This is a genomic window from Thalassospira sp. MCCC 1A02898 (assembly GCF_001618185.1).
Lineage (GTDB): Bacteria > Pseudomonadota > Alphaproteobacteria > Rhodospirillales > Thalassospiraceae > Thalassospira > Thalassospira tepidiphila.
In genome coordinates this window covers 173,015-230,552 of sequence record NZ_LPXK01000011.1, presented here as the reverse complement: position 1 = coordinate 230,552, position 57,538 = coordinate 173,015, and the positions used below count along the sequence as shown (strand labels likewise).

Sequence of the window (57,538 nt, the reverse complement as noted above, 5' to 3'; positions counted from 1 at the left end):
GAATTTGCCAGCGCCCTTACCGCACTTGGGGATAGCTTCATCCGCGACGAGAACGGCGAATATGGTTTTGGCCCGCACATCAAAACCATTGATGCGCGTAACCAGACCCTGATTGAGGCGACCGAGGCCCTGTGCCAACAAGGCGTAATCAAGCACCTGCATGGCGAAAAGTTTGATATCCGCAATCGGCTTTCCGATGATCCGTTGTGCCAGCTGGATCGGTTTGCCATGCCCTATTTCGGATGCCGGTCGTGGGGCGTGCATATGAACGGCTTTGTCCGCAAGGCGGATGGCATTCACATGTGGATCGCCAAACGCGCGCTGGACAAGCCGACCTACCCCGGCATGCTCGATAACATGGTCGCGGGCGGCCAACCGACCGGCCTTGGTTTCCGGGAAAACATGATCAAGGAATGCGCCGAAGAGGCCGGTATTCCAGCAAACCTTGCTGAAAAAGTCGTGGCGATCGGCACGGTGTCATATCTTTATGAAACCGACGAAGGTTTGAAACCCGATGTGATGGTCAATTTCGATCTGGAATTGCCAGAAGAATTTGTGCCGCATTGCGCCGATGGCGAGGTCGAACAATTTGATCTTTTACCAATCGCCGAGGTGGCCGAAATCGTCCGCAACAGGTTTGACTTCAAGTTCAATTGCGCTCTGGTGGTGATCGATTTTCTGATCCGCCACGGCTATCTCACGGCGGATAACGAGCCATCCTATTGCGAACTCGTCACGGGCCTTCACCGCAGCCTTGAGCCCTGATGCGGCCTTTGCCGATACCGTAAACAAGAATGGCACCATCCCGATCCGGGCGGTGCCATCTTCTTACAGGCTTATAGAAATTTACTGACGCGGCGTGTTTGGTCCGCCCATCAATGCGCCAACGGCCATCACCGTCAGTTTGGCGCGCAAATCGGGATCCAGCTGATCAAGGTCACTTTGTTTGCTGCGCAGCGCCTTGACCGCCTCATTGATCAGTTCCTGACGACGTTCGTCCTCTGGCGTTGCGATCTTGCTTTTCTTTTTGCCAAGCTTGGCATCAGCAGCATTCAGCGCCTTCATGATTTCGGTATGCGGGGCGTCGGCCTGTTCGGTCAGGGTTTCGGCAAGGGCAAGCGCACGGGCTTCTTCCAGCGACATGCCTTCTTCCTGATGGGCAAGGGCGCGGTCTTCGATGCGACGTGCCTGACGCGCCTGAGCGGCTGTTTTTTCCGCAGTGGCGCTGTCACGCATATGAAGGGATTGCGCGTCGTTATAAGCCTGAATCGCATCCCGGCCTTTTTTGCCGACAAAGACGCGCATCAGCGTTTCCTTGAGCAATCCCATCAAATCATCCCTTGATTAAACATCCCGCCTTCGGGTGCAACTGATGTGCAATCAGTATGCGCCCAAAGAGTTTCGAAAACATTGCACCGAAAGACGGCGAAATTTTGCAACGTTCTAAATATGTTGTGCGACGCGGGTTTCTTCAACTGCCAGAATGTAGTCGATCAGTGCCTCGCAGTCGCTTGTTTGCAGATGTTCAAGATCACAGACAAAGTCGACATTCCCCGCGGCCGGATCATCGGCATGACCGACAATACCGACTTTGACATATTCCGCGTCCAGTGCATCGAGTGCGGAAATCAGATCGGCAACACTGACCCGATCTTCTGCCGTCATAGACGTTCGGATCAAAATCAGGATATCGGCGTCGCAATCAATCACCTGCAGGGCAATGGATTGTGCATCGGAATGGCGGGGTGCCACATCGACGTCAAACCCGCCATCGGCAAACAGGGTTGCGACATGTTTGTGGTGTTTTTCTTCGACGGAGGATGCCGTCGCCAGAAGAAGACGCGGGTGGCGTCCTTCCATTTCGGCGAATTTGGCCAGACTGCTCGCAAGTTGAGGAGACGTCATGTTACCTCGCTTGAAACTGCCCTTTGCCATACGATACAGCAAAGCGGGCCAGTGCAGATTTCCTGCACCGCACCCCCAGTATCCCTGTCAAAACCTTGGCTGACAAGCCTTGCGATCAAAACATTATTACCAGCCTGCCATTGCAAGCGGATCGACACCAATCACATGACCATGCCCACCCAGGATCAGGAGATAAAGAACAATCCCGGCAAGGATATCCCGCCCCCGAAAGGCATCCTTTAGGCCTGACAGCGAAAAGCGTCGGGTTGCTGCCAGAAGGATCGCCTGTTCCCCATCCGTCATTCCGCGCAGCCGGATTTTTTCCATCCGCCAGAACCCGATCAGGGCAAAAATGCTGCTGCCGCCAAAGAACAGGACAGCGACGATATCACCATTGACGATCGTGTGTCCGCCCCCCCAAAGGATCATGCCCAACAGCAGTGGATGACGGCAAAACCGATTGATGCCGGGCTTTGCCGGATCAAAGCCGGTTTTTCGACCAATCGACAGCGGACAGGGTTGAAGAATGGCACAGGCCCACAAAATACAGGCAGGCAACATGACAACCACAAGGAGCTGTGCCTGCCAGGTTTGATAGTCCCAAAGCAAAAACGACTCCGCGACCAAAACCTCGTGAATGACCCAGCCAAACAGCAGAACTGACAGGATCGAGAATGCAATAATATAGGGGCGGTAGCCGATACGTCTTACAAGCCTTTCGCGCAGCAAGCCCGGAATAATATGGCCTGCAAGGAAAACGGTCACTGCAATGAAAAACCCTGCCAAAACGCGATCCCCTCTTTACATTGTGGCTTCAACATGCAAATTGCCCTGTTCGCGCAGACGGGCCGGGGTGCGAATCTCCAAGACCCTTGCGTTACACGATATTAGCGGATACCTCTGTATCCCTGTTTGACATCGAACAACAAGCACCTGCCGCCGGATATTCTGACCGGCAGACCAAGAAATACGGAATATACTCGAAATGAGCTGGACGCCGGAAAAGATTGAATTGCTGACCTCGCTCTGGAATCAGGGTTGGACCACGGCACGCATCGGTGAAGAACTGGGCGTTGGCAAGAATGCCGTCGTTGGCAAGGCACACCGCCTTGGACTGCCCAAGCGCCCGTCCCCGATCCAGCGCCGCGCCGAGGAAGCAGAACAGAAAAAAGCACCGGCCCCCAAACAGCAGACCAAAGGCATTTCGATCTTTGATCTTGGTCCGGGCATGTGCCGTTGGCCGTTTGGCGATCCGGGCGATGACGACTTCCATTTCTGCGGCAAGAAAATCGTGCCGAGCAAGCCTTATTGCGACGAACATTGCGCACAGGCCTACCTCAACGGCAAGAACCCGCGCGAAGACAATCCCCCTGCACAGCAGGGTGGCCCCGGCGGCAAAGGCCCGCAGGCTGCAAACCGGAAGTAATCTGCTCTGCGCCTGGCAATCGCCGGCAGCGACACCGAGATACAAAAAAGCCGCCCTGATCAGGGCGGCTTTTTCGTTGGGCGATATCAAGGTTCTGTTGGTTACCTTGTTTGCAGCACGTATTTGGCAAAGCCTTCCTGATCCTCGCCAACGAAGCTGATATTGTCGGGTGCGTTGACAGCCGAGGATGCCTTGGGGCTGGTAACAAACGTTACGTCGGACGCCTCACCGATTGGGGCAAAGGTCCAGTTGCCATCCGCCTTCGGATCAATTTCCTTTTCGGTCAGGATATAGTTGGCAAGCACCGTGCGGTTTTCATCGGGTGCCTCGACAATGATCGTCGATCCATCTAGGCCCGGGAAATTGCCACCACCGCCGGCGCGATAGTTGTTGGTCGCAACGACAAACTTCTGATCGGCTGTTACCGGTTTGCCTTCGAAGCTCAGATTGACGATGCGGTGACTGTCGGGATTGATCACTTCGCCCGCCTTGTTATAGCGGGCCGGTTTGGTGACATCGATCTGGTAGGTCACGCCATCAATCACATCGTAATTATAGGTCGGGAAATCCGGGTTGATCAGAGCCTGTTCTTCGCTGCTGTTCGGATCAATCTGATTGAACTGGCCTGCTGACATTTCAAGCCATTCACGCACCTGATCACCATCAAGCAACACTGCGCGCACGGTATTTGGATAGATATAAAGGTCCGCGACGTTTTTAAGCGCAATCTTGCCTTCGGGGATGTCGGTGAAATAGTCCGGACCACCGCGACCACCGGCCTTGAATGGCGCCCCGGCCGACAGGATTGGAATGCCATCATATTCCGATCCGTTCAGGATCTTTTCGAGATACCATTTCTGGGCGTTAGTCACGATCTGGATCGAAGGATCATCAGCCACAAGCGCAAAGAAGCTGTTGATCGGTGCCGATGTCGTGCCGACACCTTCGCGCATATAGGCAATGGTGGCTTCGTGCTCTTCCTTGACCGCGGCGATGATTTCCGGATCGGCTTCAACCAGCGGCGTCACGGTCCGGCCTTCGCGCTGATAGATCGGACGTGCATCAGACAGACTGTCGGTGACACTCCATTTGCCGTCATCGGTGACATTCAAGGTCAGGTCAATCACGCCAAGATGGCTGCCCCAGAAGCCCGGCATCACCGCCGCAACGCCGTTGATTGTGCCTTTGGCAATATCGACACCTTCAAGATCGGAAAAGGTCTCAGACGGGAATACTGTGTGGGCATGACCAAACAGGATCGCATCGATGCCATCGACTTCGGAAAGGTAATAGGTGGCATTTTCTTCCATGCCATTACGCGCCATGGTCGAAAGCCCCGAATGCGGAACGGCAATGACGATATCCGCACCCTTTTCACGCATTTCCGGGACATATTTTTTTGCCATTTCGACAATGTCTTTTGCGATCACATTGCCTTCCAGATTGGCCTTGTCCCACTGCATGATCTGGGGCGGCACAAACCCGATCACACCGACCTTGGCCTTGTGCACCTTGCCGTCATTATCGGTAAATTCCCGATCCAGCAGCACATAGGGTTCGAAATACGGCTTGTCGTTATCGGGATTGTCATCGCCATCATCAACAAAGACGTTGGCACTGACATAGGGGAAGTTGGCACCGGCCAACGATTTACCCAGGAAATCGAGACCATAGTTAAATTCATGGTTACCGATATTGGCCGCGTCATAGCCAAGCAGGTTCATCGCCTTATAGACCGGATGGACGTCACCATCCTTAAGACCGCGTTCCTTGGCCATGTAGTCGCCAAGCGGGTTGCCCTGGATCAGATCACCATTATCGATAAAGACAACGTTCTCTGCCTCGCCACGCGCAGTCTTAAGCAGGGTCGCGACCTTTGCCAGACCAACCGTGTCTGATTCGCCATCACGGTAATAGTCGTAATTAACCAGATGCGTATGGATGTCGGTGGTTTCGAGAATGCGCAATGACACCGTGCTGTCGGCCAATGCCGTGCTGCTTACCAGTGCAAGTGCCATCGAAATCCCGGCAATCCGGGCAGCTTTTTTGTGAATGAATACCATCGAGCCGTGTCCCTGCTTATGCGTTAAACCGCGACAATCTAATCCCGTTTAAATGTCGGTGTTTTGAAGATTTTGCGAAAAAGGCAGGGCAAACACAAATAGAAACGCCTGCCACGATCGGCAGGCGTTTCTGGTCTGAGACATATTTGGCGATCAGGCTGGCTGCATCACGGTTGACTTGTATCCGCGAATAACCTCGTTTCCGGGCTCTGGATCGTGTGGGACGTTCAGGGCCAACACCAGCGAGACAAAGGCCATGGCGGCCCCGGCAAGGAACACTGCGCCCGGTGATATCAGCCAAAGCAACCCAAAGGCCGCCGGGATGAAAACAGCCGCGATATGGTTGATGGTAAAGCTGACCCCGGCGGTTGAGGAGATGTCAGCCGGGTCGGCGATCTTCTGGAAATAGGTCTTGATGGCAATCGCCAGCGCAAAGAACAGATGGTCAATCACATAAAGACCACCGGCCAGAATGTGGTTTTCGACAAAGGCGTAGGAGACGAAAACAATGAACAGTCCCACATATTCAAAGACCAGCGCACGGCGTTCGCCCCACTTGCCGATCATCTTGCCGATCTTGGGGGCCAGGAACATGTTGATCACGTGGTTAAGCAGATACAGCAAGGTGATGGTTGCTGCGTCATAGCCGAACTTCTCGACCATCAGGAAGCCGGCAAACACGGTAAAGATCTGACGGCGTGCGCCACTCATGAAAGTCAGCGCATAGTAAAGCCAGTAGCGTTTGCGCAGGATCAGCTTCTTGTTCTGCGGATGAGCATCGGCAAATTTCGGAAACGCACCCCAGACAAACAAGGCGGCCAGGACCGTCAATGCACCGCCGAACAGATAGACGTAGCGATACTCGACCGCGAAAACTTCGAGCATCACCCAGACCATGCCAAACATGATCAGCGACGAAATTGATTTTGCCGACAGCTGCCGCCCCATGACCATGGCGGTGCGATCCTTGCGCACCCATTGCAATGACAGGGCCTGCTGCATGGTTTCGAAATAATGGAAGCCGATCGACATCAAAACCGTCGTGCAATAAAGCCCGATCACGGTCGGAAAATAGCCCGATATGGCAACACCAATTCCAAGCACCAGCAGTGACAAAACCGCAAAGGTCTGTTCACGCAGAACCAGCAGCACAAAAATCGCGGTAAAGGCAAGGAAACCGGGGATTTCACGCAAGGACTGCAAGATGCCGATCTCGCGGCCGGTGAAGTCGGCCATTTCGACCGAAAAGTTGTTTAGCAGCGCCATCCAGGTCGAAAAGGACAGCGGCATGGCAGCCGCCATAACGATCAGCAGAACTTCCGGATTGCGCCAACCCTTGTGCACCGGCGCTGTGCTGGCATTATTGGGGGCGTCGGGCGCATCACCAAGTGGGGCCGCGTGATTGCTGGCTTCGGGTATGATTTCCTTGGACATTGTACCTCCGAGGACAGGATCGTTGTGGTGGCGACGCCCCTGTCACATCTTGTGCGTTTTGGAATGCGACCAAGTTAAACCTGTCCGATCCGTCTGTCTTGCGGTAATCTGCCATCATATATCGCAATCAAGACAGTTTTGAATGTCACCGTATCATGGTTCATATCCTCAACACCTTTGACGGACGTCCGGAACATCACAACAAGATCCCCCGCCCGCGCGAACTGCCACGCGCGGTATATGTCCGGGTCAGTGATATGCCTGCTGGCTATCACGTTGCGGCACACAGCCATGACTGGAACCAGCTTTTATATGCGATTGAGGGTACGATGACCGTGGTGACAGAGGCCGGGATGTGGATCGTGCCGCCACAGCGCGCGGTATGGGTCCCACCCCACACGCAGCATGCGGTGACCTGCACCGGCTTTACCCGGGCGCGCCACCTTTATATCGGTCGGGACGTTGCCGCCAACCTGCCCGATCGCTGCATGGTTCTGGAAGTCAGCCCGCTTTTGCGTGAACTGATCCGGGCCGCAACGGAAATTCCGGTCGAATATGGTGAAGATGGGGAGGAAGGTCGGTTGATCCGCGTATTGCTCGATCAGATCAAGGCCCCCGATCAGGACAAGCTTTACCTGCCTGCGCCCAAGGACACACGACTGGCGCGCATTTGCGATCATCTGCAAGGTGACCCGGCTGATAACCGTACGCTTGAGGATTGGGCAAAGGTATGCGGTGCCTCAAGCCGGACGCTTGCCCGGCTTTTTCAGCGCGAAACCGGCATGCCATTCCGCGAATGGCGGCAAAAGCTTCGTCTGCTCCATGCGCTTGAAAAGCTTGCCAATGACCGTCCGGTGACCGAGATCGCACTTGATCTTGGCTATGAGACCCCATCGGCCTTTATCGCCATGTTTCGCAAGGCCACAGGCCGCACACCGGGCAGCTATTTCCGCTAGGCCCGGGATACTCAGTGGTCGTAACGGGTTACGCGAGGTTTCGGCGGAATGATCTCGTGCTCGGGCTCAAGATATGTTCCGTACCGCTTCGTCACTTTCACATGGTCTCTGCAAGGATTCTGTCCGTTGGCACACATGTTGTGAAGCTGAACCATGAATTCCGAGGACAAGCCGTTTCGTTCATGCGTCGCGTTTTCCGACGCACGATTGGTAAACCTGCCATTGCTCAGACGATCAAGGCGTTTATCCGTTTTCAGCGCAACGGCGCCGTCATGATGCATGACGCGGATACCTTCAAGAAACGCCATCATTTCCATCACGGATTTAAGCATCCCGACGCTGTTTTCGAAGGTTCGGGTCACGGCGACCGAAGCTTCTTCTATGTAGTCGACAAATAATCCATCACCGTCTGCATCGGAAGGTTCGTATTTGTGTATGCCCGCTGCCATGCGGCTTTTCCAAGCCTGATGATTGGGCTCATTGACGCGACGCCCTGGAAGAATATGGCTGTTTTGTCCCCAGTCACGTCCATGACCGGTACAGTTAGCCTCACCCTTCCGGCGTGCCGGATGTGGTTCGTACGACATCATCTCTTTCCCCAGAGCGTAATAATTGCGCTTCTCTGATATCCATGCCCTTACTTGAACGCAGATATTCCCACTCTGTGAACGGACATGTGTCTTATTATTTAATCCACAAATACCACAGGTTGTTTGCTGGAATTGCACATTCCATCCATATGAATATGCAAATTGTCCAAAAAACGTGGCAAAACCCAGCTTTTCGACTTTTGACAAGGCTTTCAAAAAGCACGCAGCAGCCAGCAGCACCCAGATACACTATCCGGTCTGACGCGCATTTATGCCTGGATCAGGAAACAGAAATACACACTGCAATACACACCGGGTGATCGCAAGTCAGCCTCTCCTCGGGCAGTGATACTTCCAGTCCTTTACGGTTGGTCTTGAGTTTATTTTTAGTGCGAGACCCGTGATACGACATCATTCGCCGCTTGAATACGGTCGCCATAGGCCATTGCCTTCGCACCATGGTTGAGCGACGGAATGCGTTCCGACGCGCCCAATACGGCCAGCTGGTCAATCACAGCCAGCACCCATGGGCGGGTGTCATTACCTTCGCCACCTGTTGACGCCGCGTCTTTCGTTTGGTCCAGAAGTCGCTCGTCTGCGCTGAAGATATCATTTTCATTGGAAACAGAACGGATGGCTTCCAATACGCGGACCAGTTCAGAAAGCGACTTCATCATATCGAAGGTCGCCGCAAGAGACTGGTTCACAGAAGACGGTTCTGCACCCTCCGCCATCTCAGGATCGCCAAAGCATGACGCTGCTGATGGTTCATCCTCAAAGGATAGGAAAACAGGTTCCTGATCTTCCCGGCTCTGCCAGAAATGATGATTTTTCTCACCTTGACGACGTCCGGGTAACACGTGGCAGTTCTTTCCCCAGTCACGGCCGGGGCCGGCATAGTTCTTCTCCCCCGTCCGGCGTGCCGGATGTGGTTCTGTCGAATGCATCTAATCCCCCAAGGTTCGGTGCACACACTGATAAGGGCCGCCAGCGTTTTCTGTTCTTCGTCATAGGCGGCATCTCTGTTTTTTGGATTTTTACCATGTGCAGCGGGGTGACAATGCACGAAGCGTCCAAAAAAATGTGCGAACCATCCAAAACACCTAATAAAGGGATTTCGGAAAAATAATCCCTAACATCCCGTATAGCCATAAGACCTTAAAACCAAAGGTATAATCCAGATCCCCTTACGCAATCATAATACCTTTGCGTTCATTTTCACCTAAACCTATACCTTTGTGGTTTTGACGAAACGCCCGGTTTCCGCTTAATATGAAAAAAATCTGGTATTAGAGATCTCGAATATTAATCCAGATCAACCCGCGCAAGTAGCGTTGTTTGCAATGAAGCAAAACCGGGAGTCAGGCATGACACAGTCAGCAACCCATACTTTTTTCACGGTCAATGACCTACCTATGTCCAAACGTTATGACGTTTGGCAAAGTAGTATTGACTGCATTTTCAGCGTCGAAACCCTTCCCGACATCCGCAAGAACAACTTCCATGCAACATTGGATGCGGATTTGTTGGGATCGATGATGATCGCCCGCACCAACAGCACACATCAGTTCTGGGAACGCAGTTCCAAGACAATCGCTGCCGACGGCATGGATCATTATATGGTCCAGCTTTACTATAATGGTGGCATGTCGACAGATGATGGCAAGGACGGCCAGGAAATAGAAGCTGACGGCTTGCTCTTTCAGGACCTGTCGCAAGTAGCACGGGCAACAACAAGCGATTTTGATAACCTTGCCTTCATCATTCCTCGCCCCCTTCTTGAAGACCGGCTTACCCTGCCCGAAGATCACAACATGCGGTTCCTCAGCCCGCGTGACCCGATGGTCCGGATTGTTGCAAATCTGATGCGCTCGCTGAAGGCCAATGCGTCTGCGCTCAAGACCGAGCATGCCCATGTGCTTGAAAACAGCTTTGCCGATATGCTGGCCGCCTGCCTCAATTCCGCATATGGCGAAACCAGCGAGACAACCAACAAACGCCAGAACCTTGAAGTCATGACGTTGATCCGGCGTTATTTCCGGGAGAATTTTTCGCGCCCCGATCTCACCCCGGACCGTGCGGCAAGAGAGTTAGGCATTTCACGGTCCAAGCTTTATCAGTTGCTTGAAGAGCATGGCGGCGTTTATCGCTATACACGTGATCTGCGTTTGCGCCGTGCCAAGCAATTGCTTAGCACCACAACGAAGCGTCCCCGTTCCCTTTACGACGTCGCGCTCGAATGCGGGTTTTCCAGCGACACGTCCTTCATCCGGGCATTTCGCGAAAAATTTGACATGACGCCGGGTGATTTCAGACGCAGCCAGCAAAATGCATTGAATAACGTGCAGGACGCGGATGGCAGTGAACGTGATACACGCTATGAAAAGTGGCTGCACACCCTTTGAAACGCCCCTTTTACCGCCAAGCCGTGTCAGATTTACCGCATCTCTGACATGAAATTTTATCAGTATTGCCCGCCACCAACTTACGATATTCCTGAAAACAGGTGCCAAGCACCCGCCACCATTCAGGAAGATCGCAATGAACAGTTTCTGGTCTGGAATTGGGTTACGCCTTGCCGCGACCGGATTGTTCGGGGTCATGAACCTGTTTGTCCGGTTGGCATCGTTTGAGGCCCCGACCGGTCAAATCGTTTTCTGGCGGAGCAGTGTCGCGCTGATCCCGATTGTGCTTTATCTGATGTGGCGCAATCAGTTTCCCAGGGCGCTTAAGACCAAACGCCCGTTTGGACATCTGAAACGCAGCACTTATGGCTGCGTTTCGATGTTTCTGGCCTTTGTGTCGCTGGCTTACCTTCCGCTGGCGCTGGCCACTGCACTTGGCTTCCTTGCCCCGCTTATTCTGATCCCGATTGCGATTATCACGCTGCGTGAAAATCCGGGATGGCTTGTGATCAGTGCAACCATCGGCGGCTTTGCCGGGGTGTTCCTGATGCTGTGGCCGATGCTGTCGACCCCGGGGCTGGATCATAATACCCTGATCGGGATTGGGGCCGGTGTGGCATTTGCTGTCACCACGGCCTTTGCCAAGGTACAGATTAAGTCGCTGACCACGACGGAACCGTCTGGCACGATTGCCTTTTACTTTGCCGTGATCTGTTCGATCGGCGGGCTTTTGACCATCCCGTTTGGCTGGGCCCCGCTTTCAACAAGCAACATTGTCTTCCTGATTGGTGCCGGGCTGACCGGTGGGCTTGCCCACATCGCCATGACCGAAGCCTTGGCGCGTGCACCGGCATCGACCCTGTCGGCCTTTGAATATACCGCGATGATTTGGGCGATCATTCTCGATCTTGTCGTGTTTGGTGTACTGCCTGCCCCGATCAGCCTGATGGGTGGGGTCTTCATCGTGATGGCCGCAGCCCTGGTGATGTTTAACGACCAGATCGTTGCAGCCGTTGCCCGCAAATTCAAAAGAACGACCGAGGCATCAACCGAGCCTGCCAATTCCCCGGCCGAATAACCCGGCGATTACGCCAATTTGGTTTCCTGAAGCTTGGTCAGGGCATGAAGCGCAAGATTGGTCGGCGTTGCGATACCAAGCTCCGCCCCCTTGCGAACGATATACCCGTTCAGGAAATCAATCTCGCTTGCTTTGCCGCGTGCCAGATCCTGCGCGGTCGAGGAAAACTGACCGGGCATGGTTTCAGCGATCTTTTCAATCGCGCCCCAAACATCACCCGGCACCGTCACCCCACATCCCTTGGCAACGGCCAGACATTCATCCACCGCATTGCGCATTACATCCCAGACACCGACACCTTGCACGACTTCACCGTAAGGACGCTGTGTAATCGCGGAAAGCGCGTTATAGGCACAATTCAGGATCATCTTCGCCCACAGGGCGCCTTCGGCATTGTCTGAAACCTCAACCGGAATTTTGGCAGGCACCAGTGTATCGACGACCGACTGACTTTGCGCAGATGGGCCAATGACAAGCTCGCCCCGGCCATGGTGTTTGACGTGGCCCGGGCCGCCCATACTGGTCGCTACATAGACCACCACCGGAATAACTGGTTGATCAAGAACACCGCCAAGTCGTTCGGCGTTATCCACACCGTTTTGCAGGCTCAGCACGATTGTCCTTGGCGAAATGAAGGGCTTGATCTGCTCGCCAGCCTCAATGGTGTCAGTGGATTTGACGCAAAACAGGATCATGTCCGCACCGGCAACACCGGCGGCATCGGTATTCCCGGTGACGGTGACATATTCCTGCGAGGACCCGAAATCGAGCAGCAAACCATCGCGGTTCATCGCCTCGACATGGTTGGGACGCCCGATCAGGGTGACGTCATGACCAGCACGGGCAAGCATCGCCCCGTAGTAACACCCAACTGCCCCGGCACCCATAACCGCGATTTTCATCTTCCGTCTTGCTCCTGATCCTGACTTTGCGTCCGATGTGTCAAACAGGCACCCGTTGGTGCCGCTTGACTTTCCTGCATTCTCGTCCAATCCTGATCAAATCAGAGGAACGTTCAAGCCCTTATAACAAGGGGCCGCGCAAAAGAACCATAACAGACGATCATAAGCGACGCGCTGGCCACCAATATCAGGTAGGCGATCTTGAACAATTCCTCTTATTCCCTAAATCGTCGTCGTTTCCTAACCGGACTTGGCGTCATCGGTGCAGGATCACTTGCATCTGCATCCCTATTTGGATCTGTTCGTACAGCACTTGCTTCGGGCGTGATCGGCAAGAGCAAGGAAGATGTGCTTCTGGTCATTGATGTCCAGAACTGCTTCCTGCCCGGCGGAACCTTGCCCGTCAGTGACGGTGATCAGATCATTCCGCTGATCAACAAGCTTGGTCAGCAGTTCGAAAATGTCATTTTCACCCAAGACTGGCACACGCCGGGTCATGCGTCCTTTGCGTCCAGCCACGAAGGCTAGGCCCCGTTTGAGACCATCGAACTTGATTACGGCACACAGGTCTTGTGGCCTGATCATTGTGTTCAGGGATCAGACGATGCCAAACTTGCCGCCGGCCTTGATATCCCGCATGCGCAACTGATCATTCGCAAGGGCTATCACAGCGAAGTCGACAGCTATTCAACCTTTGTCGAGGCTGATGGTGAAACCAAAACCGGTCTGACCGGCTATATGCAGGAGCGCGGGCTTAAGAACGTTTATGTGTGCGGTCTTGCCACCGATTTCTGCGTTAGCTGGTCGGCACAGGATGCGCGCAAGGCTGAGCTGAATGTCTCCGTGATCGAGGATGCCTGTCGAGCGATTGACCTGAACGGATCGCTTGAGGCGGCATGGAGTGCCATGGAGGCCGCAGGCGTATCGCGCATGCAGTCATCCGACATTCTTTCATCTTAAGCAGACATGCAAAAAGCCCTCCGGATCTGTATCATTCGGAGGGCTTTATTCTTGTCGTCCAAAACTGGATCAGTTGTTCTTGACCACCGACACATGGCCTGCTGTCCAGCCGCCCGGCCAGACTTCGGCCTCGCCATTGCGAAGGGTACGAACCAGACCAATCGGCACGTCCTTGGCAATCAGAACTTCGCCATCTGCACCGTCATCAAAGGTCGGTTCGGTCTCGGCAAAGCGCCCGGTATGACCCAATTGCGGTTCGCACGGGGTATAGACCGAACAGCCGGAATAATTGGTCGGATTGTTGGTGGTGTTGACCGCAGTCCCCGTCGTGCCGCAGGCGGCAACCACGGTCATCAGTTCAACGGCACGCGCCTTTGCACAGCCAAACACCCGGTGATAGCCCGATGGTGTGAGGGTCATGGATGGGACCAGCAACAAATCAATATCAAGTGGTGCAAGCAGGCAAGACAAGGCCGGCATTTCAATATCGAGACAGATCAGCACGGCAACATTCAGCCCACGCCATTTGATGACATTAAAAGCCTTGCCCGGCGTCAGGTTCCAGTTTTCCGGTTCCTGTTCGCCCGGCGTCAGGGACAGCTTGTCCTGAATGATGGCATCGCCTTCGGGGGTAAAAATCATCGCGCTGTTGGTTTGCCCGGCATCCGGATTTTTTGGATCAATGTGCCAGGGCATGCTGCCCGCCACGAGCAGCATGTCATGCTTTTTGGCAAGGTCGGCGGCGTATTTGCGGGCCTCTGGCGCGAGGTCAGCCATCCAGGCGATTTCCTGACCGGTTTGCAGACCATCTGGCTTGAAGGCCAACCATTGTTCGCTGGCATATTCCGGCAGGACAAAGATCTTTGCCCCCTGCTTTGCCGCCTCGGCCATCTGGGTATCGACGTGATTGGCCCACCCCGCCATGTCTTTAACGGGTCGGCCAAGGTTCGTCGCCCACAGGGCAAGGGTTACATATTCGGGGAAGGATGCCGGAGACGTCATGATCAGCGTTCCTGATATTCGGAGGGGCGTTTAGCTAAAATCGGCGTGATCCGGCCATCAACTGACAGCCGGATCAGCTAGATCGGGAATGGAACCAGACTTAGTTTTTAAGTTTGGTCCAGACACGGTTACGAAGATCACGCGCCTTGACCGAGCAGTTCTGCGACGCGATCAAAAGGTCTGCGTATTCTTCTGGCATGTTCACGGCCGGATCGGAATTCAGCGCCGGATCCATGAATTCGCCAGTCCCCTTGATCGAGTTCATGTAACCGGCATAGTTCGAGGCTTCTGCCGCGTTTTCCGGCTGCATCATCCAGTTAATGAAGGTCTTGGCGTTTTCAAGGTTTGGTGCACCCGCCGGAATGACAAAGTGATCGGCCCAATAGGTCAGGCCTTCCTTCGGATAGACAAATACAGCCTCGGGAATGCTTTCCTTGGTCCGGTGGGCGGCACCGTTCCACTGCATGTGCATCTGAACTTCGCGGGCCGACATACGGTCGATGGTGCCCTCAGAGCTGTAAACAGCAATGTAGGGTTTCTGTTTCGTCAGAACATCAAGAACCTTCTGGGCCTCTGCCGGGTCCTCGGTGCATTTTTCAACACCGGCATAATACGACGCCGCATTGAACATTTCGACTTCGTCGTTCAGCGCGCCAATCTTGCCGCGGAATTCTTCACGCGGTTCAAAGAATTCCTTCCAGCTGTTTTCAAGTTCGCCATCAACAGCAGCCGCATCATAGGTAAAGCCGGTGGTGCCCCAAAGATAGGTCACGGAGTATTCGCGCTCCGGATCGTATTTCATGGTGTCGTGCGGCTTGGCAACATTGCCAAAGTTTTCAAGGCTTTTGGCGTCGAACTTGGTTGCCAGACCTTCCTTGATCATCACGTCAACCATGTAGTCGGACGCGACAGCAATGTCATAGCCCGACGCACCGGCCTGAAGCTTTGCCAGCATGGTTTCGTTGGAATCATACACATCAAGGGTCACCTTGATGCCAGTTTCCGCTTCGAATTTTTCCATCAGTTCCGGCGGAAAATAGTTCGACCAGTTATAGAAAAACAGTTCGCCATCCGCCTTTGCCGAACCGACCGACAACAAGGCGATCGCGGATGCTCCCAGAAGCACAGAACGTAGTTTCATCGTGAGACTCCCAAATAAGGACGGTGGGTTGTTTTGTTATTCGGATGGCCGGCCCGTCCGGGAACCGACAATCCCGTTTTGAATTTCAGAGATCAGTATCGAATACGATCAATCAGGAACGAGATGCTGACAAACAAGATTGAGACAATCAGCATCATCGCAGAGACAGCATTGACCTCGGGCGTGATCCCGATCCGGATCATCCCGAAAATATAGATCGGCAAGGTCGTCGCCCCTGCACCGCCAACGAAGTAGGAAATGACAAAGTCATCGAGCGAGATGATGAAGGACAACATCGCGCCCGACAAAATTCCCGGCCACAGCAACGGCAAGGTCACGCGCCGGAAGGCTTTCCATTCATTGGCATATAAATCATTTGCCGCCTCGACCAGTGCCGGATCCATGCCCTCCAACCGCGCGCGGATCGGCAGATAGGCAAACGGAATGCAGAACACTGTATGGGCAATGATCACGGTCAGAAGACCCAGCTTGATCCCCAATGCGACAAAGAACAGAAGGGTCGCAATCGCGGTCACGATTTCGGGTACGAGCAACGGCAGAACCAGCATGGCTGAAACACCTGCCTCGCCCTTGAACCGGCCACGTGACATACCCATCGCAGCAAGGGTGGCGGCAATGGTGGCCAGCACGGTTGCCGAAACCGCAATTACGATGGAATTCTGGGCCGCACGCAGCATGTCATCATTGGAAAGGGCTGTGACATACCAATCCATGGTAAAGCCGGTCCAGATCGTCGCCAGACGGTTTTCGTTAAACGACAGCGCGATCAGAACGACAATCGGCAAATACAGATAGGCAAAGAAAAACATTGCCGTCGAGGTGATCCCGCGAAAACGCCACAGCGGGTTGGAAGCATCGACTTTCATCGGCTTTCCTCCGGCAATGATTTGAACTTGAGCGAATAGACCATCATCGAGATCAGAACGAGCGCCAGAAGCACAAAGCCAAGCCCCGCGCCAAGCGGCCAGTTCCGTGCCGCACCAAACTGGCTGCCGATCAGGTTGGCAATCATCATGAACTTGCCACCGCCCAGAAGTTCGGGCGTTACATAAGCGCCAAGACATGGAATGAAGACCAGAATGCAGCCCGCGGCAATGCCCGGTGCCGCAAGTGGCAGGATCACCCGGCTCATCGCGCGGCGCTTGTCCGCGCCCAGATCGAAGGCCGCCTCAACCAGTCGATGGTCAAGTTTTTCAAGGCTGGCATAGATCGGCAAAACCATGAATGGCAGATAGGTATAAGTCAGACCGATGGAAACTGCGTAGGGCGTGTAAAGGACATCAAGTCCGCCGGTTTCAATCCCCATCCAGTTCAGCGCCCCATCAATCAGGCCGCCATTGCGCAGCAACAGCATCCACGCATAGTTCCGCACCAGAATGTTGGTCCAGAACGGAATGGTCGCCAGAAAGATCAGGAAGTTGCGACGGCTTTGGGGTTGGGTTGATATGTAAAACGCGGTCGGGAAACCCAACAAAAGGGCAAAGACCGTGGTCATTGCCGACAGGCCAAAGGAACGGGCAAAGATCTGAAGATAGTCAGTATTGACCACCAGATTATCCATCAGATCGCGTTCAAAGATGAAACTGATATAGGCGTCCATCGAGAATACGCCCCAGTTCACCCCGCCATAATCGCCGCGCTCCAACATCGAAACATAGGCCATCTGCAACAGCGGCACGGCCATGAAGAAGCCAATATAGACCACCGCAGGTGCGACCAGCCAAAATCGTTTGGATCGTATGATATTACCCATGATCAATCCGCCAGTACCCGAATGGAGTCAGGGGACATGGTGATGCCAACACGTTCGCCCTGGGCGAAATCGGCCTTCGCACCCGATCCGTTTTGCATCCGGACTGTCAAAAGGGCGTCATTACCCAGATCAATCTGATAGGTCGTATCCGTGCCGAAATAGATGACAGTCGAAACAGTCCCGACAAGCTGATTGTCCCCGGCCTGGTTTTCCGCAACCAGTCCAAGACGTTCCGGACGGACCGAAACCGTGACCTCGCCACTGCGTTGATCAGACACATCCTGTGTCAGTTCAATCACCTGACCGCCGCCAAGTTTTACGGCACGTTTGCCAGCACCATCATCGACAAGATTGCCAACAAGGAAATTACTGTCGCCGATAAAGTCGGCAACAAAGCGATGGGTCGGGGCTTCATAGATTTCACGGGGCGCACCGATCTGAAGAATTTCGCCCGATTTCATAACCGCGATGCGGTCTGACATCGCCAGTGCTTCTTCCTGATCGTGGGTGACAAAAACAAAGGTGATCCCGGTTTCTGTCTGCAGGCGTTTGAGTTCGACCTGCATTTCCTTGCGCAATTTCAGATCAAGTGCCGAAAGCGGTTCATCAAGCAGCAAAACCTTTGGCGCCGGGGCCAATGCACGGGCCAGTGCAATACGTTGCTGCTGACCACCGGAAAGCTGGCTTGGCACGCGGTCGCCATATTGGGCGAGCCGCACAAGTTCAAGCATCTCTTCGGCGCGATCATCGGCCTGTTTGCGCGCCACACCCTGCATTTCAAGACCGAACGTGATGTTTTGCCGGACCGTCAGATGCGGGAAAAGTGCATAGGATTGAAACACCGTGTTGATTGGCCGCTTGTAAGGCGGAAGATCATTCAGCGCCTTCCCTTCGAGCAAAATTTGCCCCGAAGTCGCCTGTTCAAACCCGCCGATCAGACGCAGCAAAGTCGTTTTGCCACAGCCCGAAGGACCCAACATGGTGAAAAATTCATTCTGAAATATATCGACAGATACGTCGTCCAATGCCGTGACTTTATCGGCACCCGACCCAAATGTTTTTCCAACAGACTTTGCCGAAATGACTACTTCTGACATGCACTTCCCCGAATTTGTATTTTGTAAAATGATATAAAATCTACAGAGACTTGCAATCTAGTGGTCGAGAAAGCGTCGATATTTACAGAAGTTCCGCAATATCCGCCTTAAAACGGCATCCAAACTGGTTCTGATTGCGTCATATAGACACTTTACAAAATAATGTGCAGCGCACTATTCCCGCAAAACGAGGACTTCAGAGGCAGAAAGACAATCAAAGGAAACCAAACGCACGGAAATGACCGTCAAATCAGACAATGCCGGCGTCACGCAGCTTGGCAATCTGGTCGTCGCTAAGGTCGGCCACCTTGCGCAAGATTTCGTCGCTGTGTTGCCCCAGCATCGGCGGGGCTTTTTCATCCGTGATTGGTGTTTTGGAAAACTTGATCGGGTTGGCAACTGTCGGGACAGTTCCAGCAGTCGGATGGTCAAGCTTCTTGACCATACCGCGATGCTTGACCTGCGGGTTATCAAACACACGATCGAGGGTATTGATCGGACCGCAAGGAACATTGGCCTTTTCAAGTGCATCAATCCATGCGTCGGTGGTTTTGGCCACCATTGCCTGACGGATTAGCGGCACCAGTTCGGTGCGATTGGCCACACGGTTGCGGTTGGTGGCATAACGTTCATCAAGCGGCAAGGCTTCAAGACCCGCAACCGCGCAGAAGCTTTTGAACTGACTGTCATTGCCAACCGCCAGGATCAGATAGCCATCCGCCGTCGGAAAGGCTTCATAAGGCACGATATTGGGATGCGCATTGCCAAGGCGTCCCGGTGCGTTACCCGTCGCAAGATAATTCATCGCCTGATTGGCAAGAACGGCGGTCTGCACATCCAAAAGGGCGAGATCGATATACTGCCCCTCGCCGGTTACATCACGGTGACGGAGGGCGGCCAGAATGCCAATCGTTGCATAAAGACCGGTAAAGATATCAGCAACCGCAACGCCAACCTTCATAGGCTGCCCACCCGGGGCACTATCGGGTGCACCGGTAATGCTCATCAACCCGCCCATGCCCTGGATCATGAAGTCATAGCCCGGCCTGTCCTTATAGGGGCCGTCCTGACCAAATCCGGTGATCGAGCAATAGACAATCTCGGGATTAACCTTCGCAAGCGATGCGTAATCCAGACCGTATTTGGCAAGTCCGCCGACCTTGAAGTTTTCCAGAACCACGTCACTTTCAGCCGCAAGATTGCGCACAATCTCCTGGCCTTCTGGCTTGGTTATATCGATGGTGAGCGACTTCTTGCCACGGTTCGCCGTCAGGTAATAGGCGGCCTCGGTGGTGTCATTGCCATTGGCATCCTTGGCAAAGGGCGGGCCCCAGCCACGGGTATCATCACCGGCACCGGGACGTTCGATCTTGATGACCTCGGCCCCCATATCGGCAAGGGTCTGGCTGGCCCACGGCCCGGCCAGTACGCGCGAAAGGTCAAGAACACGAAGCCCGGAAAGTGCGCCAGTCATCTGAATATCCCGAAATATCGACTTGGAAAAAGGCAGCTGGGAAAAAGCAGCTGGAATCAAATCGGGCGACAACATTTCTGCCGCCGCCCGATCAAGCTTTTGGGATCAAGCCTCTGCGGTGAAGGCCTGAATTCCGGTCTGCGCCCGCCCAAGGATCAGGGCGTGAACATCATGCGTACCTTCATAGGTATTGACCGCTTCAAGGTTCATCGCGTGACGAATAACGTGGTATTCATCGGCGATACCGTTACCGCCATGCATGTCACGGGCAACACGGGCAATATCAAGCGCCTTGCCACAGTTGTTACGCTTCATCAGCGAAATGGCTTCCGGTGCGCCTTTGCCTTCGTCAAGCAGACGGCCAACCTGAAGCGCGCCCTGCAGGCCAAGGGTGATTTCGGTCTGCATGTTGGCCAGTTTCAGCTGGATCAGCTGGTTGGCCGCAAGCGGACGACCGAACTGTTTACGATCCATGGTGTACTGACGTGCGGCGTGCCAGCAGAATTCAGCAGCGCCCATCGCACCCCATGCAATGCCGTAACGTGCCTTGTTCAGGCAACCGAACGGACCACCAAGGCCCTTGGCATTTGGCAGCATGTTTTCTTCAGGCACAAAGACATTGTCCATGACGATTTCGCCGGTGATCGACGCACGGAGCGAAAACTTGCCTTCGATTTTCGGTGCCGACAGACCCTTCATATCCTTTTCAAGGATGAAGCCGCGAATGACGCCTTCGTCACCCTTAGCCCAGACGACGAATACGTCTGCGATCGGGCTGTTGGTGATCCACATTTTGGCCCCCGACAGGGTAAAGCCGCCGTCGGCCTTGCGTGCACGGGTTTTCATGCCGCCCGGATCGGAACCGTGATCCGGCTCTGTCAGGCCAAAACAACCAACCCATTCGCCGGTTGCCAGTTTCGGAAGGTATTTCTTGCGTTGTTCTTCGCTGCCATAGGCATAAATCGGATGCATTACGAGCGAGCTCTGCACCGACATTGCCGAGCGATAACCAGAATCAACACGTTCAACTTCGCGGGCCACCAGACCATAGGCAACATGGTTTACACCCGGCCCGCCGTATTCCTCGGGGATGGTCGGGCCAAGCAGGCCAAGTTCACCCATCTCGGTCATGATTTCGCGATGGAAAATCTCATGACGGTTGGCTTCCAGAACGCGGGTCTGGAGGTTTTCCTGACAATATGCACGGGCCGCATCGCGGATCATGCGTTCGTCTTCGCTCAACTGCTCTTCAAGCAGGAGCGGATCTTCCCAATGAAACGGTGCGCGGCTTGCCATTCACATGGTCCTTTATGAATTTTTCTACAGAAAGCAGGGGCAGCGCCATAGAAGGGCGAGATGACGCTACCCCTGAAAAGCTTAGTTGCTTATGGCTTAAAGCTAGGAACTCACCAGCCAAGTTGCAAATGATAAAAGTGATGCAGATTATGCAAAAACCTCATAAACTATCCTGAATTGATCACATCAGGATATCGTCTTGGCCCGTCGCATTCCCAGCCTGAAGGCACTCAGTTGCTTTGAACAGACCGCCCGGTTTGGCAGCGCATCGCGCGCCGCAGAGGAACTTTATCTGACACAAAGTGCTGTCAGTCGCCAAATACAGGGCCTTGAAACCTGGCTTGGCTGCAAGCTGTTTGCCCGTGAAAAGCAACGACTGGTGCTAACCCCTGAAGGCGAAAGCTATCTGCAATCCATCCGCCCGGCCCTTGATCAGCTTGAAAGTGCGACATTGACCCTTTTGTCTGGCGGATCGGAAAGCGGGGTTTTGACGGTTGCCGCGCCGCCGACATTCGGATCGCGCTGCCTTATTCCATTATTGCCTGACTTCCGCGCCAGATATCCCGACATTGCGATCAATTTCATTTCGCGGATCGGCATGCCCGATTTTGATCGTGAACAGATTGATATCGCGGTTCTGTTCGGCGAAGGCAAATGGTCCGAACTTGATGCCCACATCCTGCATGGCGAGGAAATGGTCCCGATCTGCAGCCCGCAACTGGTTGCCAATCTGGGACGGACGCCACAGCCAGAAGACTTGCGAAACTTCCCGTTGCTGCACATCGCCACCCGCCCGCGCGGCTGGGCTGATTGGCTTGCGGCAAGCGGGCTTCGTGATATTGACGGTGAAAACGGACCGAAGTTTGAGCATTTCACCATGGCCATGCAGGCCGCTGTTGCAGGACTTGGTGTGGCATTGTTACCGACCTTTGCGATCACCGATGAACTGGCAACCGGCCGGATCATCGCCCCGTTCGGCCAACCCAAGGCCAGTCCGTTTCATTATTACGCCTGCTGCCCGAAAAGCCGCGCGCGGCTCCCCAAGATCCGGGCCTTTATGAACTGGCTTGATCAACTTGATACGGTAAAGAATCTTGCGCGTGAAATTGCCACGCAGGCCAAACTGGCCTGATCAGCTTGCCTTTTGATCGGCTGATAGCGCACGCAGTGCGTTCATCCCGCGGCGGCGCAGCACATCGGCATCTTCCGGACCATCGACAATCTCAAGCAAACGCACCGTGGCCATAAGGTTTCGCTGCGCGTTCGGGACTTCTTCGGGTGTCAGTCGACGCATGCTGTCCACACCTGCACGACCGATCTGATTGAGCTTTTTCTTTAGCTCCACCACCGCTTTGGCCGCCGAACTCTGGGCTGCCAATACATCGGAAATACGCGCAGTTTCGGCAATCGCTTCTGCTGATCGTTCGGCGGCCAGGATTTTCTCGTCATCAAATTCCTGTGAGAAGATCGGACGGGCAAGTGCACCACGCCCCGATCCCGGGCCTTGAGCCGCTTCAAGCTTTGGCAAGGCATCGATCACGCGTTCAGGCGTTGCGCCAAACATCGTATCGGCAAGCGCGCGCGATACCCGACGACGGGTTTCAAGCAGCTTTTCACCCCAACGGCCATCCTTGCGGATTTTAAACTCGCGCGTGATGCGGACAAATTCCGAAGCATACCAGCGGGCCAATGACAAAATGTGGGCTTCGTCCTTGCCGGTGCCGACACCTTGTTCAATCTCAGTTACCGTCTCGGCCAACAGGTCAATGATCAGATCACCGGTTTCAGCAAGGTTGGTTTTCTCGATTGTGCGGTCATCAGACTTGGTCGACAGCACACGGATGAGTTTGAACAACTCGCTCGGCCGCAAAAGGCGCGCCAAAACTGCGAGCAGAAACATCGGCTCAAGCCCGGGCTTATCCTTTGAGATCGACATGAACAGGTCACGCAACCATTTCACATCGCTTGCATCAAGCACCCTGATCGGTGCGGACGGGAAGCGTTCACGCAACTGCGCAATTTCGTCGCCAACACGCAAGATCTTGCCGACTTCGGCAAAGGCCGTGAGATGAATGCGCGAGCCAAGCCGGGTTGCCAATGCGCGTTCCTGCTTCACGCCGGTATGAGAATTTTCAAGTTGATTCTCAATCGTCTGCGCCCCGATCTGCCAAAGCTTACGCTCTGCGATGGCAAGCTTTGCAGTGTCGCGGGTCGCAGCAGCCCTGTCGATGTCCTTCATCGCCTGTTGAAACTCAGGACCGCCGGATTCCACCACGACATTCCAGATTGGCATCAGTGATGACCGGCTGATCCGGATGCTTTTGTCATTCGGCTCGCCAGAGGTCAGCAGATCTTCGAACGGATCGCAGAACTGACGCATCGGTGTCGGATAGCGTTCCGGTTTGAGCGATGCCAGACGCGGGCGCAGGATCTGAAGAATGGCTTCATGGGGCAATGGCAATTTTGGATCGGCACGATCACTTTCGATCGCACGCGTGAAGCGGGCAATTTCGTTACTGCTGAGCGATTCAAACAGTTTGCCAAGTTGCGAAACGCCAAGCTTTCCGGCGTCTTCAATCTTCATGCCGACTGTCTCCTGAAGCGTTCGAGACGATCCATCATATCGGCGTCAATTTCACCACTGCCCAGCTTACGCAATTCACCAGCCCAAAGCATCTGATTAACACGAACATCAGCCCAGAACTGCTGTTCGGACTTCTCAATCTCTGAAAGCGGCAAGACCGGCGCAAAACTTGCTACTTCCTCGACTGTTTCGCGCTGTTTTGCGCGATCCGTCAGAGACCGCTTATCCCAGACATCAATCAATTCCTGCCAACCATCAAGCAACCACCAGAGATACTCAATCGTTTCGCCGATGGCCTTTTTGGCAGTTTCCCAATCCGTCAGAACCTTGCCAAGTTCGCTGTTCCAGCTATCAACTTCCTCGATGCGCTTCAAGGCATGATTACTTGTCGAACGGGTCGCACTGACAATACGTCCGGCCATAAAGCGGAAGTCGGACTGTTCGGAATTTGACCATTCCTCAATATCCTGGGCGAACTTCTTAAGCCCGTTGGCCAGAACGCGAAGCTGGCCCTGACATCCCTCAAGGTCGAGACCGACCGGGGCGATCATCTTGCTCCATTCGCCAAGGCTATCAATGATGGTATCGTTTGCGACCTTGTGCTCGGATGCAAAGCGGTTCAGCGCCCGCCGAGCGCGAATCTGACCTTCGGTGGTCATCAATTCTTCGCGCTTCATGTCCTTGACAGCATCACCACCAAGTTGGCGCAGGGCCTGATGGAGAACCGCCATCTGGCCAAGTTCGCGTGATGCTTTTTCCGTCCAGTTGCGCCGGATGCAGGTGCGCGCCAGTTCCACCCCACCAACGCCGGTACTGCCAACGTCGCGGCTATGCTCCAGAACCGTCTGCGGACGGACATCCTCCAACTCGATAAGGCGGTCGTAAAGCATGCGGTCATGAACCGAAAGATCGAACACTTCGCGCAATGTATCGAGCGGTAATTCATAGGTGCCAAGTCCGCCAGACAGACCGGGCAACATGATCATTTTCCGTCCGGCCTTGCCAATGGAAACGCGCGCGTAACGCAGGGTTTTGGTCGTAAAGGGAGTCCTGACACCGCGCGAAGCAAATGTTTGCGGCAAGCACGCCAAAGGATCGTCCGGCACCTCATGCGGTCCAGGAGATTTGTGGCTGACGGAATTTACGATCTTCTGTTTATTCATTCTTGGCTTTGGCTAAGCGGTATCGGCGCTAATGTCTGATGGTCACCCTGACGCCCCTTTAAGGGCAGGATTCCCGGCGTAAGAAAGCAGTACGTAATGAACATTTTGTCATTTTGGCCAGAAATTCTCGGGACAACCCAGACTATCCCGACAAGGTGGTAATTACATTAACAACCTTCCCCGAAATTACCACCATCAACTGGCGGCGCCAAATTGCCATTTTTCACCGAATGTCAGCAAGTCCTTATAGTGTCTCTTGCGCTTTTTCCCACGTTTTCACATACGCCTTCCATTCCGCACCATCAGGAATGGATTCATCAACCGTCAGGAATGCCCGACTGTCGATCATGATGGCCACTTCTTCGGTTTCCACCGGCGCCTTGACCATCTTTGTCTGATAGGCGCTTGGATGCGGTCCGTGCGGGAAACCGCTTGGATGGAATGTTGCCATTCCGGCCTTTATTTCGCCGCGACTGAAGAATTCGCCCCGGTGATAAAAGATGAACTCATCTGCATCTTCGTTCGAATGATAGAACGGCACGCGCATGATGCCGGACTCGCCCTCTCCCACCTTGGGGATGAAGGTGCTGATTGAAAATGTCTCTGTGACAAAGTTGCACGACGCTGCGGGCGGCGTTCTCTGACCGTCGGAGCGATGTTTTGCAAGGTCGCGCCAATTCAGTTTCACCACACAAAGGTCACCTTCCCAACCAACCGCATCCAGCGGATTGAACGGATAGGTCAGGGTCGAAACCTGCCCGCGGCGCTTGATGTGAATTTCCCAGAAGGCATCGTCTTGCTGGGCAATGAAGGCGTCATCAATTCTGGGCAAGGTAAACAGCATCGGATTAATCGCGCTTGGCCCGCCCTGCGATGCATCTGGCAGCTTGAAAGCAGATGCCGTTGCCTCGATCATCATGAATTCTGAAAGTTCAGATGGCTCAATCCGCCAGGCGGTGCCGCGCGGTAAAAGGATATAGTCCCCGTCGCAATAGGGTAGATGACCGTAATCGCAAAACAGCGCCCCGGACCCATTGTGAACAAAGATCAGCGTATCGCCATCCGCATTACGGGCAAGCGCATGCATTTTGCTTTCGGTTTTCCAGTAACGGAGTTCCATGTGATCATTGTGAAGCACCCGACGGGCTTGCAATGGACAGGCCGGCCCTGGTGAGAGCTTGCCAAGGGAAAACGCGCGTGGTCGCAAAGGACCTTCAAATGTCGCCCAGCCGGCCGGCGGGTGACGATGATAAATTTGCGCTGACGGCCCCGCGAAACCGGCACGTCCGACTTCGCGTTGATATGTTTTTTGGTCGCCTTGCCCGTCAGAGCGCGCGACACATTGACCTTCGCTGTTTGGAAGCCTGATCCAGTTCGTCATGTGATCCTCCCAGATCGGTTTTATCGGGAGCCAAACGGAGTGGATCGCAACCAAGCCCCCTTTCTACCGATATGAGAAAGAAGTGGTTGTTTTTCAAGCGTTCCGAATTGCAAACACAAAATCATTGAGCATCTTTCTGCATTCGCAAAATCAACCTATGATATCACTACAGTTCTTTAAGGGCAGTGCGCAGACCAGGGACCGGAAACGATGTCAGATTGTGATACTCAGAAGGCGATTTTCCTGAAGCAAGGCAAGGGCCGCAGCTACGACATGGGTCGAATTAAAGCCGACTTTAAGGCCGATGGTCAGGAAACAGCCAATCAGTATTCCATTTCTGAATGGTGGATGGAGCCAAATACCAAAGGTATTGGCGCGCATTCCCACGATGACGGGAACGAGATTTTCTATGTGCTTGAGGGTACAATGAGCTTTCTGATCGGTGAAGATTGGCAAGAAGCAGAAAAAGGCAGCTTTATATACGTCCCCGCCGGCATTCAGCACGATTTCGAAAACCGCAGCACAGAAAAGGCGGGCGTGCTGAACATTTTTGCGCCCGGCGCCTTTGAAGAAAATATGCCGAAGATCGTTGAATGGTTCAAAGAAAACCCGCCACAGGACGCGGTATGAAATCGGGCTTCAAGCCCTGCACCAGGGCATGCTTTGTTCTTTTGGTCATAGGGGATAAATGGTGCGCCCGACAGGATTCGAACCTGTGGCCCCCAGATTAGGAATCTGGTGCTCTATCCTGCTGAGCTACGGGCGCACTGCCAAAAGGCAGCATTCCATTAGCAGTAAAACTGATGGCGATCAATCCGCGAGGGCACGGATATTACCACCTTGGCGGCCAAAAATTGTCCAAAAAACAAATCAGCCGAGGATGCGTTCACCCTCGGCTGATTAAAACCTTTATCGATGATCGCCTTAGTCAAAAAGGCGCTCGATCGGGAAGGAATAGGTCAGCGACAGGATTTCTGTACCCGGGTTCTCGTCACCGATGCTGGCGTTCGAGATGTGCGAGATACCAAGGCTCAGGCGCTCATGGCTGTCAAAGCGGAAGCCGAGCTCAAGACCCGAACGGAATTCGATCCAGTGACCAAGATCTTCACCATTGCCCTGATGGTATGCACCAACCGAGGTGTAGACGCTGGAAACGAAATGCTCGCCCCACAGAACATCAACTGCCAGACCGCCATAACCGTGAACGGCACCTTCGGAAGTGACCATCACACCACCGATCGGGCGGGTGACATCAAACATCGCGTGCTGTGCACGGTAGTTCAGACGAAATTCAGCTGCTTCTTCGTCCTGCGTGATGTCGACCATACCGGTCGAAAATTCAAGCAGTCCGGAATCGTTATCATTTCCAAGAATTTGCTGTGCTTGTGCGGTGTTCAAAAAACCAAACAGTACGCAAACTGCAAGCAGTTTCCCCAAAACCAACTTCATTAACCAAGTCCCCACTAGATCAATCGGTTCGATATACTACCCAACCGTGTTTCAAACTCAACAACACAATGCTGCTTGTCTGTTAATTTTACACAAACTTCTTGCCATCGAACCGGTTGGTCGCAAGCACCAGTTCCCGGATAATCCCGGGTTCGCTGGCCGCATGCCCGGCATCATCAACGATGACCAGTTCAGAACCATCCCACGCCTTGTGAAGTGCCAAGGCCGAAACTGGCGGGCACACCACGTCATAGCGCCCCTGAACAATGACGAGCGGTGCATGGGAAATGCGACCGACGTTCTTGATCAACTGGTCTTCTTCAAAGAAGCAGCGATGGACAAAGTAATGATGTTCAAGCTTGGCCAGCGCCAGCGCGATCTGGTCACTCTCAAAGACTTCGACCAGACAATCATCAGGCAGAAGCGTACAGCATGTCGCCTCATAGGCTGACCACACGCGTGCAGCATCAATGGCCGCGTCTTCACCATCCTTGCCCGCGAAGATATCGGTATAACGGTCAAGCAAGGGCTGATAACCGGGATTGTCTTTGAAACCAGCAGCATCAAGGAAGCGGCACTCTGCCTCGGGAAAGAACCGTCCCATGCCTTCCATGAACCATTTGATTTCGGACGTAGTGCCAAGAAAGATACCGCGCAGGACAAAGCCTGTGACGCGTTCCGGGCACGCCTGACCGTAGGCCAACGCCAAAGTCGACCCCCACGAGCCCCCAAACACCAGCCAGCGATCAATGCCGCGTTCCTTGCGCAGGGCTTCGATATCGCCAATCAGATGATCGGTCGTGTTGTTTTCAAGGCTGCCGAACGGGCGTGATTTTCCGGCCCCGCGCTGATCAAACAAAATCACTCGGTACTTTTCCGGATCAAAGAAGCGGCGGCTGTTGAGCGAGATGCCCCCACCCGGACCGCCATGTAGGAAGATGACCGGCAGCCCATCGGGGTTACCAACTTCTTCCCAGTAAATCTCGTGACCGTCTTCACGAGGTAACCAACCCGACTGATGGGGCGAAATTTCGGGATAGAGCACGCGAAGGACCTTTTCTTTATTAAATGGGACGCTGTCTTTTCGCCGGTGGTGGCGCGTACAAGAAGTCGCATAAACAACGGTATAAGAACAAGCTCTATTGCGCCCGCGACTAACGGGCGAGGCAGAGCCAGAACGGGTTTTCAAGTGTGATGTAAGGCCCACCGCGATTTTCAATCACGCCACGCACTCGAATTTCCTGCCCGACCCAATCCTGCAGGATGTCTTGAAAGTCTCCGCCGTTGGCGAATGCATCGCGCAAGGTGGCATCGAGTGCGATGGTGAAATCTTCGCGCCAGTTCGATCCGAAGTTAAGGTAACTGCGCCATTCCTGATGTTCGATGCTTCTTATCGTGCCTTCAATCACGGCAAATCTGCCGATTGCATCGCGGGCGGTCGGGATATTCTCTGCCCCCGCATCATGGGCCCGCACATAATAGGCTGTCTCTGGCTCGTGACCGGACCATATGCCAGACTGATTTTTGATTGCGGCGTCCTCGATCCCGATCAGCGCTGACACATCCTGCCCGCTTTCAGGAACCAGCATCGCGAGACCGGCAGCCAAAAGTTCTGCACGCCAATCGCCGATACCTTCACCTTGAATGCGAACCGGTATTCGTCCGAGAAAGTCCGGCTGTTCGGCCAGCGGCGTGATCGAAACCTTGTTCGCACTCGCCTGTTCTAGCCATGCCCTTGCCGCGTCCTCATATCCCGGTACAAACGCAATATCTGCGAGCCGAAATGATTTGCCCGGCAGCTCGGCGGCAGTGAATGCATCAACCGCTTCAATATTGAGCTGCACATCATGCCAAACCGATCCCCGATCCGTTGAAGGCAGCGTTTGTGCGTCGCCCGCGATAATGTCAGCCCCACAGCGCCAATCGGCGGCCATCACGGGTAGATTGGCCCCGCAAAAGGCGACAGCAAGCAGCATGAATGTGCCTTTACGCCACACCAATGTCGATCCGGCCCAAAAATTTCCCCATTTTTGATGCTTTATCGGTGAATGCGAAAAGATTGAATGATCAAGGAACACGCGCTACCAATTCCCGGTTGGTTTCGCAAATATATTGCGCCACAGCTTACGCGGCCAAAGGACACGAGGAAAGATATCAATGGGCTGGCTGAACTTTCGTTCACATAAACATATTGCAGGTGTGCTTGCCGCAATTGCGCTGAGCACTGCCGTTACCGGATGTTCGACCAACCGGGCGACAGGCGAAGACAGCTTTACGGCCTTCATGTCGCCCGAGCAGGAAAAGCAGATCGGCTCGCAGGAACATCCGAAAATGGTGAAGGAATTCGGTGGTCAATACACCGAAAAGGACCTGCAGACCTATGTGACAGAAGTCGGCGAAAAGCTGGTCGCGGTTTCGGAAACCCCGAACGAGAAATTCACCTTCACGGTCCTCGATTCCCCGGTTGTCAACGCCTTTGCCCTGCCCGGCGGATACGTTTATATCACGCGTGGTCTGGCGGCCCTTGCCACCAACGAAGCAGAACTGGCAGGCGTCCTTGCCCATGAGATCGGTCACGTCGTTGCCCGCCACTCAGCACAACGCTATAGCCGCGGTGTGCTTACGCAAATTCTGGCGGGTGGTCTGGCCGTTGCCGTTGGAAACGGTGCTGGCGAACTGATTGGTACCGGGGCAAACGCATATCTCAAGTCCTTCTCGCGCGAACATGAATTCGAAGCAGACATGCTTGGCATTCGCTATATCACGCGTGCGGGCTATGACCCGGATGCCATGGCGACCTTCCTTGAAAAGCTTCGTGCCCATTCACGACTTCAGGCCAAACTTGCCGGCCGGTCGCCTGACGATGTCGATCAGTACGATTTCATGGCAACCCACCCGCGCACCCTTGATCGTATTGAGCAGGCCCATCAAAGTGCCAATGTCACGGCGGTTGCCAATCCGGAAAGTGGTGCAGTGCGCTATATGACGGCAATTGACGGTATTCTTTATGGCGACGGCCCGGATCAGGGTTATGTCCGGGGCCAGGAATTTGTCCATGTGCCATTGAATTTCCGGTTTGAAGTCCCCGATGGCTTCACAATGACCAACCAGCCAAATGCCGTCATCGCCCGCGATGGCAAAGGTGCCCAGATCATCTTTGAGGGTGCCCCGGGCGCAAAGGACATGCGCCTTGATAGCTATCTTCAAAACGGGTTCTCAAAGCAGATCGCCATCCGCAATATCGAGATGCTCGACATCGAAGGCCAGGAAGCCGCCACCGGCAGTGCTGATATCTCATTGCGTTCAGGGCCTGCGCGCCTGCGCGTGGTTGTGATCCGTCATGGCAGCTCGGCCTATCAGTTCCTGTTTGTCACGCCACTTGATCAGGCTGATAACTATAACCTGCCGCTGCGCCGCACGACCTATAGCTTCCGCCCGCTCACCGATCGGGAAAAGAAGATCTATACCCCGCTTCGCATCAAGGTACGTGCCGTAAACCCGGAATATGACCTGCAGACCTTTATCGACGACATGGAAGTCGACAAGGCACCGGCAGATGTCTTTGCCACGATCAACGGCCTTCGCGATGGGCAGGCACCGACCGTCGGGTCGCTGGTCAAGGTGGTTCGGCACTAGAACGCCAACCTATCCAAACCCAAAAACGACAAAAGGCAGCAAATTGATGCTGCCTTTTTCTTTTTCGATTGCTCACTGCCCCGAGGGGATAACGGAAAGTCTAGCTGCTTGTAATCTGCTCGATGACGGCACCTTGGCCATCAAGGGCGACTGCAATCAAATGACCACCGCGGCCTGCACCACCATCCAGAGACAGGGTAAATTCACGTTCCTGCAAGCCTGTCTGGCCTTGGGATGCACCGCGCACAATACGGGCACAGTCGTAATACCGTTCAGTGATGGCCTCAAACATTGATCCGCCCCACCAGAAGGTATCCGTCTGGCCTGTCAGTGGCCGTGAGCCATCCAGACCGGTATGAACAAAGATCAGGCGCCCATCTGTCGAATAGGCCGCGTGCTTGAGATCAGACATCAATGCGTTATGACCACTATGACGACGCACGGCATCCGCAAAGCCCGACGTCCATTGCGAGATCGCATGTGCGCCCTGATGCATGGTTCTTTGGACATGGACCGGGTCAAAGCCATAGGCACGCACTGGTCCGGCGATGCCACGGGTCAGCATCCAGTCAAAAACTTCGCCCGGGTTGGGGGCAAACTGGATCTGCTGCAACTTGGACAGCATTTCTTCGGCTGCACCGCGCAGGAAGGCGATATCACTGATATCAACACCATCCTTGGCAATGAAGAAACGGCGAAACAGCAACAGCTCGTTAATGGTTGCAACGACATTTTCGGCCGTGCCATCGCCCCAGTAATTGCCAAGATAGACAAGCCTGTCGCCCGGCTTCATATGTTGCGAAAGTTTCTGGTGAACGGCACATAATGCGCCATGGTCACCATTGATTGCGCCGACGACCCAGATTCGCTCAGCCGGCTTGATCGGCGCCAGAACTGTACTCATCGCTGTAACCTGCCCAAAACAAAAATAAAACCGGCCCAAGCGTATATCGCGGGCCGGTTTTTATAAATAGTTGTCTGAAGGGGCCTTCGCAATCAGGCAGCCTTCTGCAAAAGTTTTTCGAGTTTGCCAGATGCCTTGTCCTTGTCGATTTTTTCAATCGCGGCAAGTTCATCAACGAGGCGCTCGAAAGCAGCTTCGTAGATCTGACGTTCGGAGAAGGACTGTTCCGGCTGGGTCGCGCTGCGGTGAAGGTCGCGCACGACTTCAGCGATCGAAACCGGGTCACCCGAATTGATCTTTGCTTCATATTCCTGGGCGCGGCGGGACCACATGGTGCGTTTCACACGCGCGCGGCCCTTAAGGGTAATCAGCGCGGAATCCATCTGCTTTTTCGAGGACAGCTTGCGCAGACCGGAGTTGCCAACTTTGTTCACCGGCACGCGCAGGGTCATGCGGCTAGATTCAAAGGTAATTACATAAAGGCGCAATTCCTGCCCCGCAATTTCCTGGGTTTCCAGGCCATCAACACAGCCAACACCATGTGCGGGGTAAACAACGTAATCGCCAACAGCAAACGGCAACTTATCCGACATCAAGCATCCTTCCGGCCCAATCAGGCCTGGTCATTCAACTGCAACACTACAGAACCAGCGACGCAAAGAGCTGCACGCGACCAAGCTTTTTGGCAAAGTCGCGGTTCAGACAGGAAATTCAAATACGGAAATCCGACATTTCGGAACGAGCCTGTCGAGCCCTTAGCGCGAATTGTGAACCATAACACAACACGCCATCAGTTTACAGGAATTTTCCCGGCAAGTCGTTCAATGCAGCCATGCGCAAAACCCACTGGCGCAAACCAGTGGGTCAAAAATCGCATGAAATATCGGGGGTTAGCCCAAAAATCAGTCACCCGTTCCCGGGGCTTCGGACAGCAATTCGGTCTTGCCGGATTTGCCGTTCCATTCATCCGCATCGGCAGGCGCATCGCCCTTGCGGGTAATATTTGGCCAAACCTCTGCAAACTTACGGTTGATTTCCAACCAGTTATCCAGATTCGGTTCGGTATCGGGAATAATCGCTTCAGCGGGGCATTCCGGTTCGCAAACACCACAATCGATGCATTCATCAGGGTGAATCACCAGAAAGTTTTCACCTTCATAGAAGCAATCGACGGGGCAAACCTCGACGCAGTCCTGATACTTACACTTGATGCAGTTTTCCGTCACCACATAGGTCATGGTGTAACTCCGTACAGGTTGCGGGGCCAGATTGCGGCTGCACCCGCTTTCGGCCATGTTCTCTCTCGGGAATTGGGTTATCACGCACAGCTGTTGTGTGCAACTCCAATAAAACCCTAATTTTTTACGTAGTATTTTCTTCACGACGCACTGACAGGCTGCGTGGCGACTGCTTCGAGTTCGCCCTCAACGCTGCAGTGCAGCGCAGAACATACAGATTTCTCGCGGCTTTTCCAGTTCCTAAATCCCGCGGAGAATTGCTTTTACCCCCGCAAAGCCATAGTCTGCTTCGCAAGGGGTATAACAGAAGAAACTGTGGGGATCGGATTGCCGGAAAAAGGCCTTGATCAACAACGGCTTAGATGGCGCGATCGCTTGTCTGTCAAACAGGCAAGGATTGCGGTCGGCCTTACTTTGCTGATCGGCCTGTTATTCAGTGGCATTCAGATTGTCTGGGATCTTCGTGAAGAACAGAACCTGATTGACCGCACCGTAAACCAGGTTCTGGCGACGCTGCGCGAGTCTGCGACCCAGGCCGCATATGGTCTGGATGAAACACTCGCAGCCCGTGTTATTTCCGGCCTGTTTGAATATGAGCCTGTCTACGAGGCCGAGCTTCGCGACAACTTCAAAAATGTTCTGGCACGCAAGACCGAAAAGCCAATCAATTCCAACCGCACATTCCTGACCCAGATCATGTTTGGGGAAAATCAGGAATACGAAATCCCGCTGAATACAGACGGACCAAACGGTCTGGTCGGCCATCTTAGTGTCAAGATCGACACCGACATGATCGCAGAGGGGTTCATCAACCGTGCATCGCGCATTCTGTTATCGGGGATTGTGCGCAACCTGCTGCTCGGTCTGGTTCTGGTTGCTTTTTTCTATATCACACTGACCAAACCGCTTCTGGGCATTGCCGCACAATTACGCCAAATCGATCCGGAAAAGCCCGACTCTGCTGCCATCAACATTCCGCCGCACCATGCCCGCAATGAACTTGGCATGATCCTGCAGACAACACGTGGTCTGGTCGAACGGGTTTCATCAACACTCGACAGATTGCTTGAAAGCCAGCAAAAGGTCCGCGACCGTGAAAGCCGTCTGAGCGCCATCGTTCAAAATGTCGCGGACGGCATTCTGACCATCACGCCGACGGGCCGCATTGTCGAATGCAATGCAGCAACCAAAGAGATCCTCGGCCTGATGCGTGATGAGACACCGAAGGGCCGTACATTACATGAATTCCTGCTGCCGCGTGCTGTGCCGCTTCTCGAACACAGTCTGGAAGAACTCGCCGCACACGCCCCCGGCGCAGAGGCCGTCGAAAAACGCTTTACCCTGCCGATTGTGCGCGCCGATCAGAAGGAAATCGATGTTTCCATTGCATTGCGCCTGATCCCCGATAGCGCAACACCATTGATGACGGCTGTTCTGAACGACATCACCGTGCGAAAACGGTACGAAGAACAACTGGTCTATATGGCCAATCATGACACGCTGACCAACCTGCCCAACCGCAGCATGCTTGAACGCAGCCTGTCAGAAGCCTTGAACACCCATAAAAACAATGCTTCCGAGCACAGCGGTGCCACCGCAATCCTGTTCATTGACCTTGATCGTTTCAAGGTTATCAATGACAGCCTTGGTCATGATGTCGGTGACCTGATGCTCAAGGCCGTCGCACTCAGGTTGCAACGCGTGATCGGGCGACAGGAAATTGTCGGCCGATTGGGCGGCGACGAATTCCTGATCATTATTCCTGACCTTAAGGAAACGCAGGATGCCGTCATCCTGTCGCAGGCTGTGCTTGATGCCTTGGCACCGGCCTTTGACATCAAGGGACGCGTTCTGTTTGTCACACCGTCCATCGGGATTGCCCTTTATCCATCTGATGGGGAGGATTTCCCTGCCCTGATGCGCAATGCCGACACGGCTATGTATAGTGCGAAATCCAGTGGTGGCGGCACCTATCACTTCTTTACCAAGACCATGAACGAAAGTGCCATGGCGCGCCTTGTGATCGAAAATGATCTGCGCGAAGCTTTGGTAAAGGACGAGTTTGAACTGCATTACCAGCCGAAGGTCGATCTGCGGACAAACCAGGTTTGCGGCCTGGAAGCCCTGATTCGCTGGAAACAGCCGGGCCGAGGCTATATTTCGCCAATGCAGTTTATTCCGGTTGCCGAGGAAACCGGCCTGATCAGCAGAATTGGCGAATGGGTTTTCCGCGAAGTCTGTCGCCAGATTTCCGAGTGGGAGGCCCAGTCGCTTCCACCGATGCCGATTGCGGTCAATCTGTCACCAAGACAGTTGATCGAGGGCCACATCACCGAGACGATTTCACGCATCCTTGCCGAGACGGCAACACCAGCCGCCCGTATTGTGCTTGAAGTCACCGAAACGGCGATGATGCAGGAAATCAAGAAGGCGGCTACCATCCTTGATGAGCTGCGCCATCTTGGTTTAAAGATCGCAGTTGATGATTTTGGCACCGGATATTCGTCACTCGCCTATCTCAAACGGTTGCCGATCAATTCCATCAAGATCGACCGTTCGTTCGTTCGGGATGTCACGATCGACACAGACGACGCCGCGATCACGCGCACCATTATTGCGATGGGACATAACCTTGGCCTCAAGGTTGTCGCCGAAGGGGTCGAGACCCAGGAACAAATGAATTTCTTGCGGGAATGCAATTGTGATGAAGTCCAGGGCTTCCTGATCGCAACCCCGCTACCGCCCGAAGAAATTGTCCAATACATTCGACGGCCATCGATCGACATGTCGAGTGAAATCTAGCCCGCCAGACATGCCCAATTGATAGATGCTTCGCCACCACTGCCCCGCAAAATCGAGATGAAAATGCCAAACACCAAATCCGTATTGCTCGTTGATGACAGCAAGTTTGCCCGCCTTCTGGTCAAGGCGTTCATTTCCAGCAATTTTGCCAATTGGGAAATCGACGAGGCCGAGGATGGCGCCAAGGCGCTTGAGATGGTTGATGCCAAAACCTATGACTACATGCTGGTTGACTTCAACATGCCGGGCATGGATGGGCTTGAACTGGGCGAAAAGCTGCGCAGCCGGTTCCCCGGGGCTGTAATTGCGCTTCTGACTGCCAATATCCAACAGGAGATCCAGAACAAGGCCGAGAACCTTGGCCTTGATTTCATCGCAAAGCCCCCGACTGAGGACAAAATTCGCGACTACATCATGTCGCGGGAAGCAACCCGATGATCGAACTGACCGAACTTGAACATGATACAATCAGTGAACTGATCAATATTGGTGTCGGGCGTGCTGCGTCGTCGCTTTCTGAAATGGTTGATCAGCCGGTTGAATTGACCGTGCCTGCCATCTCGTTTGTCGAACGGTTTTCCGACAGCGAGCTGGCCAACGCCCCGACCGAAGTTGTTTCTGCCGTCAGTCAAAGTTTTCATGGCCCGTTTACCGGTGAAGCCATGCTGGTATTCCCGGAAGTTCGCAGTCTGGAACTTGTCCGAAGCTTGCTTAAAGTCGACGTGCCGCTTGATACGCTGACCGATCTTGAACAGGAAGCCCTGATGGAGGTCGGCAACATTATCCTCAATGCCTGCCTTGGCAGTATTTCGAACGTTCTGGGTGAACCGATCAATTGCTCCATGCCGACGTTTCGCAAACGCGAAACGCGTGCATTGCTTGACGACGACACCGCAGGGGGCAGCACCGCAACGAATCCCGTTTTGATGATTTTGCATGTACAATTCATGCTGCGTCAGAACGATATCGATGGCTATGTGCTGTTTGTGATGGACTTGGAGTCCATCCAGATGTTGCGTGAACTGGTGCGGCGTTTTCTGGCCAACTCCCTTGGATAACCGGTGAGAGGTGAATGACAAAGTCGCAATCCGCTAAGGGGGATCACCCCCCGTCATTTGATCTGAACCGTGACAGCGATGCTGCTGATCTTTTTGCAGCACTGCTTGATACGGCAGATACAGGGCTGATTGCGCTTGCCCCGGACGGCACGATTTGCCACTGGAACCAGTGGATGCAAAGCCGGTCGGGCAAGGATGCGGATCAGGTGATGGGCAAGGCGTTGCACGATGTGTTCCCCGACACGAAACTGGGCCGTGTCAGCCTTGCGATTGAAGATTGCCTGAAATTCGGCATGCCGGCTGTCATTTCGCCCTCGCTCAATCAGGGTGCCTTGCCGCTTCGTCCCCTACCGCAATTTGCCGCCAGTTTTGATCGTATGGAACAATCCATTCGTGTTCACCCCATCCAGACCAAGCGGAATGGCACGCTTTGTTCATTGATCATTCGCGACGTCACACTCGCTGTTCAGCGCGACCGTCTTTTACGCCAGCAGGCCGCCGAGCTGGCTGACCTTGTAACGCAAACCAAACGCAGCGAAGACCGCACACGTGCGATTTTGCAAAACACCATCGATGCCATTCTTGTCGCCTCTGATGACGGCAGCATCGAACCGCTTAATTCCCGCGCGCAGGAGCTTTGCGGTCCGACGGGTGATCCGGAACTGCGCAACATCATCCGGTTTTTGCTGCCCGACAGCGAACATACCCCACTGACGCCGCCGCCGCCGAACCGGCTTTTGACCGATCTTGGCACCGGCGTGATCGAAGTGCTGGCATCCACGCTCAGTGGTCGCAATGTGCCGCTTGAAGTCGCGATCAGCCATTTTTCCGCCGATCAGCGTTATCACTACATCATTACGCTGCGTGATATTTCCCAGCGCAAACGCCACGAAAAAGAAATCCAGCGCACGATGCAGGAACTTGAACGTTCGAACGCGGAACTCGAACAGTTCGCCTATGCCGCCTCGCATGACTTGCAGGAACCGCTGCGCATGGTTTCAAGCTACACGCAGTTGCTTGCCCGGCGGTATGAGGGGCAACTCGACGAAACTGCTGACGAATTCATTCATTACGCGGTTGATGGCACGCAACGCATGCAGCGGATGATTGATGACCTCCTGACCCTGTCGCGGGTTGGGCGCCACGGCAAACCGTTCAATCCCGTCCCGCTCGACAATCTGTTTGATGCCATTGTCACCAATTTCAGGCGTGCCGGTTCCACCCCCGAAGGCAACATTATCCGCGAAGGCCACCTGCCGACCGTCATGGGGGATGCAAGCCAGTTGCTGTTGTTGTTCCAGAACCTGGTGTCAAACGGGCTTAAATACAGCGATCCGAAAAATGGTCAGGTCAGGATTTTTGCCTCGGAAACACCCGATAGCTATCGGATCTTTGTCGCCGATAACGGGATCGGCATCGACGCGCAATATCACGAAACCATCTTTGAAATCTTCAAGCGCCTACATGGCTATGGGGACTATGCGGGGACGGGAATTGGTCTTGCGATCTGTAAAAAGATCGTCGACCGCCATGGCGGCGGTATTGATGTCACCAGCAAGCCCGGCCAGGGCAGCACCTTTTGTGTCGAGCTGCCAAAAGAATTGTCGATTGTCGCCGCATCCGAAAGCATGTAGCTTTCAGTTTACGTAAGCGTAAAGATGATTGAGCCCCCATGAGCGACAGCTACACCATCACCGATCTTGCCCGCGAATTCGAAGTCACCACCCGAACCATCCGCTTTTACGAGGATCAGGAACTGATTTCGCCCGAACGGCAAGGTCAGACCAGAATCTACCGCCAGCGTGACCGTGTGCGCCTGCGGCTGATCATGCGTGGCAAGCGGCTTGGATTTTCACTAAAGGAAATTCGCGATTTGCTGGATCTTTATGACGGTGATCGCAGCGAGATCACCCAGCTGACCACACTGGTCGACAAGGTCAATGAACGCCGCGCGACACTTCGCAAGCAGCGTGAAGACATTGACGCAACGCTTGATGAACTCGACAAGCTTGAAGAAACTTGTCAGGAAGAACTGTCGCGCAAGAAGGCAGGCTAAGAGCCCTGCCCTTTGCCAGCGTTATTGACTGCTACCTGTTGGGTTCTGCACCTTGGCCAACCGGGCTTCCGAAGGGCGGGACAGAATAAAACAGCTAACAGGAATGGCGACCAGAAGCTGAATAAACGCCACCCAGCGGTTCTCGATCAGCACCAATGACGCCGTAATCACCACCAGAAACGCCACCATCGCAAGGGTTTTGGCACGGCGATTGATCACGCCATACTCGTTCCATTGACGGATCGACAAACCAAAACGCGGATGATTGCATATCCAGTCATGCAGGCGTGGTGATCCCTTGGCAAACAGCCAAGCTGCCAGCAGCATGAAGGGCGTCGTTGGCAAAAGCGGCAGGAAAATACCGATCACACCAAGACCAACAGAAAGCCACCCAAGGGCCAGATAGATATGCGAGACGCGCAGCATTGATTTCCTGTTTACAGTCGATCCGACCCCTGACAGGTTAGACGGGTGTAATGTAGGCATAGAAATCAGCAAATTCAATCAATCGCCGACCATAACACTCAGTTAATTGATCACCTTGAAACAGTTCGACAATCTGCACGGTTTCCCATGCTTGAAATTGAAAACGGCCTCTATCTGGATGAACGCCATCTGAGTTTTCAGTTTGTCCGTGCCTCCGGCCCGGGCGGGCAGAACGTCAACAAGGTTTCCAGTGCTGTTCAGATGCGTGTGCGCATTGATGACCTGACCGAATTGCCAATGCATGTGCGCAATCGCCTGCGCGAACTTGCCGGCAGCAAATTGACCAATGACGGCGAAATCATTTTTGACGCTCAGCGCCACCGTACCCAGGAACGCAACAAGCAGGATGCGATCGACCGTTTTCTGGCACTTTTACGCAAGGCCGCCGAACGCAAAAAATACCGGGTCAAAACCCGACCCAGTCTTTCTGCCAAACGCAAACGCGTCGATTCCAAAAAGAAGCGCGGTGATACCAAAAAGATGCGGCAAAAACCGTCCTATTGATCGCGCGATACCCATACAAAGGCCTGCCATGACCATCGACTGGAACAGGATTTCAACCGCGTCTCTTCCGGCCAATTGCGGGTGGAAGGGAAGCTATCGCGTTCGTTATTCCGAGATCGGTGACAATGGCAAGGTCATGATGTCTGCATTGGCCGACTATATGCAGGATGCCGCCGGTTGGGGCGCGCGTATCCTGAAACTGGCCTATGACGATACGGTCGATCAGGGCATTGCATGGGTTCTGGCGCGCATGGTCATTCATATGCGCGACTATCCGGGAAATGGCGAGGATATCCTGATTGAAACATGGCCGTCGGGGGTATCACGCCGGGTCGCCACCCGTGACTTTCGCCTGACCAATAGCAAGGGCGAAATCATCGGTGTCGCGCAAAGTTTCTGGGTGATGTTTGACCTTTGCACCCGCCGTGCGGCCCAATGGCCCGATTGGGTGGCCGAACGCCTGCCCGATCCGCCCGGCCCCAAATTGATCGAGCCCCCTTTGCGACCGGCCTTTACCACCGATCCTTTGCCGACCATGGATAACATCAAGGCACGGCCGTCCGATCTTGATCTGTATGGACACGTCAACAATGTGCGGCTGATGCAATGGGTCATGGGGGTTGCGGGGCCGGATGGTCGACCGGATTTTCACCCGGTAAGCCTGGATATTCAGTTCCGCAGCGAATGCCGCGTGCAGGAACGTGTTGCCATTCGTCATGCGGATGGCTTTGCCGCCATCACCCGCGAAGAAGATGGCACCGATCTGGTACGTGCCCATATCGTGCCGTTTAACCAGACCGCCGTGGCCTAGCCCCGAATGCCGTGGAAGCGGACCTATCGGCCATCCATCATCGCCTCAAACAAATCGGCAATCGGCTTGAAGCTCTTGCGGTGATGGGCGGTTGGGCCCACCTCACCCAGTCCCGCCATATGCTTTTTGACCCCGTACCCGGCATTACCTTCCCAGCCAAAGAACGGGTATCGCGTGGCAAGGCGTGCCATGGCGCGGTCACGCACCACCTTGGCAACGATTGATGCCGCAGCAATGGAAAGCGACTTGCTATCGCCTTTCACCACCGTCTCCACCGCACAGGGTAACCCGGGGTCGCGATTGCCATCAACCAATGCCTGATCAGGCAAAGCCCCAAGGCGACTGACAGCACGGCGCATGGCGACATAGGTCGCCTGCAGGATATTGATCTGGTCAATCTCGCGCACGGATGCCGCGCCAATGCCGACTTCAGCACAGTTCATGATGACGCCGTAAAGGTGGTCACGTTTCTTGACCGAGAGTTTCTTAGAATCATTAAGCTCGGACAGCAGCTCCACCGGAAGACGTTCATCGCGCGGCAGGATAACCGCCGCCGCCACGACCGGGCCAGCCAACGGCCCCCGACCGACCTCGTCGATCCCGGCAATACGCCCCTGATACTGATCTTCGATGGAAAAATCCGGCATGGTGATCTCTGTCCCGTCCCTCTCTGTCATTCGTCTTAGCAACTGGGATGCACGCAGGCAACACACCCTAAAAACAAAACGGCACCGGTTTCCCGGTGCCGCTTGAATTCATCAAAGGTCCTGACCCTTTCAGGTTTCCTTTTCCTGATATTCCTCGCTGGGGTCATAGCCTTCGGGTCCGATCGGATCAAAGGTTGCCCAACCTTCATCCTGTTTGCTGGGCGGCAGTTCCTTGTTCGGATCAACATTCAGCAACATATACGCCTTGGCGATCAGATTTGCGGTGATCGGCGCTGTCAGGAAGATGAACAGCGTGATCAGCAATTCGTGAATGGTGAATTTACCGCGTTCAATCCAGAAGAACAGCATGGACGCGATCAAAACACCGCCAAGCCCGACAGTACTGGCCTTGGTCGGTGCATGCAGGCGCGGCAGAAGATCGCGCAACTTGATCATCCCGAACGACCCAACCAGCAAGAACAGCCCGCCGATCACGATCAGAAGCGAAATGATGAGTTCAACAACAAACGGCATCGTTACGCTCCCTTATTCGATGATGTCGCCGCGCAAGACGAACTTGCAATAGGCCACGGTTGAAACAAACCCGAACATCGCAAACAACAATGCCCCTTCGAAATACATCGCGGTTGCCTTGCCAATCCCGTACAGCACCAGAAGGGCAATGGCATTGATCGCCATGGTATCAACCGCCAAAACCCGGTCTGCCGTGGTCGGTCCGACGGTCAAACGATACAGGTTCATCAGAAGTGCCAGCGCAACGCAGATAAAGCCGAAATTCAGTGCATAATCGATCATTCGAAAATCTCCTTCAGACGGCGTTCGTAGCGGTTCTTGATATCGTCCACCACGCTCTGCGGATCGGGTGCATGCAGGCAATGCACAAGCAGGCTTTTGGCATCCGCGCTCAGATCAATCGTCACCGTACCCGGCGTCATGGTGATCGTCCCGGCAAGGGTTGTGATCGCTTCGGGCGAGGTAAGATCAAGCGGAACAACGACCGATTTTGAGTCCAGACTTTCGGTTTTGCGAAACAGGATCAAACCAGCGACAATCACGTTGGCCACGATAATGTCCCACATCACGATCAGTCCATATTCGCAAATCGCATAAGCGTTGCGTACCCTCGGACGATCGGGCCAAAAGTTGGCGGTGATCAACGGAATGATGATCGCCAGAATTAGGCCAAAGATCACGGCACCTGCCGAAATTTCGTTGACCAGAAAGACCCAGACAATCAGCAGTGCGAGGGTCAAAAGCGGATGGGGCAGATAACGTTTCATCATCTTTTCTATCCTCTCCCCTTATTGACCGACCAGTGACAGGGCGTTTTCACCCAGCACCGCTTCGATATAATGTGATGTGTCAAAGAGCTGCACAGACACGCCCTGCAGATAATCACCAATTGGTCCGGCAAAGATCGTCAGCGCAACCAAGGCCGACAGCATGCCGCAGCTTGCGATGATAGGCAGAACCGGCCATTTGGCACCTTCAACCGTGATTTCACCTTCGACCGACGCACTCTTCCAGAACAGGACACTGCCCGCGCGGCCAAATCCGACGATGCACATAAGGGACGTCACCAGAATGATCGACCAGATCCAGATCATCGCATCGCTGTCGCGCGCAGCGTCAAGGATCTGCAACTTCCCGATAAAGCCACTGAGTGGCGGCATCCCGGCCATACCGATCGCCCCGACAAAGAACAGAACAGCAAGGAAGCCGGACTGATGGAAGCGCGGTGCGGTATGCAGACTGTCGCCAAATTGCCCGCGACGTGACACCACAAGATCGGCAATCAGGAACAGGGCAGCCGCCGAGAACGTCGAATGCAGCAGATAATAAAGACCTGCCGAAATGGCGTCCGGCGTGAACAGACCGATGGCAATCAGAAGCGTCCCCATAGATCCGATCACCGAAAAGGCGATCAGGCTATTAAGACGTTTTGCCGCCAGGACCCCGGTCATGCCCAGCACCAGTGTAATCAGGGCCGCAGGCAGGATGTAGGGCTGTGCCAGCCACGCCATGTCACCCGCCGTATCGCCGAAGGCCAGTGAATAGACACGCAGGACCGAATAGGCCCCGACCTTGGTCATAATGGCAAACAGTGCGGCGACCGGTGCCGGTGCATTGGCATAGGTGGCTGGCAACCAGAAATGAACCGGAACCAGGGCTGCCTTGACACAGAACACCAGAAGCAACACCAGCGCGCCTGCACGCAGAATGGCCGCATCACCGGACGCCACATTGGTGACCTGAATGGCAAGGTCCGCCATGTTCAGTGTTCCGGTGACCGAATAGATCATGCCAACCCCAAGCAGGAACAAGGCCGAACCTGTCAGGTTGATGACGACATATTGCATGCCGGCTTTCAGGCGATCCGCCCCCGCACCATGCAACATCAGACCATAGGACGCGATCAGCAGGACTTCGAAGAACACGAACAGGTTGAACACGTCACCGGTCAGGAACGCACCATTGACGCCCATCAGCTGGAACTGGAACAGGGCGTGGAAATGCTTGCCGCGCTGGTCCCATTCGCTTGAGGCAAACAGAACAACACCAAGCCCGAGAAGCGACGTCAGCAACACCATCATCGCCGACAAGCGATCAAGCACCAGAACAATGCCAAACGGTGCGGGCCAATCGCCCAAGGCGTACATTTCTGGATCATGAGCGTTGGCAAAAATCACCAACGCCAGAGAAACGGCGACAAGTGCGACCGTTGCCGTGATGGAAAATACCCGCTGCAGGATAATGTCGTGGCGAACAGCCAGTACAATCAGCGCAGCCATCACCGCAGGCAGCAGTATGGGAACAACAATCCAGTCACCCATCAGTTTTTATCTCCTGCTTCGGAGGACGCGCCAACCGGGCGACCGTCAACATGGTCATTGCCAATTTCAAGGAAAGCCCGGATCGACAACACAACAATAAACGCCGTCATACCAAACGAAATCACGATTGCCGTCAGAACCAGCGCCTGGGGCAACGGATCGGTATATTCCGTGACACCCTCACGCAGGATGGGGGGCATGTTAATCGTCAAACGTCCCATGGCGAACAGGAAGACGTTCACCGCATAGGACAGCAGGGCCAGACCAACAACAACCGGGAAGGTGCGCCCGCGCAGCAACAAATACGTGCCGCACGTGGTCATAAGCCCAATACTGCTTGCTACAAGAAATTCCATATCAGGCCTCCTTGCCCGGTGTTGCCACCGGTGCTGCTGATGCCGACGGATCGTGGTCCATCGGTTCGGCATTTATGTCGACATGTTCGGCCATACGTTCGACCTGCGAGAGTTTGGCAAGGGCCAGCATCACCGCCCCGACCACGGTCAGGAAGACACCCAGGTCAAAGCCCATGGCGGATGCGACTTCAAACTTGCCAACGACTGGCAGGCTGACATAGGCAAAACCACTGGTCAGGAACGGCAGACCCGCAACCCAGGCCGATACCCCGGTAATCGCCGCGGCAATGACACCAAGACCGATCATGCCATGGTAATTGACCTTCATGCGGTTCTGGGCCCAGCCAAAGCCAGAGGCCATATACTGCATGATCAACGCGACCGAAACGACCAGACCGGCGATAAAGCCACCGCCCGGTTCGTTATGACCGCGCAGGAAGATGTAAACACCCACCATCAAAGACAGCGGCAACATCACACGCGTGGCGATAACCATCATCATCGGATGACGGTTTGGCGAACGCCTGCGTTCCACGACCCAGCTGGCAAGGCGTTTTGCCGCCTCCCCCTGGGTCACGGTTTCGATCAATGCAAAGATCGACAGGGCTGCAATCCCCAGAACGATGATCTCGCCAAAGGTATCAAAACCACGGAAGTCAACGAGGATGACGTTGACAACGTTGGTCCCGCCACCTTCGATCTTCGAATTCGCCAGATGATAGGACGAGATCGAATTTGGCAGATCGCGGGTCATGATCGCCCAGATCGCCCCGCCAACACCAAGACCCGCCGCAATCGACACAATGCCATCGCGCATCTTGCGTCCGGGCAGGCTTTCCTTGGGGGTTTCCTTTGGCAGGATGTTAAGGGCAAGCAACATCAGAATGACGGTGACCACTTCGACTGAAATCTGTGTCAGCGCAAGATCAGGCGCCGACAGATAGATAAAGCCAAGCGATACGATCAGACCGATGACCCCGACCAGAAGCAGCGTCAGCAAACGATTGTAATGCATGAAGACCGCAGCCACACAGGTCACGACCAGCAACAGCCAGCCAATGACCGCAGGCGGTGAAACTTCAATAAGCTCCCGCGAGCCCGACTGGAAGTCCGGCTGCGCATAAAAGCCGGACAGGCCGATACCAATCGCACCAATGACCATAACTGCAAGATAACGCTGCAGCGATCCGTTATGCAGATTGTCCGAAACCAGTCGGCTGAGCGCGACGGTCTTGGCCATGCCGCAATCAAACATTGTCTTGGCATCGGGCCGCGACAGGTTGGCGGTTGCCGACATCAGGCCCCCATGGCGCATCAGCAAAAGCGATCCACCGATAATCGCAAGCACACTCATACCAAGCGCCGGTGTAAGACCATGCCAAAGTGACAGGTAATAGTCCGGCAATTCACCACCGGTAACCGCCCCTGCGGTCGCAGCCACCAATGGCCCTGCGATGGTGGCCGGGAACAGACCGATCACAACCACCAGAACCGTCAGCAGCGCGGGCGGTGCCCACATGCCAAAGGGCGGGTCATGGGGATGGTGCGGCAGGTTTTCATCCCGCGGCTTGCCCAGCCAGACATGGAAGATAAACCGGAACGAATAGGCCACCGAGAACAAGGCGCCAATCGTCGCCAATAGCGGCACCACCCAACTCTGGTCAAGCCACATGGTGTGCCATGCTTCTTCGAGCATCATTTCCTTGGAGATGAAACCATTGAACGGAATGATACCCGCCATCGAGGCTGCCGTGATAATGCCGATGGTACCGGCAATCGGCATGACATTCAGCAAACCACCAAAGCGACGAATGTCACGGGTCCCGGTTTCATGATCAATGATCCCGGCTGTCATGAACAGGGCCGCCTTGAACGTCGCATGGTTGATGATGTGAAACACCCCGGCAACGGCCGCCATCGGCGTTCCGAAACCAAGCAACATGGTGACAAGTCCAAGATGACTAACCGTCGAATAGGCCAGAAGGCCTTTAAGGTCATGCTTGAAGATCGCAATCCATGCGCCCAGCACCATGGTCACAAGACCGGCGGTCGCTACGATGTAGAACCATTCCGGCGTACCTGAAAGAACCGGCCACATGCGGGCCATCAGGAAGATGCCCGCCTTCACCATTGTCGCCGAGTGCAGATAGGCCGAAACCGGTGTCGGTGCCGCCATCGCATGCGGCAGCCAGAAATGGAACGGGAACTGTGCCGATTTGGTAAAGCAGCCCAGCAGGATCAGGATCAAGGCCGGCAGATACATCGGCGATGCCTGGATCAGATCGGCGTTCTGCAAGATAACGGTCAGATCATAGGACCCGACAATATCGCCAAGGATCAGCATCCCGGCAATCATCGCCAAACCACCCGCACCTGTCACGGCAAGCGCCATGCGCGCGCCCTGACGCCCCGCCGGAAGATGCTTCCAATAGCCGATCAACAGGAAGGATGACAGCGACGTCAGTTCCCAGAAAATCAGCAACAGCAGGATATTGTCAGACAGAACGATGCCGACCATGGCCCCTTGGAACAGCAGCAGGAACACATAGAACCTGCCCATCGGGTCATCCTTGGAAAGATAGAACCGCGCATAGATGATAATCAGAAGACCGATACCCAGAATCAGGGTGGCAAACAGCAAGCCCAGTCCGTCCAGGAAGAAGGTCACATTCAGACCCAGTTCCGGCAGCCAACTGTAACTGACCTGAAAGACTTCGCCGCCAATGACCGCAGGAGCCTTTGCTATCAGCAAGATCAGGGCAAGCAGCGTGACGGAACCGGTCGCTGTGGCACATGCGTTGCGCCCGGCCCGGATCATGATAGCGGGTAAGACCGCCCCAATGAAGGGAAGCAAAACAATGAGGGTGAGACTCATGAAAGACCCTTATTTTTGGATAGTCGCCGCATCGCCCCGAACGCGAGACAGCAAGAAAATTCCGGCAGAAAGTAGTATTTGTTCAGATAATGGTCAAGAAAACCCAAACAACGCAGTTTTTTACCCTGCGGCTGTCAAGTGAAGACGATCACCCCTGATCTCTATCTTGAGCAGTAAAAATATTATTTCCTGCCACCTGCAAGTTGAATCGCTTCTGGCATCATGCGCAATCGGACCATTGCAACGGTGCCCAAAACCGGGCCAGCCGCCAACATGGCAAATGCCCCCCACCAGCCGGTATGATCGGCAATGACTGGCACAAGATGGATGGAAACAAGCGCAATCAGGAACCCGATGGCATTTTGCAGGGTCAATGCTGTACCAACCTGATGCGGATCGGCCAGTTCAATGACGCAGGATGAAAATTGTGCTGAATCCGCGACGACTGAAACACCCCAAACAACACAGACAACAATAAGGAGGATGACAGGCGCATCGGCCAAGCCACCTGCAATCAGGGCACAGGCACCACTGACCACCATGGCGGCAATAGTCACGGTCGTGCGTCCGATCCGGTCGGCATAATACCCCCCGGCCAAAGACCCAAACGCACCGACACCGACAATGGCAAAGGTTGAAAGGGCCGACCAGACACCGGGGTTTTCGACCAAGCGATCCGAAAACGCCCCATACAAAAACAGCCCGATCCAGCCCCACATGGCATAGAGTTCCCACATGTGCCCGAAATAGCCATAGCAGGCATGACGCAAAGGCCTGTTTGACCAGATTTTTCCAACCATTTTCGGATCAAAACGGGGCGAGCGCCCCGGCGTGCCGCCCAGATGCACAAACAGAACGGCAATCGCGGCGATATAGGCCGTTACACTGGCCGTGATGATCACATATCGCCAGTCAAGCGGGACCGCCACCGCGAACAGATGCGGCATCGCCGATCCCATGGTGAGTGCCCCCACCAGAAGTCCGACCAGAAAGCCGGTATCGCCGCGCGACCAGGTTGCCACCATCTTCATGCCGACGGGATAAATACCTGCCATGCAGACACCCGTGATCAGGCGCAGCACAATCACGATAATCCCGTCTACCGGGACAACCAAGATCAGGAGATTGGCGGTTGCCGCGATGATCGCCGAGATCGCCCAAAACCGCCGGGGTTCGATGCGATCGGCCAACCCAAGGACCGCACTGGTCACCGTCCCCAGCACAAAGCCGAGCAAAACCGCACTGGTAAACAGCGATGACTGCAATGCACCGATGCCAAACTCGCTGCGCAATTGCGGCAGCACGGCCGTTGCCGAAAACCACAAGGCCAGCGCCATCAACTGGCAAATCGTAATCATGGAAACGGCAAAACTCTTGCCCGTGCGCACGTTGCTCTCCCCAAAGCAATTTTTGGTGTTTCGGCCATCATACACAGATGTTGGCAATTGCCTATCTTGGAACAGTTCGTCCTTTCCGTCGTTTCCCAACTATCGCGAAACATGACATCGCAGGAAGGCCACCATGACTTTGCTTGATCAATATTCAAACGGTGTGATCACAGCAGTTGGATTTTTCTGGAACGCACTTTGGGCATTTGTTCTCGGCTACGCCATCAGTGCGGCCATTCAGGTATTCGTTCCCAAGAAACGCCTGACAGCGCATATGGGTACTGCCGATATCGGCAGTGTTTCGCTCGCGGCTCTGTTTGGCGCGATATCAAGTTCATGCTCGTTCGCGGCCCTTTCCGCCGCGCGGTCCCTGTTTCAGAAAGGCGCACATTTCATTGCCACTGTCGCCTTTATGTTCGCATCGACCAACTTGGTCATTGAACTTGGCGTTCTGATCTTTCTGTTTCTGGGCTGGCAGTTTCTGGCCGCAGAAGTCATAGGCGGCATCCTGATGATTGCGATTTCGGCTGTTCTGATCCGCCTGACATATCCCGAGGAGATGATTGAAGCCGCCAAGCAACATGCCGACGCGGAAGCCGGCAGCGAAGAAGATGATTTCGACTGGAAAAAACGCTTTAAGTCCAAAGAAGGCTGGCAGCAGGTCGGCAACCGCTTTGTCATGGAATGGCAGATGGTCTGGCGTGAAATCCTGATCGGTTTCACGATTGCCGGCTTTATTGCCGTCTTTGTTCCGGCCGAGTTCTGGCAAACTGTGTTCCTTGCCGGGGATAGCCATGGAAATGCATCGGATTTGCCGTTTTTGACGGTTCTGGAGAATGCCCTGATCGCACCATTTGTTGCTGCTGCGACCTTTATCGGCTCCATGGGGAACATTCCACTGGCCACAGTGCTGAGTGCCGGGGGTGTCAGCTTTGCCGGGATTATGGGCTTTATCTATTCCGACCTGATGGTTCCGCCACTGGTCAAGGTCAATGCCCGTTATTACGGCTGGAAGACTGCGCTTTATATCGCTGGCATCATGTATGCCAGTATCGTCGCCACCGCCCTTGTCCTGCATTACGCCTTTGTCGCACTTGGTGCCCTGCCCGAAAGCAGCCGCGACATCGCCGAGGTCAGTGCATTTGGCGTCAATTACACGCTGTTGCTGAACATTGCCGCCTTTGGTCTGACTGGCGTCCTGCTGTGGCTGCGTCGCGAAGGCCAAAAGTCAGCACATCATGGCGAACATCATGATCATGGCGGGCACGATCACCATCATCATGGTGACCAGTCTGTGCTTTCGCTCAAGAACGTGATTGTTGGTGCTGCGCTTACGCTGCTTGCCGGCGGGCTGGTACTGCAGGCATCACGTTTGATGTAAGGACAAAAAAGTGCCGCTGGCAAAGCCAAGCGGCACAAGTTTCCCGAGCGGGAATGAAACCTTACGTCAGGATATGTGATCAACCATGATCACGTTGGTCATCAATCACCTTGCCATCATTTGGCAAACTGCCAATTGCCGCCCCCTGCACCGTGCCGCGCAGTTTGCAGACACTGGCGAGTGTGTCGGCAATCGCCTCGATATGACCGTCGTCAATGCCTTCGCAGATCAGGGTCATGACGTCGTTATCGTTTTCGCGGGTCACGACAAGGCGCGCCTTGGCAATATCACCGTGGCGTTTGACAATTTCACCGATCTGTTGCGGATGAACAAACATCCCCTTGATCTTGGTGGTCTGATTGGCACGCCCCATCCAGCCCTTGATACGGTGATTGGTGCGCCCACAGGCACTTTGGCCGGACGCAATCGCCGACAAATCGCCGGTCGCAAAGCGGATCAGGGGATAATCCATATTCAGTGTGGTGACGACAACTTCGCCCACTTCGCCCTCGGCAACCGGTTCCCCGGTACCGGGACGGACGATTTCAAGAATGATGTCCTCGGCAACGATCATTCCGTCCTTGGCATCGCTTTCATAGGCAATCAGGCCAAGGTCGGCACTGGCGTAGCATTGCAGCATCGCAATATCGCGATCTGCAAACCACGACCGCAAACTTTCCGGCAGGGCTTCGCCCGACACCAGCGCGCGCTTGATCGAGGAGATATCAGCACCAAGTTCCTCGGCCTTTTCGATCAGTATTTTCAAGAAGGACGGCGTACCGCTGTAACCAGCTGGCTTGAGATCGCTGATCGCCCTGACCTGGGCTTCGCTTTGTCCAACACCGGCCGGAACCACGACGCAACCACAGGCGCGCGCGCCACTGTCAAAAATAAACCCACCCGGTGTCAGATGATAGGACAGGCAGTTATGGACGATATCCCCCGGGCGGAAACCAGCAGCAAAGAAGGCACGGCCCATCCGCCACCAGTCATCGCCTTTTCCTTGCGGATCGTAAATCGGGCCGGGGCTTTGGAACAGGCGCGCCATCGCCGGGATCGGCGTTGCGTTCAGGCCCGCCAGCGGCGGTTCCTTGGCCTGCGCATCAATCAGATCCGACTTGCGGGTCAGCGGCAGTTTCGCCAGTGCCTCGCGGGTGGTGATTTTTTGCGGCTCGATATCGGCCAACAGTCGACCATAAGCCTTCGATTGCGATTTGGCATGATGCAGGATGCGCGGCAGTGCTGCCATCAAGCCGGCCTCGCGGCTTCCGGGAGTTCGCGTTTCGCGCTCGTCATAGTAAGTTTTAAGCATCATACCCGTCTTTCATTCAAAGGCGTCCACCACACCGATATACGGCCCCGGTGTCTCGATCCTAGAGCCAACGTTTGCGGCGTTTGTAGGACTTGATGTTCTTGAAGCTTTTGCGTTCTTCAGAACCCCCGCCCAGATAGAATTCCTTGACGTCCTCGTTATTGAGAAGCTCTTCCGCCGTGCCATCCAGCACAACCTTACCGCTTTCCATGATGTAGCCATAGTCGGCAACCTTCAGCGCAAAGTTAGCATTCTGTTCGACGATCAGCATGGTGATGCCCTGCTCGCGATTGATCTTTTCAATGATCCCGAACACTTCCTTGACCAAAAGCGGCGACAATCCCATCGAAGGCTCATCAAGCAGGATCATCTTCGGTCGCGCCATGAGCGAACGCCCGATCGCCAGCATCTGTTGCTCTCCGCCGGAAAGGTAGCCCGCAAGACCGGTCCGTTCCTTTAAACGCGGGAAATACTCAAAGACCATTTCGATATCGTCTTTGACCTTGTTGTCCTTGCGGGTATAGGCCCCGAGACGCAGGTTTTCGATACAGGTCATGTCCTCGATGATACGACGACCTTCCATAACCTGAAACAGGCCGGATCGCACGATATCTTCGGGGCTGCCATTGGCAATCTGCTTGCCCATGAAGTTGATATCGCCGCGGGTGACTTCCCCGTCTTCGGTTTTCAGCAAACCCGAAATCGCCTTGAGCGTTGTGGATTTACCGGCCCCGTTCGGCCCCAGCAGGGTCACAATTTTGCCTTGCGGGACCTCAAGCGAGACGCCACGCAGGACCAGAATCACCTCGTCATAGACGACTTCGATGTTATTGACCGAAAGCATCGGTTCGGCGGTTTCGCTTTTGCGGACGGGCTCTGCCATGATGTCCCTTTCGAATGATCGTCTTGTGATCTCCAGCTGTCAGAGACAGGGCATCTTGCGTGTTATGCCCTGCCTCCGAACAGTCTGGGAGACATTGGTCTGTCGTAATATGGCTCTTAGTAACCGAGCCAGTCGTCACGACGCGGCAGGGTTACGGTCGTTACTTTTTCAACCGTGACGTCGCCACCTTTGGCGCTGCCGTTATAGATATTGACGGTGTTGATGCCGCGATGGTCCTCGGCGGTCCAGGTCGCTTCCATGCACACACCTTCAAGACCGGCCGGAACCCAATTCTGGCGGGCATACATGCCTGCCTTGATGTTCTCGCCGGTCAGGCCACCATTGGCTTTGGCCCATTCCATGGCTTCTTTCATGAAATAGACCGAGCAAATGCCACGGATATAGTGGTGAGTGCGGAACTGCTCGCCCGAGCTGTCCGACATCTTGGAGATTTCACGTACCAGGTCCATGCCCGGAACACCTTCATCGGTCCAGAAGCTGGTCATGGCCGGGAAGATGTAGTTATCGACATCACCGATGGTTTTCAGCGTCTCGTAGTCACCTGCCCAAATGTTGGCGAGCCATTTCGGGGTTGCGCCAACCGTGTCACAGGATTTCACCAGCGACACAACCGACGGGCCGAGGTTGCCAAGGTAACCATAGTTGGTCCCGGCTTCTTTCATGGTCAGGCACTGGGCCTTGAAGTCGCCCGGTTTCATCGAAACAACAACCGGCGCGGTCACTTCAAATCCAAGCTCGGTCGCGTATTCTTCGCAAGCCTGTTTCGGTGCATTCGGATAGGGGTGGTTGTCGCCGATATGCGAGAAGATCGGCTTGCCGGAACCACCGGACTGTTTCCAGTCATCAGCCGCCCACTGAACCATCGCACGGCAGGCATCGGAATAGGATGCACCGTAGAAGAAGTTATAGGGTGCAGGCTTGGCGGTTTTCGGGTTCTTCGCAGTCGGATCTGTCAAATGGCCCGAATAGGATGCGGAATAGACCGGCACCTTGTCATTGGCGACAAAGCTGATCAGGGCTTCGGTATCGCCCGTGCCCCAGCCCTGCATGGCGATCATGTCATTGCGCGAACGCCATTTCTTGTAGTTCGCGATCGCCTGCGGAACCTTGTAGGCATAATCGACCGATTCTGAGTCCAGAACCGTACCGTCAATGCCTCCGTTGACGTTCACATAGGACAACGCATCGCGCACACCATCGGCATAGAATTTGCCGATAAAGCCGGTGGCACCTGTAATGTCCATCAGATGGCCGACAAAGACCATGTCGTCATCTGCCTGCGCTGCCGAGAAGGACAGCCCGGTTGCGACCATTGCGGTCGCAGCAATCAATCTTTTCATCACGACGTCTCCCTTGGACGTTTTCACAAAATAAGCCTCCCGGTCGCCCCGTTTTGGTCCCGGCCCTTTGGTTTTTATAAGCGGGCCGGGTTCGGGGTTTTGATCAGTACGAGAAGGGATAAAGCTTCCAGTACGCCCTGATCTGTTGCCAGCGATGGGCCAACCCATCCGGTTCAAAGATCAGGAACAGGATGATGGCCAGACCAATTGCCATCTCCTTGATATAGGCCAGTCCGTCGGTTACAGCCGTCGAATTGGCCCATTCAAAAACGCTGAGTACGCTGACACCGCTTTCCATGACTTCGGGCAAAAGCACCATGAACACTGTGCCCATCAGGGTTCCTTTGACGGAACCAAGACCGCCGATAATGATCATGCCCAGGAACTGGATCGACAGCAGGATGGTAAAGCCCTCGGCCGACACAAAGCCCAGATAGTGGCCATACATGGCCCCCCCGACACCGGCATAGAAAGACGAGATCGCAAAGCTCATCAGACGATATTTCGTGAGGTTGATCCCCATGATTTCCGCTGACAGGTAATGGTCACGTACCGCGACAAAGGCGCGCCCATCACGGGTCCGCATCAGGTTGGTGCCCAGCAGATACATCACCACGAGGAAGAACAGCGACACATAGAAGAAGCTGAAATCATCGAGAACTTCGTAGCCAAACACGTTGATCGGATTGGCTGCCGCCCCATAGGAACCGCCGGTAAACCATTCGGCCCGGGCAAAGAAGTCTTCCAGAATAAATTGCGCAGCAAGGGTCGCAATCGCCAGATAAAGCCCCTTGATACGGGCCGCTGGCAACCCAAACAGCATTCCGACCGCTGCCGTCATCAGACCAGCCAGCGGGATCGACAGCAGCACCGGAATGCCGGTGGTATTGTTGATCCAGGCCGATGCAAAGGCACCAAAGCCAAAGAAGGCAGCGTGGCCCAATGAAATCTGCCCGGTAAAGCCGACCAGAATATTCAGCCCCAGTGCGGCAATCGCAAAATAGGAAATCTGAATGAACAGGTTGACGTAATAGCCATCCAGAACAAACGGGATCATGGCGACAGCAAAGATGCCAAGGATCGCGGCGTTACGGATATAGGTCGTATCAAAGATGCGGGTATCCTGACGATAAGTCGTTCGGAAGTCACCGCAAGGACGTATAGAAAACCCAGCCATAGTATATCTTCCCCGTCCTCTAGATACGTTCGATGTCTTTGGTGCCAAACAGGCCATATGGCTTGATGCACAGAATAATGATCAGCACGTAGAACGGTGCGATCGAGAACAGGTTGCCCCAGTGCAGATACTGGCCGTCAACAAACTCCGCGGTGTTTTCAAGCAGACCAATGATCACACCGCCGACAATGGCACCGATGATCGAATCAAGCCCGCCAAGGATCACCGCCGGGAACACCTTGATCCCGATCACCGAAAGGGCGGACGACACGCCGTTGACCATGCCGATCACGATCCCGGCGACACCCGATACAAGGGCCGAGATTGCCCAGGACATGGCAAATACGGTTTTGACGGAAATACCAAGGCTTTGCGCGACCTGCTGATCAAAGGCGGTTGCCCGCATGGCAAGGCCAAGCTTGGAATATTTAAAGAACCAATAGAACCCGGCCATGATGAACAACGAGATCACGAAGCTCATGATATAGGCCGTCTCGATCTGCATCCCCAACAGGTTGACCGATCGGGTTTCAAACACCTGCGGGTAGGTCGCGGTGGTTGCCCCGAAAATCCACTTGGTTGCTGCCTGGAAGAAGATCGAAAGCCCGATGGTCACCATGATCACCGAAATGATCGGTTCGCCAATCATCGGTCGCAAGACGACCATCTGCAGAACGATGCCAAACGCCATCATGAACAGCAAGGTAAACAGGAAACCCAGCCAGAAGGGCATATGCATTTCGACAAGGAATGCATAACACACCCATGCCCCGATCAGCAGGAACTCACCCTGGGCAAAGTTGACGATCTGGGTCGATTTGTAGATCAGGACAAAGCACATGGCGACAACGCCATAGAGTGTCCCGACAATCAAACCGTTCAGCAGAAGCTGGAACAGAAGTTCGAAATTCATGTTGCCATCCCTGTAATGGCGACCCAGGCCTTTGGCCCGGGCCACAGTTATGCTGCTGCCTTATTCGGCGGCTTTCGGGGCCGTCTGTGCGGCCTTGTCATTATCAAGATCGACGACCTTCACACTCGTCTGGATACGGGTTTTGGACCCGTCCTGGAAGGTGATCATGGTGTCGATATCAACCTTGTCATTGCCGGCATAAACCGCATCGATGATGTCGGCATATTTCTCGGCAACCACACCACGGCGCACTTTGCGTGTGCGGGTGAGTTCGCCGTCATCGGCATCCAGTTCCTTGTAAAGCAGAAGGAACCGCTTGATCCGCTGGGCTTCCGGAAGTGTCTTGTTCACTTCGCGGATTTCCTCGGTGATCATGTCATAGACCTGCGGCTGGGCTGACAGGTTGGTGTAGTTTGTAAAGGCAATCCCGCGCTGCTCGGCCCATTTCGCCATGATCGAATAACGAATACAGATCATGGTCGACAGGAACGGCAGGCCCTTGCCAAGAATCACGGCCTCGGCAATGAAGGGCGAGAATTTCAGTTTATTTTCAATAAACTGCGGCGAATAGCGCACCCCGGTCGAGGTTTCCGCCAGATCCTTCATACGGTCAATCACCACAAGGTGCTTGTTCTCGTCCTTGAAGTAACCGGCATCCCCCGTATGCATCCAGCCATCCCGGACATCTTCGTCATAGGCGGCCTGATTTTTGAAGTATCCGGTAAACATGCCCGACGTGCGCGCAACGATTTCGCCAACACCATTTTCGTCGGTGTTGATCACCTTGATCTCGGAATTATCAAAGGCAACGCCAA

58 protein-coding genes and 1 tRNA gene (2 of these 59 cut by a window edge) are annotated in these 57,538 nt (G+C 54.4%); 19 read left to right on the top strand and 40 right to left on the bottom strand.

The annotated features are described in order from the left end of the window. Positions 1-765, top strand: the 3' portion of a protein-coding gene (locus AUQ41_RS12055) for an NUDIX hydrolase family protein (RefSeq protein WP_063088635.1). The gene continues 99 nt to the left of window position 1, outside the view; the window shows 765 of its 864 coding nt (coding positions 100-864); its start codon lies beyond the left edge, outside the window; its stop codon occupies positions 763-765. Positions 766-846: 81 nt separating this feature from the next. Here AUQ41_RS12055 and AUQ41_RS12050 read toward each other — a convergent pair whose 3' ends face one another. From AUQ41_RS12050 to AUQ41_RS12040, 3 genes are all read right to left on the bottom strand, one after another. After that, a complete protein-coding gene (locus tag AUQ41_RS12050; RefSeq protein ID WP_063088634.1) occupies positions 847-1,329 on the bottom strand; it encodes a hypothetical protein in 483 nt (160 codons plus the stop codon). 114 nt (positions 1,330-1,443) lie between these two features. Beyond that, positions 1,444-1,905, bottom strand: coding sequence for a hypothetical protein (locus tag AUQ41_RS12045; RefSeq protein WP_063089006.1), 462 nt, complete (start codon positions 1,903-1,905; stop codon positions 1,444-1,446). Between the two features lie 126 nt (positions 1,906-2,031). Then, a complete protein-coding gene (locus tag AUQ41_RS12040) occupies positions 2,032-2,691 on the bottom strand; it encodes an NnrU family protein (RefSeq protein ID WP_063088633.1) in 660 nt (219 codons plus the stop codon). Positions 2,692-2,890: 199 nt separating this feature from the next. Here AUQ41_RS12040 and AUQ41_RS12035 point away from each other — a divergent pair, with 199 nt between their 5' ends. Then, positions 2,891-3,331 carry a GcrA family cell cycle regulator gene (locus tag AUQ41_RS12035; RefSeq protein ID WP_063088632.1) on the top strand — a complete coding sequence of 147 codons (441 nt, stop codon included), beginning with the start codon at positions 2,891-2,893 and terminating at the stop codon, positions 3,329-3,331. A gap of 101 nt (positions 3,332-3,432) precedes the next feature. On the opposite strand, the gene AUQ41_RS12030 is transcribed toward AUQ41_RS12035, so the two are convergent. Together AUQ41_RS12030 and AUQ41_RS12025 are read right to left on the bottom strand one after the other, a co-directional pair. Then, positions 3,433-5,394 carry a bifunctional 2',3'-cyclic-nucleotide 2'-phosphodiesterase/3'-nucleotidase gene (locus tag AUQ41_RS12030; protein ID WP_063088631.1) on the bottom strand — a complete coding sequence of 654 codons (1,962 nt, stop codon included), beginning with the start codon at positions 5,392-5,394 and terminating at the stop codon, positions 3,433-3,435. A gap of 153 nt (positions 5,395-5,547) precedes the next feature. Further along, a complete protein-coding gene (locus AUQ41_RS12025) occupies positions 5,548-6,828 on the bottom strand; it encodes an MFS transporter (RefSeq protein ID WP_143588666.1) in 1,281 nt (426 codons plus the stop codon). Positions 6,829-6,983: 155 nt separating this feature from the next. Between AUQ41_RS12025 and AUQ41_RS12020 the strand changes: the two genes are divergently transcribed. Then, complete coding sequence (locus AUQ41_RS12020; protein ID WP_083952680.1) at positions 6,984-7,784, top strand: helix-turn-helix domain-containing protein; 801 nt, start codon at positions 6,984-6,986, stop codon at positions 7,782-7,784. An 11-nt stretch (positions 7,785-7,795) separates the two neighbouring features. On the opposite strand, the gene AUQ41_RS12015 is transcribed toward AUQ41_RS12020, so the two are convergent. Both AUQ41_RS12015 and AUQ41_RS12010 read right to left on the bottom strand, forming a co-directional pair. Then, positions 7,796-8,614: a hypothetical protein gene (locus AUQ41_RS12015; protein ID WP_063088630.1), complete on the bottom strand. Its 819-nt coding sequence runs from the start codon at positions 8,612-8,614 to the stop codon at positions 7,796-7,798. 146 nt (positions 8,615-8,760) lie between these two features. Beyond that, positions 8,761-9,108, bottom strand: a complete 348-nt coding sequence (locus AUQ41_RS12010; protein ID WP_063088629.1) for a hypothetical protein — start codon at positions 9,106-9,108, stop codon at positions 8,761-8,763. A 17-nt stretch (positions 9,109-9,125) separates the two neighbouring features. Here AUQ41_RS12010 and AUQ41_RS20720 point away from each other — a divergent pair, with 17 nt between their 5' ends. From AUQ41_RS20720 to AUQ41_RS12000, 3 genes are all read left to right on the top strand, one after another. After that, positions 9,126-9,503: a hypothetical protein gene (locus AUQ41_RS20720; protein ID WP_157092648.1), complete on the top strand. Its 378-nt coding sequence runs from the start codon at positions 9,126-9,128 to the stop codon at positions 9,501-9,503. 238 nt (positions 9,504-9,741) lie between these two features. Next, positions 9,742-10,779 (top strand): AraC family transcriptional regulator, encoded by a 1,038-nt coding sequence (locus AUQ41_RS12005; protein ID WP_168173383.1) that lies wholly within the window; start codon positions 9,742-9,744, stop codon positions 10,777-10,779. A gap of 136 nt (positions 10,780-10,915) precedes the next feature. Then, a complete protein-coding gene (locus tag AUQ41_RS12000) occupies positions 10,916-11,857 on the top strand; it encodes a DMT family transporter (RefSeq protein WP_063088627.1) in 942 nt (313 codons plus the stop codon). An 8-nt stretch (positions 11,858-11,865) separates the two neighbouring features. Here AUQ41_RS12000 and AUQ41_RS11995 read toward each other — a convergent pair whose 3' ends face one another. Further along, entirely contained in the window at positions 11,866-12,759 is an 894-nt protein-coding gene (locus AUQ41_RS11995) for a ketopantoate reductase family protein (protein ID WP_063088626.1), read from the bottom strand. Between the two features lie 201 nt (positions 12,760-12,960). Here AUQ41_RS11995 and AUQ41_RS21210 point away from each other — a divergent pair, with 201 nt between their 5' ends. Both AUQ41_RS21210 and AUQ41_RS21205 read left to right on the top strand, forming a co-directional pair. Further along, entirely contained in the window at positions 12,961-13,287 is a 327-nt protein-coding gene (locus AUQ41_RS21210; RefSeq protein ID WP_232308382.1) for a hypothetical protein, read from the top strand. Between the two features lie 42 nt (positions 13,288-13,329). Next, positions 13,330-13,719, top strand: coding sequence for an isochorismatase family protein (locus tag AUQ41_RS21205; RefSeq protein ID WP_232308381.1), 390 nt, complete (start codon positions 13,330-13,332; stop codon positions 13,717-13,719). Between the two features lie 69 nt (positions 13,720-13,788). Here the strand turns inward: AUQ41_RS21205 and AUQ41_RS11985 are convergent, their stop codons facing one another. The 7 genes from AUQ41_RS11985 to AUQ41_RS11955 form a co-directional block, all read right to left on the bottom strand. Next, a complete protein-coding gene (locus AUQ41_RS11985) occupies positions 13,789-14,721 on the bottom strand; it encodes a nitrilase-related carbon-nitrogen hydrolase (protein WP_063088625.1) in 933 nt (310 codons plus the stop codon). 100 nt (positions 14,722-14,821) lie between these two features. After that, positions 14,822-15,862 (bottom strand): extracellular solute-binding protein, encoded by a 1,041-nt coding sequence (locus tag AUQ41_RS11980; protein WP_063088624.1) that lies wholly within the window; start codon positions 15,860-15,862, stop codon positions 14,822-14,824. A gap of 92 nt (positions 15,863-15,954) precedes the next feature. Continuing rightward, on the bottom strand, positions 15,955-16,749 hold the full coding sequence (locus AUQ41_RS11975; protein ID WP_063088623.1) for an ABC transporter permease: 795 nt from the start codon (positions 16,747-16,749) through the stop codon (positions 15,955-15,957). Further along, positions 16,746-17,636 carry an ABC transporter permease gene (locus tag AUQ41_RS11970; RefSeq protein ID WP_063088622.1) on the bottom strand — a complete coding sequence of 297 codons (891 nt, stop codon included), beginning with the start codon at positions 17,634-17,636 and terminating at the stop codon, positions 16,746-16,748. The genes AUQ41_RS11975 and AUQ41_RS11970 overlap by 4 nt, the downstream gene beginning before the upstream one ends. A 2-nt stretch (positions 17,637-17,638) precedes the next feature. Further along, a complete protein-coding gene (locus AUQ41_RS11965; protein WP_063088621.1) occupies positions 17,639-18,733 on the bottom strand; it encodes an ABC transporter ATP-binding protein in 1,095 nt (364 codons plus the stop codon). Between the two features lie 250 nt (positions 18,734-18,983). Next, the gene (locus tag AUQ41_RS11960; protein ID WP_063088620.1) at positions 18,984-20,207 is read right to left on the bottom strand and encodes a CaiB/BaiF CoA-transferase family protein; all 1,224 of its coding nucleotides are present in this window, start codon (positions 20,205-20,207) and stop codon (positions 18,984-18,986) included. 105 nt (positions 20,208-20,312) lie between these two features. Next, positions 20,313-21,503, bottom strand: coding sequence for an acyl-CoA dehydrogenase (locus AUQ41_RS11955; protein ID WP_063088619.1), 1,191 nt, complete (start codon positions 21,501-21,503; stop codon positions 20,313-20,315). A 199-nt stretch (positions 21,504-21,702) separates the two neighbouring features. Between AUQ41_RS11955 and gcvA the strand changes: the two genes are divergently transcribed. Further along, on the top strand, positions 21,703-22,635 hold the full coding sequence (gcvA, locus tag AUQ41_RS11950) for a transcriptional regulator GcvA (RefSeq protein WP_063088618.1): 933 nt from the start codon (positions 21,703-21,705) through the stop codon (positions 22,633-22,635). On the opposite strand, the gene AUQ41_RS11945 is transcribed toward gcvA, so the two are convergent. The 3 genes from AUQ41_RS11945 to AUQ41_RS11935 all read right to left on the bottom strand — a co-directional run bounded on the left by AUQ41_RS11945 (position 22,636) and on the right by AUQ41_RS11935 (position 26,388). Then, positions 22,636-24,087: a hypothetical protein gene (locus tag AUQ41_RS11945; protein ID WP_063088617.1), complete on the bottom strand. Its 1,452-nt coding sequence runs from the start codon at positions 24,085-24,087 to the stop codon at positions 22,636-22,638. After that, positions 24,084-25,073 carry a hypothetical protein gene (locus AUQ41_RS11940; RefSeq protein WP_063088616.1) on the bottom strand — a complete coding sequence of 330 codons (990 nt, stop codon included), beginning with the start codon at positions 25,071-25,073 and terminating at the stop codon, positions 24,084-24,086. Before AUQ41_RS11940 ends, AUQ41_RS11945 begins: the two co-directional genes overlap by 4 nt. Before the next feature lie 421 nt (positions 25,074-25,494). Continuing rightward, the gene (locus tag AUQ41_RS11935; RefSeq protein WP_232308380.1) at positions 25,495-26,388 is read right to left on the bottom strand and encodes a homogentisate 1,2-dioxygenase; all 894 of its coding nucleotides are present in this window, start codon (positions 26,386-26,388) and stop codon (positions 25,495-25,497) included. Positions 26,389-26,841: 453 nt separating this feature from the next. Here AUQ41_RS11935 and AUQ41_RS11930 point away from each other — a divergent pair, with 453 nt between their 5' ends. Beyond that, complete coding sequence (locus AUQ41_RS11930) at positions 26,842-27,261, top strand: cupin domain-containing protein (RefSeq protein ID WP_063088614.1); 420 nt, start codon at positions 26,842-26,844, stop codon at positions 27,259-27,261. Between the two features lie 59 nt (positions 27,262-27,320). On the opposite strand, the gene AUQ41_RS11925 is transcribed toward AUQ41_RS11930, so the two are convergent. The 4 genes from AUQ41_RS11925 to AUQ41_RS11910 form a co-directional block, all read right to left on the bottom strand. Next, positions 27,321-27,397, bottom strand: a tRNA-Arg gene (locus AUQ41_RS11925). 158 nt (positions 27,398-27,555) lie between these two features. Then, positions 27,556-28,080 (bottom strand): acyloxyacyl hydrolase, encoded by a 525-nt coding sequence (locus AUQ41_RS11920; protein ID WP_063088613.1) that lies wholly within the window; start codon positions 28,078-28,080, stop codon positions 27,556-27,558. 88 nt (positions 28,081-28,168) lie between these two features. Continuing rightward, positions 28,169-29,125, bottom strand: a complete 957-nt coding sequence (gene pip / locus AUQ41_RS11915) for a prolyl aminopeptidase (RefSeq protein ID WP_063088612.1) — start codon at positions 29,123-29,125, stop codon at positions 28,169-28,171. 109 nt (positions 29,126-29,234) lie between these two features. Further along, on the bottom strand, positions 29,235-30,056 hold the full coding sequence (locus AUQ41_RS11910) for a hypothetical protein (RefSeq protein ID WP_143588668.1): 822 nt from the start codon (positions 30,054-30,056) through the stop codon (positions 29,235-29,237). Positions 30,057-30,237: 181 nt separating this feature from the next. On the opposite strand from AUQ41_RS11910, the gene AUQ41_RS11905 reads away from it, so the two are divergent. Then, on the top strand, positions 30,238-31,716 hold the full coding sequence (locus tag AUQ41_RS11905; protein WP_063088610.1) for a M48 family metalloprotease: 1,479 nt from the start codon (positions 30,238-30,240) through the stop codon (positions 31,714-31,716). Between the two features lie 100 nt (positions 31,717-31,816). Here the strand turns inward: AUQ41_RS11905 and AUQ41_RS11900 are convergent, their stop codons facing one another. The 3 genes from AUQ41_RS11900 to fdxA form a co-directional block, all read right to left on the bottom strand. After that, the gene (locus AUQ41_RS11900; protein ID WP_063088609.1) at positions 31,817-32,620 is read right to left on the bottom strand and encodes a hypothetical protein; all 804 of its coding nucleotides are present in this window, start codon (positions 32,618-32,620) and stop codon (positions 31,817-31,819) included. Positions 32,621-32,712: 92 nt separating this feature from the next. Then, on the bottom strand, positions 32,713-33,213 hold the full coding sequence (locus tag AUQ41_RS11895; protein ID WP_008889261.1) for a CarD family transcriptional regulator: 501 nt from the start codon (positions 33,211-33,213) through the stop codon (positions 32,713-32,715). Between the two features lie 309 nt (positions 33,214-33,522). Next, the gene (gene fdxA, locus AUQ41_RS11890; protein WP_007090191.1) at positions 33,523-33,858 is read right to left on the bottom strand and encodes a ferredoxin FdxA; all 336 of its coding nucleotides are present in this window, start codon (positions 33,856-33,858) and stop codon (positions 33,523-33,525) included. Positions 33,859-34,233: 375 nt separating this feature from the next. Between fdxA and AUQ41_RS11885 the strand changes: the two genes are divergently transcribed. The 5 genes from AUQ41_RS11885 (at position 34,234) to AUQ41_RS11865 (ending at position 39,774) form a co-directional block, all read left to right on the top strand. After that, on the top strand, positions 34,234-36,660 hold the full coding sequence (locus AUQ41_RS11885; RefSeq protein WP_232308379.1) for a bifunctional diguanylate cyclase/phosphodiesterase: 2,427 nt from the start codon (positions 34,234-34,236) through the stop codon (positions 36,658-36,660). Positions 36,661-36,723: 63 nt separating this feature from the next. Continuing rightward, the gene (locus AUQ41_RS11880; protein ID WP_064780019.1) at positions 36,724-37,098 is read left to right on the top strand and encodes a response regulator transcription factor; all 375 of its coding nucleotides are present in this window, start codon (positions 36,724-36,726) and stop codon (positions 37,096-37,098) included. Beyond that, on the top strand, positions 37,095-37,718 hold the full coding sequence (locus tag AUQ41_RS11875) for a chemotaxis protein CheC (RefSeq protein WP_063088606.1): 624 nt from the start codon (positions 37,095-37,097) through the stop codon (positions 37,716-37,718). Before AUQ41_RS11880 ends, AUQ41_RS11875 begins: the two co-directional genes overlap by 4 nt. A gap of 14 nt (positions 37,719-37,732) precedes the next feature. Next, positions 37,733-39,352: an ATP-binding protein gene (locus tag AUQ41_RS11870; RefSeq protein WP_063088605.1), complete on the top strand. Its 1,620-nt coding sequence runs from the start codon at positions 37,733-37,735 to the stop codon at positions 39,350-39,352. A gap of 38 nt (positions 39,353-39,390) precedes the next feature. Next, entirely contained in the window at positions 39,391-39,774 is a 384-nt protein-coding gene (locus AUQ41_RS11865) for a MerR family DNA-binding transcriptional regulator (RefSeq protein ID WP_063088604.1), read from the top strand. A 21-nt stretch (positions 39,775-39,795) separates the two neighbouring features. On the opposite strand, the gene AUQ41_RS11860 is transcribed toward AUQ41_RS11865, so the two are convergent. Then, positions 39,796-40,200 (bottom strand): YbaN family protein, encoded by a 405-nt coding sequence (locus AUQ41_RS11860; protein ID WP_063088603.1) that lies wholly within the window; start codon positions 40,198-40,200, stop codon positions 39,796-39,798. 147 nt (positions 40,201-40,347) lie between these two features. Here AUQ41_RS11860 and arfB point away from each other — a divergent pair, with 147 nt between their 5' ends. Both arfB and AUQ41_RS11850 read left to right on the top strand, forming a co-directional pair. After that, positions 40,348-40,764: an alternative ribosome rescue aminoacyl-tRNA hydrolase ArfB gene (gene arfB, locus AUQ41_RS11855; RefSeq protein ID WP_063088602.1), complete on the top strand. Its 417-nt coding sequence runs from the start codon at positions 40,348-40,350 to the stop codon at positions 40,762-40,764. A 28-nt stretch (positions 40,765-40,792) separates the two neighbouring features. Continuing rightward, positions 40,793-41,575, top strand: coding sequence for an acyl-[acyl-carrier-protein] thioesterase (locus tag AUQ41_RS11850; protein WP_063088601.1), 783 nt, complete (start codon positions 40,793-40,795; stop codon positions 41,573-41,575). Positions 41,576-41,598: 23 nt separating this feature from the next. Here AUQ41_RS11850 and AUQ41_RS11845 read toward each other — a convergent pair whose 3' ends face one another. From AUQ41_RS11845 to AUQ41_RS11810, 8 genes are all read right to left on the bottom strand, one after another. Continuing rightward, on the bottom strand, positions 41,599-42,222 hold the full coding sequence (locus AUQ41_RS11845) for a ribonuclease HII (protein ID WP_063088600.1): 624 nt from the start codon (positions 42,220-42,222) through the stop codon (positions 41,599-41,601). Positions 42,223-42,351: 129 nt separating this feature from the next. Continuing rightward, positions 42,352-42,756 (bottom strand): Na+/H+ antiporter subunit G, encoded by a 405-nt coding sequence (locus AUQ41_RS11840; RefSeq protein ID WP_063088599.1) that lies wholly within the window; start codon positions 42,754-42,756, stop codon positions 42,352-42,354. A gap of 12 nt (positions 42,757-42,768) precedes the next feature. Then, positions 42,769-43,038 carry a K+/H+ antiporter subunit F gene (locus tag AUQ41_RS11835; protein ID WP_063088598.1) on the bottom strand — a complete coding sequence of 90 codons (270 nt, stop codon included), beginning with the start codon at positions 43,036-43,038 and terminating at the stop codon, positions 42,769-42,771. Further along, entirely contained in the window at positions 43,035-43,526 is a 492-nt protein-coding gene (locus AUQ41_RS11830) for a Na+/H+ antiporter subunit E (RefSeq protein WP_063088597.1), read from the bottom strand. Before AUQ41_RS11830 ends, AUQ41_RS11835 begins: the two co-directional genes overlap by 4 nt. An 18-nt stretch (positions 43,527-43,544) precedes the next feature. Further along, positions 43,545-45,077, bottom strand: a complete 1,533-nt coding sequence (locus AUQ41_RS11825) for a monovalent cation/H+ antiporter subunit D (RefSeq protein WP_063088596.1) — start codon at positions 45,075-45,077, stop codon at positions 43,545-43,547. After that, a complete protein-coding gene (locus AUQ41_RS11820) occupies positions 45,077-45,433 on the bottom strand; it encodes a Na+/H+ antiporter subunit C (protein WP_063088595.1) in 357 nt (118 codons plus the stop codon). Before AUQ41_RS11820 ends, AUQ41_RS11825 begins: the two co-directional genes overlap by 1 nt. 1 nt (position 45,434) lies before the next feature. Beyond that, the gene (locus AUQ41_RS11815) at positions 45,435-48,308 is read right to left on the bottom strand and encodes a monovalent cation/H+ antiporter subunit A (protein ID WP_063088594.1); all 2,874 of its coding nucleotides are present in this window, start codon (positions 48,306-48,308) and stop codon (positions 45,435-45,437) included. A gap of 182 nt (positions 48,309-48,490) precedes the next feature. Next, positions 48,491-49,696, bottom strand: coding sequence for an MFS transporter (locus AUQ41_RS11810; protein ID WP_083952727.1), 1,206 nt, complete (start codon positions 49,694-49,696; stop codon positions 48,491-48,493). A gap of 133 nt (positions 49,697-49,829) precedes the next feature. Between AUQ41_RS11810 and AUQ41_RS11805 the strand changes: the two genes are divergently transcribed. Continuing rightward, positions 49,830-51,077 carry a permease gene (locus tag AUQ41_RS11805; protein WP_063088593.1) on the top strand — a complete coding sequence of 416 codons (1,248 nt, stop codon included), beginning with the start codon at positions 49,830-49,832 and terminating at the stop codon, positions 51,075-51,077. A gap of 79 nt (positions 51,078-51,156) precedes the next feature. Here the strand turns inward: AUQ41_RS11805 and AUQ41_RS11800 are convergent, their stop codons facing one another. The 6 genes from AUQ41_RS11800 to AUQ41_RS11775 form a co-directional block, all read right to left on the bottom strand. Then, entirely contained in the window at positions 51,157-52,392 is a 1,236-nt protein-coding gene (locus tag AUQ41_RS11800; RefSeq protein WP_083952685.1) for a phenylacetate--CoA ligase family protein, read from the bottom strand. Between the two features lie 58 nt (positions 52,393-52,450). Next, on the bottom strand, positions 52,451-53,233 hold the full coding sequence (locus AUQ41_RS11795; protein ID WP_063089002.1) for an ABC transporter ATP-binding protein: 783 nt from the start codon (positions 53,231-53,233) through the stop codon (positions 52,451-52,453). 155 nt (positions 53,234-53,388) lie between these two features. Next, entirely contained in the window at positions 53,389-54,633 is a 1,245-nt protein-coding gene (locus AUQ41_RS11790; RefSeq protein WP_063088591.1) for an ABC transporter substrate-binding protein, read from the bottom strand. A 103-nt stretch (positions 54,634-54,736) separates the two neighbouring features. After that, positions 54,737-55,810 carry a branched-chain amino acid ABC transporter permease gene (locus tag AUQ41_RS11785; RefSeq protein ID WP_063088590.1) on the bottom strand — a complete coding sequence of 358 codons (1,074 nt, stop codon included), beginning with the start codon at positions 55,808-55,810 and terminating at the stop codon, positions 54,737-54,739. 19 nt (positions 55,811-55,829) lie between these two features. Next, positions 55,830-56,723: a branched-chain amino acid ABC transporter permease gene (locus tag AUQ41_RS11780; RefSeq protein ID WP_008889236.1), complete on the bottom strand. Its 894-nt coding sequence runs from the start codon at positions 56,721-56,723 to the stop codon at positions 55,830-55,832. A gap of 60 nt (positions 56,724-56,783) precedes the next feature. After that, positions 56,784-57,538: the 3' end of a long-chain fatty acid--CoA ligase gene (locus AUQ41_RS11775; protein WP_063088589.1), read on the bottom strand. The gene runs 1,195 nt beyond the window's last position; only the last 755 of its 1,950 coding nucleotides appear in the window; its start codon lies beyond the right edge, outside the window; it ends in the stop codon at positions 56,784-56,786.

Coding starts and splice junctions, on each gene's coding strand:
- AUQ41_RS12050 (WP_063088634.1), bottom strand. CDS start 1,329: ATGGGATTGCTCAAGGAAACGCTGATGCGCGTCTTTGTCGGCAAAAAA.
- AUQ41_RS12045 (WP_063089006.1), bottom strand. CDS start 1,905: ATGACGTCTCCTCAACTTGCGAGCAGTCTGGCCAAATTCGCCGAAATG.
- AUQ41_RS12035 (WP_063088632.1), top strand. CDS start 2,891: ATGAGCTGGACGCCGGAAAAGATTGAATTGCTGACCTCGCTCTGGAAT.
- AUQ41_RS12030 (WP_063088631.1), bottom strand. CDS start 5,394: ATGGTATTCATTCACAAAAAAGCTGCCCGGATTGCCGGGATTTCGATG.
- AUQ41_RS12025 (WP_143588666.1), bottom strand. CDS start 6,828: ATGTCCAAGGAAATCATACCCGAAGCCAGCAATCACGCGGCCCCACTT.
- AUQ41_RS12020 (WP_083952680.1), top strand. CDS start 6,984: ATGGTTCATATCCTCAACACCTTTGACGGACGTCCGGAACATCACAAC.
- AUQ41_RS12010 (WP_063088629.1), bottom strand. CDS start 9,108: ATGGCGGAGGGTGCAGAACCGTCTTCTGTGAACCAGTCTCTTGCGGCG.
- AUQ41_RS20720 (WP_157092648.1), top strand. CDS start 9,126: ATGACGCTGCTGATGGTTCATCCTCAAAGGATAGGAAAACAGGTTCCT.
- AUQ41_RS12005 (WP_168173383.1), top strand. CDS start 9,742: ATGACACAGTCAGCAACCCATACTTTTTTCACGGTCAATGACCTACCT.
- AUQ41_RS12000 (WP_063088627.1), top strand. CDS start 10,916: ATGAACAGTTTCTGGTCTGGAATTGGGTTACGCCTTGCCGCGACCGGA.
- AUQ41_RS11995 (WP_063088626.1), bottom strand. CDS start 12,759: ATGAAAATCGCGGTTATGGGTGCCGGGGCAGTTGGGTGTTACTACGGG.
- AUQ41_RS11985 (WP_063088625.1), bottom strand. CDS start 14,721: ATGACGTCTCCGGCATCCTTCCCCGAATATGTAACCCTTGCCCTGTGG.
- AUQ41_RS11980 (WP_063088624.1), bottom strand. CDS start 15,862: ATGAAACTACGTTCTGTGCTTCTGGGAGCATCCGCGATCGCCTTGTTG.
- AUQ41_RS11975 (WP_063088623.1), bottom strand. CDS start 16,749: ATGAAAGTCGATGCTTCCAACCCGCTGTGGCGTTTTCGCGGGATCACC.
- AUQ41_RS11970 (WP_063088622.1), bottom strand. CDS start 17,636: ATGGGTAATATCATACGATCCAAACGATTTTGGCTGGTCGCACCTGCG.
- AUQ41_RS11965 (WP_063088621.1), bottom strand. CDS start 18,733: ATGTCAGAAGTAGTCATTTCGGCAAAGTCTGTTGGAAAAACATTTGGG.
- AUQ41_RS11960 (WP_063088620.1), bottom strand. CDS start 20,207: ATGACTGGCGCACTTTCCGGGCTTCGTGTTCTTGACCTTTCGCGCGTA.
- AUQ41_RS11955 (WP_063088619.1), bottom strand. CDS start 21,503: ATGGCAAGCCGCGCACCGTTTCATTGGGAAGATCCGCTCCTGCTTGAA.
- AUQ41_RS11945 (WP_063088617.1), bottom strand. CDS start 24,087: ATGAAGATTGAAGACGCCGGAAAGCTTGGCGTTTCGCAACTTGGCAAA.
- AUQ41_RS11940 (WP_063088616.1), bottom strand. CDS start 25,073: ATGATCATGTTGCCCGGTCTGTCTGGCGGACTTGGCACCTATGAATTA.
- AUQ41_RS11930 (WP_063088614.1), top strand. CDS start 26,842: ATGTCAGATTGTGATACTCAGAAGGCGATTTTCCTGAAGCAAGGCAAG.
- AUQ41_RS11920 (WP_063088613.1), bottom strand. CDS start 28,080: ATGAAGTTGGTTTTGGGGAAACTGCTTGCAGTTTGCGTACTGTTTGGT.
- AUQ41_RS11910 (WP_143588668.1), bottom strand. CDS start 30,056: ATGCTGCTTGCTGTCGCCTTTTGCGGGGCCAATCTACCCGTGATGGCC.
- AUQ41_RS11905 (WP_063088610.1), top strand. CDS start 30,238: ATGGGCTGGCTGAACTTTCGTTCACATAAACATATTGCAGGTGTGCTT.
- AUQ41_RS11900 (WP_063088609.1), bottom strand. CDS start 32,620: ATGAGTACAGTTCTGGCGCCGATCAAGCCGGCTGAGCGAATCTGGGTC.
- AUQ41_RS11895 (WP_008889261.1), bottom strand. CDS start 33,213: ATGTCGGATAAGTTGCCGTTTGCTGTTGGCGATTACGTTGTTTACCCC.
- fdxA (WP_007090191.1), bottom strand. CDS start 33,858: ATGACCTATGTGGTGACGGAAAACTGCATCAAGTGTAAGTATCAGGAC.
- AUQ41_RS11880 (WP_064780019.1), top strand. CDS start 36,724: ATGCCAAACACCAAATCCGTATTGCTCGTTGATGACAGCAAGTTTGCC.
- AUQ41_RS11875 (WP_063088606.1), top strand. CDS start 37,095: ATGATCGAACTGACCGAACTTGAACATGATACAATCAGTGAACTGATC.
- AUQ41_RS11870 (WP_063088605.1), top strand. CDS start 37,733: ATGACAAAGTCGCAATCCGCTAAGGGGGATCACCCCCCGTCATTTGAT.
- AUQ41_RS11865 (WP_063088604.1), top strand. CDS start 39,391: ATGAGCGACAGCTACACCATCACCGATCTTGCCCGCGAATTCGAAGTC.
- AUQ41_RS11860 (WP_063088603.1), bottom strand. CDS start 40,200: ATGCTGCGCGTCTCGCATATCTATCTGGCCCTTGGGTGGCTTTCTGTT.
- arfB (WP_063088602.1), top strand. CDS start 40,348: ATGCTTGAAATTGAAAACGGCCTCTATCTGGATGAACGCCATCTGAGT.
- AUQ41_RS11850 (WP_063088601.1), top strand. CDS start 40,793: ATGACCATCGACTGGAACAGGATTTCAACCGCGTCTCTTCCGGCCAAT.
- AUQ41_RS11845 (WP_063088600.1), bottom strand. CDS start 42,222: ATGCCGGATTTTTCCATCGAAGATCAGTATCAGGGGCGTATTGCCGGG.
- AUQ41_RS11840 (WP_063088599.1), bottom strand. CDS start 42,756: ATGCCGTTTGTTGTTGAACTCATCATTTCGCTTCTGATCGTGATCGGC.
- AUQ41_RS11835 (WP_063088598.1), bottom strand. CDS start 43,038: ATGATCGATTATGCACTGAATTTCGGCTTTATCTGCGTTGCGCTGGCA.
- AUQ41_RS11830 (WP_063088597.1), bottom strand. CDS start 43,526: ATGATGAAACGTTATCTGCCCCATCCGCTTTTGACCCTCGCACTGCTG.
- AUQ41_RS11825 (WP_063088596.1), bottom strand. CDS start 45,077: ATGGGTGACTGGATTGTTGTTCCCATACTGCTGCCTGCGGTGATGGCT.
- AUQ41_RS11820 (WP_063088595.1), bottom strand. CDS start 45,433: ATGGAATTTCTTGTAGCAAGCAGTATTGGGCTTATGACCACGTGCGGC.
- AUQ41_RS11815 (WP_063088594.1), bottom strand. CDS start 48,308: ATGAGTCTCACCCTCATTGTTTTGCTTCCCTTCATTGGGGCGGTCTTA.
- AUQ41_RS11805 (WP_063088593.1), top strand. CDS start 49,830: ATGACTTTGCTTGATCAATATTCAAACGGTGTGATCACAGCAGTTGGA.
- AUQ41_RS11800 (WP_083952685.1), bottom strand. CDS start 52,392: ATGATGCTTAAAACTTACTATGACGAGCGCGAAACGCGAACTCCCGGA.
- AUQ41_RS11795 (WP_063089002.1), bottom strand. CDS start 53,233: ATGCTTTCGGTCAATAACATCGAAGTCGTCTATGACGAGGTGATTCTG.
- AUQ41_RS11790 (WP_063088591.1), bottom strand. CDS start 54,633: ATGAAAAGATTGATTGCTGCGACCGCAATGGTCGCAACCGGGCTGTCC.
- AUQ41_RS11785 (WP_063088590.1), bottom strand. CDS start 55,810: ATGGCTGGGTTTTCTATACGTCCTTGCGGTGACTTCCGAACGACTTAT.
- AUQ41_RS11780 (WP_008889236.1), bottom strand. CDS start 56,723: ATGAATTTCGAACTTCTGTTCCAGCTTCTGCTGAACGGTTTGATTGTC.